The organism is Bacillus sp. AFS040349 (assembly GCF_002577655.1).
Taxonomy (GTDB): Bacteria; Bacillota; Bacilli; order Bacillales; family Bacillaceae; genus Metabacillus.
Genome location: NZ_NUMC01000079.1, coordinates 1 through 54,362 on the forward strand (window position 1 = coordinate 1; position 54,362 = coordinate 54,362).

A 54,362-nucleotide genomic window follows, 5' to 3' on the forward strand; every position below is an offset into this window, starting at 1 on the left:
TTTTTAGTTGCCAAATACAGGCTTACATTTGTTATAACATAATAGGTAAAAGACGAGGTCAGTATGTTAAAAGATAATTGTGACGAATTTGTTCAGATAAAATAAAGATTTAATATGGAAAAGACCAGACAAAATTAATGTCTGGTCTTTAAGAAATTTCATTTTAAAGGAAGCGCAAAGTATAATTTTTATCACATACTCAGAATATTAGAATTAAGGGGAATTCTAACAAAATGCTAGTTCCACTTATGAGGTTTATTTCCTTTATTTTTAATAGCATTTTGTTAAGAGTTTTGGGATCATGATACAAACCTCAGTACTAATAAATTCTTACTTATTTTGTTCCATTAATTTTTCTAACCGGGTTTAAAGTATTACCCCAATCATAAGGTTGACTATATTTAACACTGCCGCATTTCAAACATTCTACATCACAAAGACGCTTATAGTTAATTTTATCTCTCACATCTTTTGGATACTCTTCTATTCGTATTACATTTAGAACTCCACCACATTCACAAATCATATGCTATCTCCTATACCATTATTAATATCTGTATAGACTTTTTTTAAAAATATCTACTCCTATCTATTATATAACCTGCAGAAGATATGACAACTCTACCGCAACATCAGAATGGATATCCTGTTTAATAATCGACAGTTCTAATTTATAGTATTGACATAGCCCAAAGACGTTTTGTAATTGTTGAATATTTTTAAATTCCTCATAATCATAAAAAATGACCCTACAATATTTCTCATGATTTACTTTTATAAATTCTTCTATAATATTTACTTCCGTTAATAAAATCACATCAATCTTTTTATTAACTCTTGCTGCAAAATTTCTCATACTTTCTTTATAACTCTCAATGTCACATTCGTCAGTTATAATACCAAGATATCTTTCCACATAATCCCCCCAGTAATTTGATGATGATGATTATACCGCGCATCTAATCATCTTCAAGTAATAAGGTATATTTTACTCAAAAAAAGAAACAAAAAATGAGTCCTGCTATAACTGGGCGATTTTCCACAAACGGTTTAGGATAGTTTAAGTTACAAATGTTAAACTAAAGAAATAGAAGATAGTTGAGGTAAGAGAAAATGTATGAAACTAAAGATGAGTCCCAGAGAAAAGAAAAAAAGTTTAAGTTTTAACTTTTTTTATTTGTTATCTCTGCTTTAATAAATACATTCATTGATTTTTTTGGATTAGGAATTGAAGAAGTAATATCGCATAGTTATTAGTCTTTTGATTTATGGTGTTATTTTTTATTTTGGATTGCGCAGGAAGTTGTGGGCTAAGTTTATCATTAAAATTATGGTCTGGCTAATTATCATTTTACTGTTCATCATTATAGTTGTTACAGTTTTAGGATTATAGTGAAAAATACTGCTTAATGTTATTTTTAACTAAAGTGTGCTTCGAACTAAGAAGGATTAACGCATTTTTCCATTGAAATTATTGTACTACCCATAAAAGAACACATTAACTTTCATTTTCTGTGGCGAGGCAGGGCTTCATGGATCGCTAACTGGCGGAATACTTGATAATACTTTCGGAAAAAGATACGGGTAAAAATGTGGTGATAAATATGTATAGAAAACAAAGTGATATTGATTTTAGATATTTTTTTGGACAAAAGGTTACAGATGTGAATACAGAAAAGAACTTGCCATTAGGAGTGGCATTTGAAAATGCTGGATTAATAATTGAATGTCCTTGGAGATTACAGGTCTCTAATGAAATTGTGATTGGGTATTCCGATTGTATCCAAGCCCCTGATAAGTACACGCATAAAAATGTTAAAACCATTCTAATGGGCAAAAAAATTATGAATATCCTTCACTTTGAAGAAGTGTCTGATTTAGTTTTTGGAATTTGAAGATAATATTTTTCTTGTCTTGTTTCACGATAGCAATTATTTTGAAGGATGGCAATTAAGTGGTGACAATGGTTTTTATCTATTCACATTACCAGGGGGTTCATATTCATACTAATTTTATAACCTGCTACTAGAAATAATGAGGGCTTTAACACAACAATGAAAAAAAAGCCTAAAATATGCAAGGTTTTTCTGTAATACTTGCGTATTTTAGGCTTTCTTATACTCATAAAGAAACTACCATTAACTGCTTCTTCCAATTACCAAATACACTCTACTTCAAAGGATCAAGCCCAGAATTATACTTCCAACAAGAAGAAAGAGCACACAATAATTAAAGATATACTTTGAAATAATTAATCTTTTTATATTATCTTTCAATGCCCTTTCAACGAAAGCATTCATACAAAGTAAAAAAAGCCCTCCAAAAATTATTACATATAGTGTTACCATGGAACCTGTCCCTAAATGCTTTATCCATTCTGTAAATTGTCCCCAGCCTGTCATGAGTACTCTCCTTTCAGCATTACTTTTTTGATGTATCTATTAAACTTTTAGGAGCATAAACCTTTAAAAAGTTCCCCATGTCTGATCCGAAAATTCACATGCTTAGTCAAACGGCTTAAACTCAAAATCAGTCAAAAAGGACTGAATATCGCATAAAAGTGTCAAAATAAATAAATGTTATTGAAAATCTAATTTATTCGTTTTCTTTCATTCTTCTAGACAATAATTAATTACTTTAATCACTATCTATGGATTTTTTTCGGCAGGTGAATTTATTATTTTCATTAATAAAATTTTCCTAAAAGCAAGACATGGGAATCACATAAAACTCCTATTTATATAATAAGAAAAGACCAAATAGCAAAAACCTATCTGGTCTTAAGTGTATTATTATTCCAAACAAAAGGGGCGTATACACAAGAAAGAGATCTAAGACTTTCAAGGTAAGCATCAGGAATCTATGAGAAATCTTTAGTCATGAGGACTGTCTTCTATTAATATTGGCAGGAGTTAAGTATAAGTTAACCTTGATTTCACGTTCAAAATCTATAAAGGATTAACTATTTCTTGTCATTCTTAATCACCTTAAACTCTAATTTCTTCTTTTCTTTTTCCATTCTCTTGAAATATTCCTTCAGAAATTCTTTCCAATCAATAGACTTTTCCATCAATTTCTCCTCTTTAAAATTATTGTTAACATAATTTTTAAATCATTAAGATTTTACCATAATTTAGTTATACTTAAATTTATTTATTAAAAATGATCACTATACTGTTTTTCTAATTTTTCCAATTTATTAAAATTATTTAATTGTATATATAGTTGTTTAAGTTTTTCATAGAAGTATACTTCTATACAATCAAATTCCATAACTAACTCCAAATACTCAGTCGCCTTCAACAATTCATTTCTATGAATATGATATTGAGAAAGTTTTTCTGATATTTTAATTAATTTTTTTTGGATTTCGTGTGTAAGATTTAAAGCCCACTCGTCATAAATACTTGGAAAGAAACTTTTCGGAATATTATTTATTACTTGGGTGTATTCTCCATAAAACATAGTAATATCCTTATTTTCTAAACTATTAATGCGATTTATATACGTCACAAGATCACATTCTACTTTTCCTTTTAAATAAATATGCTCTTTGTCAGATTTGATGAATTCTTCTTTCTCATTGTTAATTAATCTCTTTAAATAATGAAGATATACTCTTAAGTTTTTTTTCGAAGAAGTTAAATCTGTATCTTTCATTAAATCGTCACATATTTGTTCCCTTGTTGAAGTACGGTGGAAAATAAGATAACAAAAAAGTTGTTTTGCCATCCTCTGATTCCATCCTTCAAGAATGTATTCATTATCATTTCTTACACTAAAAGTATTCATAAGTTGCACATGTAAAACTTGTGAATTTATTTCATACTTTTCCTTTTGCATAAGTTCCCCTAAATTTTTTTTAAATTCATTTAAATATGATTCTACATATGTATCATATGTTACTTGTGTTACTTCAATTGATAATAAAAAACGTTCAATCACTTGTAAAGTTTCAACAGGGTTTTCCAAAAATGGTGCATCTGCAGTATCGGAGATTGTTACATAGTGACTATTTTGAAATGTAAAGGTGGATAGACCTGTTACTTTCTTTGGTAGTATTGGATCATAAGCACCGTCAATTACTAGAATTGGAATAGTAATTGTAGACAATTCTCCTAAATTATGTGGATTTGAAATCATAGTTTTGAAAAATTGCATATATAAGGAAGAACTTGAAATTTTCAAATAACTCGAAAACAACAAGTCTTTTTCATAAACAAGAGAAGAATTATAGAGTATTTTTGGAACTAATTCTTCGGCTAATGCTTGGAATCCACATAAATTTACTAGGTGTTTTCTATAAGATAATGTTGCACTAGCCGCCTCAGGTGGAAAATAAATTAAGGTTGATATTATCGTTAACGTTTTAAAAAAGTTAGGATATTGATAACAGAACTGAATTGCAATATTCCCCCCAAGACCATGTCCTATAAAATGGCAACTTGAGATATCAAATTGATTTAATAATGTTATTAAGTCATTATTAATTACTTCCCAATTTATTTCACTTTCTCCTGCTGTACTGTCCCCATGTCCTCTTAAATCAAATGTTATTACATTAAAATTCTCTCTTAATTGAGGTACTATTTTATACCAATAACGGCTATCCATTCCTAAACCATGTATTAGGATTACATATTCCTCTGTATCTTTCGTTGACTTAAATAACTCATAATATATTTTTGCATTATCACATTTTAATGTTAAATGCATTGGACACTTTCCCTTCAGTTTTATATTGTGTAACTCTAGTGTAACGCAATTTTTGTTAAATTTTAATAGTAGTTACAAAATTCGATATATTTTATCAAAGAAAGGTAGGTTTTCTAAGGTGGGCATTTTTTACTTATTCCTTTTTATCCTTATCATTTTACAGATTAAGTTTGCAATTACGATTAAACTTGCTGTAAGAAAGTTAGAAAAGAATCAAATAACGCAAGAACTTGCTGAAAATTTTCTAAAAAAAATTAAATCAGTTTGGTGGGTTCCATATACGACAAAGTATTTTAACCTTATGCGAAAAGGATATACTCTCATTTATGTCAGCCAAGAAGTTTCAGAGGAAACTAAGAAAAAATTACGTTCTATGATGAAATTTCGTTTAGTTAAAGGTATATGACAAAAGATTCCTAATTTCAATGTATCCAATGCGGGAGTTTAAAATTAACATCATTTCAAATTAGTAAGAGGAAAATTAGTATTCATTTCATATAAATACTAGTCTTCCAATTTAAAAGTACGATTTATAATCAAAAATATATTTCTATAAACTTATAAATTGGGGTAAACGAATTTGATAATTGTAAAAAAAGATACTGATTTAGAAAAACAACTAAAACAACTTAACCGAAAAAATAACTTATATCAATTTTTAAATTTATCGACCTTGTTTGGAGGAATTATTTACTCTTTTATAGTTCAAAATCCAATTCCTTTTATTATTTGTTTAATTATTTCACTAACTTTCATTAGATATAATTGGCGTAAAATTACTAACAAACGTTCTGAAATATCATCAGGTGTACAAGGAGAACAAGCAACAACAAGACAATTAAACTATTTATCAGATGATTGGTATTTGTTTAATGACTTAGTTGTAACTTTTCAAGATAAAGAAAGCCAAATAGATCATGTAGTAGTAGGTCCACATGGTGTATTTATTATTGAAAGTAAAAATTGGAGTGGACATATATTACCAACGTCAAATAAAGAGCGTGTAAGACGGGATAAAATGATAGGTGGAAAATATATAAGTACTGAACATTATAATCCTATTAGTCAAGTTGGAACCCATGTTTTTAGATTATCTAATTTTTTAAAAGAAAAAGGGATAAACACTTGGATACAGGGGTGTGTTTATTTTAATCACTTTGAAGGAAAAGTTCATCTGCAAGATGATAGAATCCCAGTATTTTCACATCCAGAGTTATTTTTTAAATTTATTGATGAAAACCCTAATTCGCAAAATTTAAATAGAGAACAAATTATTCACATTGTAGATATTTTAAAGAAATGTATTACATGCAAAGAATAGTTTGTTAGAAATTCAAAAATTCGTTAAATTCAGAAAGTATATAAATATTAAATAAAGTGAACCTTATGTAATCTATTGGGTACAAATCTTTATCCAACATAAAACAAAGTAAGTACTAAACTTGTGAAAAAATATTTAGCAATACGAGGTGAAGAGAGATGAAAAAAATAATTCCTACCACATTATTGATTGGTCTATTATTGACTGGTTGCAGCGAAAACAGAGTTAACACTGAAGAAAACAAAATAAAAAAATATGTGCCAATAGAAAGTCACGTTAAATTAGGAAAAGAATTTGAAGTAACAGTAAATGACATTCGGACAAGCGAAGTTAAAGAAAAATTCAAGTTAAAAGTGGACAATTTTAAAATTCAAAGTAATATGTCAAGTAATGAAAATACTAATAAAGAAAAAGATTTTATTGAATTAGATATTTCTGTTGAAAATATAGGAGATACTGATTTAACCTCTTTTAATGTTAGCCCATCATCATTCTCATTCTTTAACGAAAATGGTGTTGAAATAGATTCTTTTCCGTTAATTGGGGATGACATTGAAAAAGATACTTTTAAACCATCTACGATACGACCTAATGGAAAAAATAAAGGTACACTATACATAACAATTCCTAAAGGTGAAAGAGTTTCTGAAATGATTTTTTACGACAACATAGCGTCTAAAGATCGCGCAGATACATTTATTTTTAAAATTAATAATTAAAGACTCAAATAAAAATCTTTATCCAATTAGTTGATTAAAATCATATGAAATCAAAAAACAGCATTTCATTAGATATGCTGTTTTTTAATTAAAATAACTGAAAATAATATGCCCTATTCGTTATTAACTATTATTCAACACGACTAATCAAACTTAATGAAGCCCTATAATTTAAAATAAAGTCTCTTAATTCCATTTTCTTCAATAAAGATTTTGTTAGACCTTTCTTGCCTAATTTTTCTCTCCTTAACTTCCCTTCTTATGATATTCAAAGGGATAAACCAACTTACTGAGGCGCAACTATAAATCATTGCAGTAACTTCCGCGTAAGTCAAATCCTTAGTTATCATATAGATGAGGAAACCTGCGAACAAACCTGTAAAGTTAAAAGCAATAAGTGCAATACCATTCCAAAATGTCTCATTCTTGATTTGAAAATGCTCTATAACATTATCAAATAGATTCAAATAGAAACGGTGAAACAAAACACCACTAACAATAAATACACCTGCAAATAAACCAAAATAGTCAGTGGGACTAAATTTTAAGATAAAATAATTGATTGGGTAGAACAAAACTGAATAAATAATACAGAGTATGATTGCCCAAATAAACAGTGTAACAACAATCCGGATATTTGAATTAATCTCCTTCATGGTATTCCCTCGCTTCGGTGACAGTATAAATTATTAGATTCCAGCAGAATGACCCCATGAAGAAAAAGAAAGGCATGAAGAATATAGTAAACACGTTATATCCTTGAAAGAATAATATCAGTCCAGATATTGTTGAAATAAATAATACTAAAGTAAGCATAACCCATGAAAAAACCGTTGGCATTTTTTTATTATAATCATTCTCATAGACAACGTATTGATACGTAGGAATATACATACGCTTATATATAAATCCCCCTGCCTGCATAGTTAAATATGTAACAATGATAAAAGACATTAAACTGTGATCCCAGAATTGTAAGGTCAAAGGAATAAACAATAAGATTAAAAACACTCTACATAAGGCATTAAATAAGTGAGTATTCGCTCTTTTCTTCTTGTTAGGTATTAGCAAATCTATATTAAATCCCTCCACTCTATTAAAATCTATGGATATTCTATTATTATACGTCGTTCAAGAATAACAGTCAGGGCCAAATCAACGTCAAATAAATTACCTATTCAACATATTTTGACAATGAAAAAAAGGAGCGGGATCTATTGCTCCTTCTTCTTCAATACCATTGCAGGAAGATTGGGTACTATCTTTGCTATATGAAAACTAATTAACCATATAAAGCCAGCAATAACTGTGTACCATGTATAATTTAACGTATCTACTAGTCCGTACCGCAGTACAAACCAATTTCCTAGTAACACTATGGAACAGTTAATCAAAAAAACGGAGAGTAGAAAAAGATTTCGGACGAATATTGCAAGGAAATCCTTATCCTTGATTGTTTCATGTAATCCGAAATATATCTCACTAAAACAAACCGTACCAATTATAGAAAAGATCAAGGCAGTCATGTATGTGTATTCGTCAACTTGGAACGATATAGGAACCGTTGAGAATAAAAAAATAATTGTTACTACAAAGAAAAATAAATATGTGAATGATTTATGTATTTCATGTTTATACATCATGCTCAACTCCTTTTAATGGTAGTATTTACAAAAATGAAAAAGAGCAAACACTATGTTTACCCTTCAATATGCAGCACTGTTGAGCCGTTAATTTATAAATCTCTTACCTTCCCTTCATTGACAAAATAACAATGTATACTCGCCAATGCATCACGCACATGCTCATTTGTTCTTAAATCACCATAAATATTATGTATAGCCGGTTTTATTTCTTTCTTACTGGCTCTCCCATTACCTGTGACAGCCTTCTTAATGGAAGCCGGAGCATATGTCTTTATTGCTATCCCTTTATTTGCTGCAATGAGAAAGATTATTCCTATAACCCAATTTACTTCCTTACTTCCACCAGTATAGTTATTTTCACATAAAATCAGTTGTACATAGTGATCGTCAATTATTTTTTCAAGTTCCATATATACAAAATGAATCCTTTTGTGAATGGGTGTATCAGCATTGGTTTTTATTGTATGAAGAATGACAATTTTTTGTTTGAGGGTAGTTATAGCAACGCCAGTAGAAGTTAATGAGGCATCTATTCCCATAATCGTTGGTTCATTTGTCAATTGCATATGCACACCTCCCTACATTTGCACCAACATTTAACAATCAAATATTATGCTGGTACAGGCTTTGTCATTGGTGAGCACTCTATCTCTTTATCCTTCAATAAATTTTATCTAATTAATTTTCTTTTTGTTTTTTCAATGAATTATAGATAAATCCGAGTTCTTTGAAATTGCAAAAGTACCTTTCATGAATTTCATTTTGATACATAAAAATAATTTCAACTCGAAAATTCTCAACACTGGGATTTAATTTAACACTCATAATTAGTTCTTCGTCCAATCCGTCTAGGATTATATCATTCAATACGCTAATAAAAAAATCAGTTTGAATCGCCTTAAAATCTCTCTTAGTCAAAGTAAAACAATTCTTTTCACCTTCACGATCGATTATTTCCACGTAAACAAATTTATTTAAGTTATGAAATAAGACACTTGCTGCATCATTAAATAATTCATTTATTCTAATTAACTCATGAACGCTAAATTCATATTTGCCCATTTATCTCCACTCCCTTCTTCTTGATCCCCTATTTCAAGGGAATGCTCTATTTGTAACTTCTTTTTTAGAAAGGAAAAACCTTTATTATTAATGAAACCCATATAGATATTGTTGTAGATTTTTGTAAATAAAAAAATAGCAAGGATAGTATCCTTGCCGTTGCTAATCATTCATCGCTATCCTTCTCATGGAGCGGATCTTCTAATTCCTCACATAACATGATTATTTTAAAGAGTTCGTCATTGTCTAAAATATATTCAGACAGTATAGGTACAATCACCTTCATTAGACTTATGAAGGATGAATAGAAGTTTTGAAAACAAAGGATATTGTATTCACCTACATGTGCTGTATTTTTATCTACGAAACACTTTTGACTTTTCGTAATGTATAAAAAGTAAATAAACTTGCTTTCCGAATGATTTACCCATTCGAAGCGGAGATGCTTTGCAATAACAATAGTATAATCATTGTAAATCGCCTTAACGTAATCCAATTTCTTTTGTCTTTCCTTGCTAACCATATGAGTGTACACACCTTTCTAGTGAAAATATTTTACACATATTACTTTATACACACATATGTTCTATCCTTCCTATTAAAATTCTAAAATAAAATTATTTAATAAAAATCATATCGATATGGATTGTAGTAATTGAAAATTATAGTACAGAAGTACTTAATAATATTTTTAAAATGGTTTTATTGGCTTAGAATATCTTGAGTAAATAGTATTTCGCATTTTCACCAAAACTCGCCACAATTATGTTGTAACATATTAATCTGGTCTTTTTGTTCTTATGATATAACAATATTAAGCCTTGAACTGGATTGAGGAATGTTAAATAGCATGATTTGATTGAATACTAGAAAGGATGTGATTTTTTGGATGAATTAAATGCAGTTTTGAACAAAATAAAGGAGTTATTCATCACAGTAAGATACAAGTACATCAAACAGAACAACGACGGCAATGGTTATCAAACTTTTAATGCATATGAAACCAAAAGCCATAAACCTCTGCACGATGGATTTTTAAAATCACACTTAATGAGAGAAAATACATACGGAATCTTTTGCAGAAAAACACTCACTAAATTTGTGACATTTGATGTAGATGTTCCTGATAAAACAGAGGCAAAGAGGGTGGTTTTGGCTCTCTATGAATCTTTAAATGACTTGGGTATCTCTACCGATAAAATCTTCACAAGTTGGAGCGGTACTAAGGGATATCATGTCGATATTTACTTTTCAAAGGAAATTCCATACAAGTCTATGGAAAAACTATATAATGCTGCGGTCGAATCAACGCTAAATCTTCTTAATGAAAATATAAACGGAAAAATAGAAAAAAGACCTTCACCTACTCAAGGCTTAAAACTCCCTCTGAGTATAAATTTTAAAAATAAAAATCAACACGATAATATTTGCTGGTATGTTGACGTTCAAAATGGCTTTAAACCTATCCGTTCCTTAGATTTTATTTTAACAATACAACCTATAGATGCTGAGGTTTTAAAGGACTTAATTAATGATTTACCAGATGAAACGGACTTATCCCGGATTCTTAAACCCGTGAAAAAAGAAATTAGTCCAGACCTAACTAATCTAGACTTATCCGAAGAATCTCCGAATTCATTAGCGTCATTATACAATAATGGCATAAGGACACAGAATTCCAGAAATGCTTCTCTTTGTAAACTAGCCATCTATTTTAATACCATAAAGATTTCAAAACAAGAATGTGAGCAAAGACTTAATGAATGGATGGAAAAACAAGATCCTAAATATTATAAAACCCCACTGAAAACTTGCTATCAAGAAATTACACGAATTGTTAATCATGTTTATAAAAAAAATCTAGTGCTGAATGAAGGGAAAAATGAAATTGTAGTGTCTAGAAGTGAAATGTTAACTATTTATCAATATCCCAAAAAGTTACACCTTACAATTAACGCATTACTAATTCATTCCAAACGCTTCAGAGATAAGAATAGACAATTCTATATGACATATGAACAAATAGCGACTGCTGCACGATGCTCTAAGAACAAAGCAATTGATCATATTAAAGAACTTGAACAGTTAGGTTTAATAAAAGTAACAAGGAATCCCATCTCTGGATTGCCAGAAAATCGGCCGAATACCTATGAATTAAATCTTAATTGGCTCGAAGCGGAACCAGAAATTACAGTTACAGTGTGTGTTGATAAGGTGGATTCCTATCGTGATATTAGAACAACTCTAATAATGAAAACATTTCCTAACAACGAATGGTGGAATATTAATGAGATACTTTATAAAGCAAAAGAGCAACAAGCAATCAAAATACACTAAATTAAGTACTTCTATAAAGTTATTTTCAGTTAGTTTTGATTATATCTCTTTGTCCATATTATTTAAGGACCCTTTGGTATTATCCAAATGAGGTCCTTTTTCATATTTTCATTCTGCATCATTTCATTATCTACTATTATACGCTTCAATTATGTAAGGTTTAATCTGCTCAAAATCTTTTACCCATTCTAAACGAATATAGGCCTCATGAGGATATTTCATAGAATCAGAACTACTTCTGTTATATTCTTTATTTAGAATTTTGTCGATTTCAGATTGAATTTTTAATCCTTTCTTGTCTTCTCTATTTCCAATATGAAGAATTAAACACCTTTGCCTTGCAGTTGTTAAAGTCGCAAACTTCGGTAACCCTTTTCGCCTGTAACCAATTCCGTCTGCTGTTCCGGCATCTTCTACTTCAAATTTCGTATTTGTCCATATAAAATTATCAATTTCCCGTGCCAGTTTTCTTGCTTTATCTTTTTCAAATCGCAAAAAGAAATATTCCTTAGATTTTTGTCTATCACCAATGCAATTAATAACACAAAATTCCTCAAATTGTTTTATTAGAAAACTTGTAAGGATATCTCCCTTGTTTTCAAAGTCTTTTTGTTTAGCACTTAAGAAATTCCGAATATCTATCCATGTGATAATTATTGGTTCGTCTAGTATTTTTTGACCATTCGCAAATAACCTTCTATGACCGTCTAACTGCTCCATAGTTAGGTATGAGTTATAACCAATTTTATTTTCTAATAATAGAGAGATCTCATTTGATAAAATTGCACCATCAGGAATATTAGAATCCTTATATGTACCTTTCCTAATTTCTTTATTTTCCGCAATCCCAATTACCCCCGCATAAGGAGTAATAATATTTAAAGGTGAAGTCAACTGTTGCCTGAACTCAAAGTTTTCACTTTCTTTTGTCCTAATGCCAATAAATCTAATAAATTCATTTGTCAAAACTGGAGAGGAGTGCTGTAAGACATTTAAAAATGCCTTAGTAACATTATTTTCAATTTGCAATTGATTTGTCTCTTCGTCCTTATTTCTTGTCTGCCCTCGGTAATAATGAAAAATATTATTGTAAATTGACATAACCGATTACTCCTTTAATTTAACAGGTACTTCAATAATGGCTATCTTAAACTCTCCACCAGTAGACTCCATAACTTTTGAGTAGTGAAGCCAATTCAATTTATAGGCACCTAACAGATTTAAGGAAGATTCCCTTCCCTTCATAGTGCCTTGTCCTGTATTTTGTCCCCAATTTAACTCACCTTCTAAGATCTTTCCATTATGAATTCGATACTCAATATCATTAGGAACCTTATCACGAAGCACAGGCTGCTTCCACAGTGCAGATTCATTCGAAAGGATTACCGCAAATCCGTTTGTGTTATCTAGTGTGTTACAAACCGTTTCAATTCTCATAATGTCTTTAATAAAATCATACCTTGCTAAATCAGGTGCTCCATGATTTTTCAAATTAAATACTTCATCAATTAATTGTAAACTAATTTTTTTGGTAATGTATTTCAACTCTATTGCTGTTCGGCTGCCATTTGGGTGTGTAACCCATATATCAAGATACATATTACCATCGGAAATTGCTGGGTTGTATTCTAGTCTTAATTTACTATTGGGGTTTTGATTATGTATTTCCCAAGCCAAAGCATGTTGAAAGTCTGCTTCTGAATGGAAAACAGGCCTTTCTTTTGCCATATTAGACAATATTGAAAAAAACTGATCCATATTCCGGTCTCCATATATAAGATTGAGTTATTTCTAAAATTACAATTACTAAGTTCCTATATTTTTAAGACATTATTCACCTTCTGGTAACGTAACATCTCTTCCCTCCATAATGGGAAACTGCCTTAAAAATTTTCGCATTCTAGGAGATTCAATAAATCTTTTTTCAAATTCTTCTTGAGCAATCTGTTTTAATAGTTTCCTACTCTCTGATTTTCTTGCACCATTACATTTTTGGGAAATACATTTTGGATGGTTTTCTACATCAATTTCAGCATCTCCGATAAAAATTTCAGAAGTAAGGATAAAATCGTAAATTGCTTTTTCTTTTCTACTTAGTTCGCCATCATTATCATTAAAATAAACAGAAGGCTTAATCCTTCTCCAAGCGTTACCGTTTTTATCAAACAATGGAATATCTGTCTCATATTGAACAAAGAAGTACCTATCTCTATCGCCTTTTCTTCTAAAAGCCATAAACCTTTTACCATTTAATAAGCGAATTGGAAATTTTAAAACAAATGGTCCATAATAATTCCCATTATGAAATGCATTTAAGCCTACCCAAACACCCTTAGAAGTCCATTGACCAAACATTGGATGTTCAAGAGACCATTCACTTCTTAAAATAAGTTTCCTATTAACTAGGATATCTTCTAATTCATCTTGGTGGCATGCATGATAAAAATACGAACCTGCAAATCTATTTGTCAATTCTTCTGTCCATGTAAAATATCCTCTGAAATCATCCGAATGAAATGGTCTTTTATAATCTGGCATTCCCATATTTTCTCCTCCAAGAATATACAGTAATATAAAGAAGAGCCCTGTAAAACTAAACATGGGCTCTTTATTCTTTGCTGAGATATTCGTCAAATGTTAGGTTATTCTATTAAAGAACATTAAGCGTCCATCGGCCAGCCCTTATACTGTTCTTCAGCCTGTTCCATAAATTTGTTCGTTAAAAATTGAAGTTGTTGCCCGGTTACTTTCTCTTTCATTAATACCATTTTGACCGCAAGTTTCACTTTAGCATAAACATCTTGTCGGTGTGGGCTAGTCCAATCAACATCGAGTTTCTTTTTTAACTCATTTACAACTTTGTGTATCAAGTTGGCTATGAACTCATTTGAAAAAGCGCCTTCTTCCATAGAAGTTATTGCTTTGTAAAATTCAATCTCTTCTTCAGACAAGCCTAAGTCCTGTCGTTTGCGCATTTCCTCTTCCATTTCTTTGCGCATTTTAATCATCATTCGAACGACATCTGCTGCTTGAATAACACGATTATGGTATTCAGTTAATGTTTTTTCTAGTAACTCTTGCATTGTTTTTGTTTGTGGACTTCCTTGTTTAAAGGTTACTTTAATTTTATCCTCAAGAAGTTTTTTAAGTAATTTTAATCGTAGATCCTCATGTTCTTTCTTTGTTAAATCGGCTAAAAATTGCTCGTCAAGAATACTAATATCCTGCCGTTCTATTCCTGCCACTTTAAAAATATCTACTGTTTCTTTTGCTAATAAATTTTGATCTAATAACGCTGACAATTGCTCTTCTAATGTCTTATTTCCACCTGCAGTTCCGCCGGGCGGTCGTAAATGTTTGCGTAATTGAGCCTTTAACATTAAATATAGAGTTACCTCATCAGCAATAACCATTACTTCTGGCTGATTTTTAACAAGTTGATAGGATTTCTCTAATTTCGTTGCATATTGTATATAATCCTCTGTATCGCTGCTTAATAGCACATTTACTAAATCTGCGATAAAATCTTCTCTATCTATTTGGGGTTTATGTCTCCAACCGTCTATCTCTATATTTGAAGGGATATAGTTTCTAACAGACTCTAAATTTTCATTAAAAATCCTAATTGCCTCAGCAACATCATATGCAGGATTACCTGTTCCTCCGCCCTTAGTATATTTTTGTGTTGCCTCTTTTAGAGAAGTAGCAATCCCTATATAATCGACAACCATTCCACCTTCTTTACCGGGGAAAACTCGGTTAACCCTAGCAATTGCTTGCATTAGATTATGCCCCTTCATAGGTTTATCAACATACAGGTATGAGAGCGGTTGTGCGTCCATACCTGTTAGCCACATATCCACTACAATTACAAATTTAAGTGGGTCTTCAGGGTTCCTTAATTTAGCCTTAACATCTTCTTGTTCTTTCTTAGACTTAATATGTGAATACTGGCTTCCTTCTTGTATTTCTCTCCACTCGCGCGGATCTTTTGAAACATCCCCAGTCATAATGACTTCCATTTTAGGACAGCCTTCTACCTCTTTCAGACAACCATATAAATCGGCAGCAATTTGGCGGCTCATACAAACGATCATTGCTTTTTGAAAAGGATTGGCCATTGAATTAAAATGTGATACGATATCGTTTGCAAGGCGTTTGAGCCGTTTTGGAGTTCCCACAACTTTTTCTAAAGCGGCCCATTTTCTTTTATAACCTTCTGTTTCGTCACCTTCACCATTATCTACAAAAATATCCTCAAATTGTTCATCAATATCTTCTGCTGTTAGATCAAGCGGTATAAGTCGGCTTTCATAATAGATTGGTAATGTTGCTTTATCAGCAACAGCCTGGGCCATGTCATAACGATGTATGGTGTGTCCAAATATCTCTTCTGTATTGTTTCCTACAAAATCTACTGGTGTTCCAGTAAAGCCAATATGGGAGGCGTTTGGAAGTGCAAAACGCAATTGAGCAGCATAACCACCTTCAAATCCTGACTGCGTACGATGTGCCTCATCAGCAATTACAACAATGTTCCTCCGTTCTGAAAGTACAGGGTGTTTTGTTTCTTCACCTTTTAAGCGAAATTTTTCAATTGTAGAAAATACAACCGGGGTTGCTTCTCCTCTAAGAATCGTTCTTAATTTTTCTGTGCTGCTTGCTCGTTCAACCTTTCCAATTAATGACTCACCCTCAACAAAAGTATCATACAATTGTTCGTCTAAATCATTTCGGTCTACTTGTATTACAATGGATGGATTATTTAGTTCAGGGTGCCTACTTAAAATACCTGCAAAGAAGAGCATACTCAATGATTTCCCTGAACCAGTCGTATGATACATAACCCCAATTTTACGATCTCCATCTGGCCTTGTTGCACGAACAGTTTCCTTAACTGCAAAATTAACCCCGAAAAATTGGTGGTATTTTGCCCCTATTTTCTTCGTTTTGTCCCCCGCCTTAAGGAAGACTATAAAGTTACGAATATAGTTTAACAGACGGTCTTTAGGAAACAGCCCCTCAATTAATGTACGCATTGTATTAGCCCGATTGTTATCTACATTACGACCATCAATCGATTTCCATGAAGCAAAAAAGTCATAATCAGCAAACGGCATTCCATGCTTTGTTTCCACATTATCAGATATAACAGTAAACGTATTATAATTAAAAAGTTGTGAAATATCATAGGTGTAATTTTGAATTTGTGTATAAGCATCTTTTACTGTTGCTTGTTCACTATTAGGATTTTTTAATTCAAATACAATTAGAGGAAGACCATTAATATAAATAACTATGTCTGGTCTACGGGACATTCTTCCATCAATAGAAAGTTGGTTTACTACTAGAAAATCATTGTTCTCAGGGTTTAACCAATCAATTGGGAAAATGTGTGGAGTAAATGTCTCTCCATTCCATTCATAATTAAACTCTATTCCCTTTACTAACATTTGATGAAATTCTTGATTTCGTTGTATTAAACTTACACCATCTGGCGAGGTAAGAATGCCTGTCAATCGTCGGATTTCTTGTTCTGGTATTGTAGAATAAGCCTTCCTCAAGAAGGCTTCAAACCTATTAAATAGAATAACTTCCTGCAGTTGCTCACGTTCACCACGCTGGAACAATTCTTGTGCATGAAGATATTCATAACCAATTCTTTTTAATCTTTCTATCGTTGTTTCTTCAAATGCTGATTCACCTAGAGGTCTGGACATGATGTAACACCTCCAATTTAATTTAAATCTTACTTACATTTGTATTTCCACTTTACTAATACGTTTAACTATTACTTGTATAATTTTTATATATCGCCATAGCCATCTCTTCAAGTGTTTTATTCATTTCTAAATTTATATTAATTTGGTCATTCATATCCTTAATAATAGAAACTATCTTTTTTTGCTCTGCTAATGGAGGAATTACAATAGGAAATTCTTTTATCATTTTAGTTGTGATACTACCTCTAGAACTGTTTCCATCAGAATATTGTCTAAGTTCATCATATCTGTTCTGTAAATTATAAAATAAAAAATATGGATCAATAACTTCCTGATTTACTCTAATTGCAACGAGCGACTGATTAATATAAGTGTCTATTTTCAAGAAAGATGATTGACCCCTTGTATGTCCCTGACCTGCTGATGCAATAACAATATCATTGATTTTTGCAAGTCTAGTGGAAGACTCTTTTACACCCAATTCAGTTATTGTTTTCTCAGTGTTTGTGATAAACCGGTTTCTTGTTTCTCCTGAAGAAAGCCAACAAAAGGGACCATCCCAATAATCAGGATTTCTTGTATTTGGAGTACCTCCACTAAATATTGTCTCAGAAACATCTCCTATTGTAGTTTCTATCCATTGATCACTCATATCAAGTCCTCCAATTTTTTCTTTATCTTATTTTGAAGGAGATTCGACTCTTCAAATAATTCCAATACACGTTGGCTCAATTCTCCCATTCTATCTTCAAATGGGATATTGTCTTCTTCAAATTCTTCAGTTCCAACATATATACCCGGTGACAATTTGTAATCAACGTTCTGAACTTGTTCAATAGTTGCTAATTTACAAAAACCCGGAATATCTTCGTAGTTCCTTTCGCCTTCATTTTTATAGTTATGGTATACTGAAGTAATTTTATCTATATCCTCATTGGTTAATGCTCTTTGTTTACGACTAACCATTGAACCTAATTTTCGTGCGTCAATAAACAGAATCTCATTTTTTCTTTTACGAAATTTATCTTTTCCATCTCGATTTTTACTAAGGAAATATAAACAGCAAGGAATACCTGTAGTAAAGAATAGTTTTTCCGGGAGTTGGACAATACAATCAAGATATCCTTGATCTACTAGTCTTTGTCGAACTTCTTTTTCTTCGTTTACTGTAGTATTCATAGCACTATTTGGCATTACAAATCCGGCAGTACCTTTATCATTTAAATGATAAAGGAAATGTTGAATCCACATATAATTCGCATTACTATTTGTAACAGGACCAATTAGACGTGGATCGTTCTTAGAAATACGTTCTGCTCCCCAATCTTTCTGATTAAATGGTGGATTAGCGATTACAAAATCTGCTTTTAAATCTTGAAACTGGTCATTTAATAACGAATCTCCTAAGCGAATTTCTGCATTTATACCATGAAGTAGTACGTTCATTTTTCCTAATCGGACAGTTGTTGTTACATTTTCTTGCCCATAAAACGATAATGATTTCTTACGTGGTGAATATTCCTCACTTTGAATGAACATTCCACCACTACCACATGCAGGATCAAATACTTTACCGCTAATAGGTTCAAGCATTGCAACCAACAGATTTACAATACTCGACGGCGTGAAGAATTCTCCTCCTCTATTCCCCTCTGATGAAGCAAATGAGCCAATAAAATATTCATAAGTTCGCCCCAATACATCAACACTCTCATTGGTCCTAGCACTAAATACATCACGGGAGAATACTTCAATTAGTCCTGCTATATTTTCAGCAGGAAGATTTGAACCTTGAAAAATTCTAGGTAGCATTCCTTCCAGTTCTGGGTTCTCCTCTTCAATGCGTTTCATTGCATTGTCTAGTATTTCTTTTATATTAGGTTGTTTTGCATTTGACATTATATAAGACCATTGAGCCTCTTCTGGCACTACAAACACATTCTCAGCCTTATACTGGTCATGGTCATCAATTATTACCATTTGTGTTTCTGTATCCTCTGTAAACCAATCGCTCTTTGGATCTTTAACCATTTGTTCTAGTTGCATACGACGTTGCTCATATTTATTTGATAAGTACCTTAGAAAAATCAAAGGTAACACATAATGTTTATAATCAGCAGGTGCCACACTACCCCGCATTTTATTCGCTGCTTCAAATAAGTCTTTCTGAAAATCTATGTCTGCTTTAACAGTCAATTTTGAAACCTCCGACCTAATCTTCTTTATATTTCCATGTACCTACTATTTTATCATAACTTTAATTTAATTCTCTGCAAAATAGAAATACCAAAATTTCTTATTACATTGATAACAAACAAAAAGAACAGATTAACTTTTCTGTCCTATTTGAGGTTTAAATATATATTATTTTACAGTTCTTCATACCCATGTTTTTCAAATAAAAGGTTGAGTTTTCTGATTAGATACTCTTTTGCAATTTCTGTTATTTGTATATGTGATTTTTGATGGTGTCTTTTCTTTATGTTTTCAAGTCGTAAATTTGGTTGATTAACTGTAGCGGGATAGACCTTATGGTTTAATTCCCTATATAACTCATTCAATGAAATACCATGCATAATACTATCATTTAGGAACTTCCCGTTTGAATATTCAATATAATACGGAAATCTATTATTCCATTTTAGATATCTACTATCAGAATCATCAATTTTGTTGCTTTCGGTAAAACCTTTGGCTTCTGCATAGCCAATAATAATCGGGACTTCATTTTCATCTTTATCTTTACTAACAACGGTTAAGAAAATAGTGTCACCAGCCTTGATACCAGTAGGCTTCTTTGGAAAAAATGTTCGATTAACATATTCATTAATTCTTCTTTTCCTTTTAAGATAAATTTCATCATTACGGATTCTCTCTTGACTAGTTCCCTCAAACTTAAGCCATATTCCTGTTTTCCTATTATTAACCGTAATATCGCTGATAGCATCTTCTAGGATATCAGTTTCTTTTCCTTTTGGTGGTGTTTGCTGCGAAACATCATTTAATACTGCTCCCCACTTAGCAATATTATACTCATTCATACCCTTCTTACCTTTAAGATTTTTAATACTTATATTCACATATTGTCTTTCTTTTAAAATCCTATCAAGTGAAATTTGCCAATCACCATTTGATTTCAGTTTACCAAGTAAGCCGTCAAAATAATCTTGACATTGCTTTGTAAAGTCACTTTCATTTTCCATATATAGACCAAACTCATGATTTTTATAGAACCCATTAAACGTAAAATTTGCTGAACCCATAATTACTGACTGATCATCGAAAATATATAATTTAGTATGTAAATCCTGTAATGCATAAAGTTTAGCACCTGCCCTAACAAGATGTTCTAATCCCTCAATACTGCTTGCTCCTCGTATAAATTCCTCCCTGTTGAATCGAGTAATTATGCAACACTTAATGTTGTCTAGACCCTCAATCCACTCTGCCAGACCAAAGGCAGTTTTAAGCCCTATGAAAGGTGAAATAATATTGATTTGATGTTCAGTTAAATCTAACAAACTATAAAACTTTTCCCCAAAATCTTTACTAATAAGATTGATTGACATGTGGCCACCCCCGAATAGTTTAACAAGAACTTGTTATTTTTATTATATTCAATCCACTGGAATTTTCCTAAAGGAATAAGAGGTGATATACATATTTAAAGGGGTTTAAACACTCATTAATCCATTTGAATATAGAAACGCACAAAAAAACCTTCTAGGGGCTTTTAAAGGCTATTTACAACGTGTTTAGGTGTTCTTAAAAGGCACAAGTATAACTTCCATACCTAAAGTTGATTTAAGAGGCTATTTACCCCAGATTTTTGAGCAAAAAAAGCCTCATTTTGATCACTCCCCCAATATAAATAATTTGTAAAACTCTATAGTTGAATTGGATCAAAAAATATATAATAGTATACAAATAACACGAACGTACTTTCGCAAAAATTAATTAGGAGGTTGCTAATGAATTTATTTGATCAAATTTTTAGTAGAACTAAAGTATCACCATTAAAAAGGAAAAACGATATTGAATTTGAGATTAAATACCAAAGTGAAAGTATATTAAATAAAGGTTTTGAAATAATTTCAAGACGCCAAAAAGGAGATCATAATTTAATTCTGTATAGGCACTTTTATGAAGAAACTCCCAAGGAGGACGAAACGATAATCTTTCTTGGAATTAGAGTAATAACTAATAAATGGATTCTCCACCCTGATCCAGTATTAAAAGCATTTTTCAACGATGACTTTACTGATATTTCTTTAGCCGATATTGAAATTGAAGAATATCTTTCTAACCACGGTTATGGAAGCATACTACTTAGTACCCTTATTGAGATTGCAAAAAAACGGAATATAGATAGTATCACTGGCTGGATATCCAGTGTTGATTTTGACCATTTAGAAAGATTAGTTCATTTTTATAAGAAGCACAATTTTGAAGTGATCTTGGATGAAAATAGTAAAGACAGCCTAAAAATAGGGGATTTAAAATGGAAAAATTCTAAATAAGGGAGGTCTATAAATGGGGGAAAAGTTAAGTAGTTTTTCATTTGAGTACCTTTTGGAAACCATCGTTAAAGATGAAATATCTATTTCAGTAAATAAATTAAACAAGAGTGAAAAATATCCAATTAAAAAATATCTAACTATCAAAGAAGTATCCTCGTTAACTGGTATTGGTTCTTCCGTAATTCGACAATTGACACTATCAAGAGCAATGCCACATCGAAAAGTTAAATCTCGGATAATACTAGATGAAAATGAAATTAAGGAAACAATTGAGAGTTATAAAAAGTTTGGCTGGACTGATCCAGATAAAAATTGGGATGTTAAATCAGTTCAATCTGAAATAGATAATCTTCATAAAAAGGAGGAACCTACTATGATTGATGAAATACTACGAAAGATAATTAGAGAAGAATTAGCCAGTTTTTCAAATGAAATAAAAAACTATGCAAAAAAAGACAAAGAAAGTTACTATGGGAGAACTGTCTTAACAATTAAAGAAGCAGCAAACCATTTTCGAACAAGCCCTTCTACGATTTATAGTTTAATTAAAGAAGAGGGAATGCCCCATTTTAAAATTTATAGTAGGCACTATATTGTTCTTGAAGAGGCTGAAGCATATCTATGGAGAGAGACTGCTAAATCATACGCAGATGATGGAAATATTTATTGGCAACGAATCTTACAAAGACTTGATTGGGAGGAAAGAGAAAGAAACGCTGCATACGAGAAGGCACTAAAAAGGCTAGAAGAAAGTACATATTAGATCTTGAAATGACACTCAATTATTATTTATCAATGTGAAAAGAGCATATCCTAAATTCAAGGGATGTGCTCTTTTATTTATATGAAACAACTTCAAATATAGGAGTTTAAAATTATCCTTAATGAAATATATTTCACGGATTTCATTTTATCTATATTTCAAGAAAAATATATTATTATGATTAATTATATTTAGTGGATATCTTATATAACCTAAACAACATCTAAAAATTCATCGATTGTCATTTGCTCTGAATTTTCAAATATATGACCTCCAGTTTCAATAAATCTATCTGAAAGCAGATATCTCCTTACACTTTTTACCTTTTTATCGTCAACAGAACCAAATGAGTAATTCTGTTCGTGTATTGTAATGCTTACACCCATTTGAACGATTTGCTCGATAACTTCTTTAGTATTATTATGAACCCAACGCTTCATCTTATTTTTAAATGGAGCAGGCAATTGACCCCAAACAGGGTTTATTTTTTCACAAATGCTTGTGCTATTAAATGAAAATGGTTGTGATCCAATATTCTTGCCAATTATACTCCTTAATGAATTTCTTACTTGTGTTTGTAAAATGTCTTCATTTTCTTTCTCTAATTGGCCATTGATATCAACAGGAACAATATATATTAAACTCTTATTCAATAAGGCTTTTTCATTTATTACTTTGTAACTATCCAGTTTTTCGCCCTCAAGTACTGAAAGATATAATCCATCAGTTTTAACTTCTATCCCAAATACATCATGCTGCATAACCTGTCCTAATTTATCCTTAATAATATTACTTATGGAATCCAATGTAGTGGTTAATTTTTTTTGATTTTGTTGACTAACACCGTACATGATTTTTGCATTTATTTTTGATTTACTTTCTAACCCCAAAAAATCTTTTAAACGTTCAGATGTGAGACTTAAGTAACCAGCAGCCTGCCTTGTCCCATGATGGGTCCAATCAACATCAAAATTCTGAACCTTACATTCAATCAATAAATATTCATTATTACTGTCTTTATATAAAACCACTTCTGGTGTTACTGCTTTTTTGGGTTCAAATAACTCTTTAAGAATTTTTATACTACTTGGCTCTAGTGAAATAGGCTTTTCAATTTGTTTTAATGTGTAACCCTTTCTGTTGAAATATGGATAAAAATTAGAACCTTTAGGGTAGGGAAGGCATAAATGAATCAATAAATTAAGTTGAAATAACGGATTCAAATCTAAATTCAATAATCTTCACCGCCTATTACTTGGTTTAATATACCCTCATAAGGATAATCTCCAATAAACACATCAATTTGTGGGTCTAAAAATCTCTGAATATTTGTTACAAGTCGATGTATTGTGTTCCCGCAAGTACCTTTTGGAAGAAATAAAATAAATTCTTCTGTGCTTAAATCTAAAACAACATTTTGCCATAAGTGAAGGTCTACTCCGTAAATGTGAACCCGTTCCTCATTTACCCTTTTAATTTCTCCATAAATTTTAAATGGCTCTCTTCCTTTGGGAAAGGTATATTCAATAAAGTTATTAAAAACGAAACTGCTTAACGGTTTATTAAACCTAATTGTAACAGGACTCGCTTTAAATGAATTGATTACCGATATATCTTTTCCTTTTATGTTCTCTACTTCTATCCAAGTTTTCTGTTCCAAACGCTCTGTCATATTTTGATAAATGCCAACAATTTGTTTTAACTGCATTCTATGGTCTGAAAAACTATCCGAACGATTTGTGAATTTACCATTTTGGTAAACATCATGACCACCTTTTCCAACATGGCTTGGAAACCGTAAACTTCCAACTGAGTGAAAAGAGGAAAAGTATTTCCTAACTCCATTAAGTTTATCAACAATACCACCTAATTCTTCTACTAATGATACTGAGGAAACTTTGTGTTCAATGATTTCATCTTGAATCTGAAAGTTTTTCTCAAACATGGCATTGAACTCAAATTTCATTTTAGTAAAACGTTCAGGGTGATGAATTGAAGTAATTTCTTCTAAAAAGTTGTCATACATCTTACCTGAAATCCACAACGAATCTAGTATTGAAGATTTTTTTACATACGTTGTCGCAAGATGATCCGAATACTTTGAGGATTCCGTTGTATATAAAGTACAGAATCGAGAGTTTATTTGCTCTATAAAACCGATTAATTTATCATTCTCATTCAATATAAACAGTTCTTCATCTATTTGTTGAAGGGAATGTTTTGTATCCCCAAATAAATTCTGAACATTCATGGGTTCAGTTAAAACATTTGAAGACTCAAATAGGCTCTGATCAAATGTTTCAAATACATATGATTTTAAGAGAGTATTTTTCATTTTATAATTATCAATTTGTTCTTTAGTACTCTGAGAATACTCTTCTAGATGATTGAAAATATCTTCCCTAGACTTCCATTTTCTATCCATTCCAACACCCCCACGTTAAAAGTTTCTATGTACGAAAAAACCCTCCTCATCCAACGATGAAGAGGGTTCTTTGGGAACGGTGCGCTCAGTTGCGCGGAGTGCTATGACTCAATGTTCCCAAACATTGAATGCGCTCAGTTACGCGGTGCGCTAAGGCACAACATACTATATTATATACTGATAGTGTACTACATATTCCATCTTTTTGCAATATTTTATTATTCAATTGTTGCAGCGGTTGTTTGCAAGGCACTTTGTTTCAATTGCTCTTTCAAATCTTCAATTTCTTCTAATAACTCAACATTCTTCTTTTGCTCTTCCGCTAATTTGCTTTCTATTTCTGTATATTTATGAAACATATTAGGCATAAAGTGCTCCATAATTGTTAAATCAATCTTATCAAGCACTTCAGGTCTTACCTTAGCCTTTTTCCCATTTTTTTCATGTTGAAATAACACCCTATTCTTATCTACTCCACGAATAGCCTCTAGACAAATTCCACTTCCATGATTCAATCCATCTGCCGAATCAACATCAATATGAAGAGGATCGGTATCACCATACTTACCAGTAGATATTGGTGCTACAAGAAGTTGTCCTTTATTATTATCATATAATACTACTGCAGGATGTAAGAAAGTTAATTCCTTATTAAAATGTCCAAATAATTCTACTTCTACTATATGGCCTCTGGATAAGTTTCTCCTAAAGAGATGAGGTAAATTTCTTGATTGGTCTTTGACATATCTCTCTAAACCAACTAACCAACGAATACCATAATATTGGTTTTTCTTCATAATTTCATTAAATAGTTCTGATAAAAGTTCATTACTATCTTTTATTAACTGTATATCTTCATGCATTTTAGGTATATTTTCATTTGGAATACCCTTAAAAGATTTCAATTTAGTCTTATATTTTTTTGTACGCAATCCAACCTCTCCCAAATCTTGTATATAATTTACTATCTTATCTTATCGTAATAATTGTGAATATAAAAGTAGAAATCTTGTTTTGGCGAAATCAAAGGACATCAAAAATAAAATAAAAGCAGGAAATAAATCCTGCTTTTCACTGTTGTATATATTTTGTAATTTGTGTCCTTAAGTATGGTACCTGTGAAGCGTGCAGTTATTCTTCTCAACAATTAATTTTAATGCTTCTTCCTGTAGTTCCATCTGGAACTTTTCCCTAATTCCTGCCTTACGGTATATTCTCCATAATGTTAAATCCTGTCCATTATCCTGCAACTCCTGTACTGCCCATTGTAACCTTCTAATTTGAAAATCTTTAATACTCTCAGTTTGTTCCTCCAAATATTCTTTTGTCTTTGGTAGTTTATCTAGGTGTTTTTCCAGTAATGGTCTAAATCCAATTCTACTACCTATTGAACTTATTGTAATACGTACAGGCTTCCCGACAGATAACATATCATTAACTGTAACTCTTACATTGTTGTAAATTTCCTTATCCCGTTGTTTCCAATCAACCCTATGATTATCATTAACTAATGTTTTTAATTTAGGAGAGTTCCGATTCAACCATTCTCTATCATTTCGGTACAGCCATGTAAACACTCTATTGTTAAATTGGCGTAATTCAGTTTTACTGCTGCGCGGAAACTGTTTTCTTAGATTAAGCCATTCTCTTCTGCATCCTTCTTTCTTCTCAACAGAAGAATCCAGATTAATGGAATTTATACTTTTGTCCTCTTCTTCACTTCTATTTTTCCAGTATGTTTTTAAACCTAATTTCTTAGCATATTTTTTGACTGTGGCTGGGTCTACCTCCAATTGCCTTGCTGTTTCCCTTAAACTTAATCTTTGTCTAGTAAGTTGTTTTAACTTGGATTCCCATACAGGACCAAATTGCTTAATTTTGGTTATATTGTATCTGTCTTTTTCATCTTGATCAGGACCTGTTCTAAGGTAAATAAAGCCGCAATCGCACCTAAATATCCCAATAGGACTTTTACTATCCGCACCATACTTTAATTCTATGTCGTTAATAACAGGGTTTAAATTATGACTAGCAACAGGATTCAAACAAGGCCAAGGTTTCTCTCCAAACGGTTTATATTCGATTTTTTTAATAAAAAAATCTGAAATGGAAACTCCGAGGAACTGTATAAATAATAGGTGTCTTAAGGGATGGGTAGTCCTATTGTTTCTACGAAGCATATCATTTAGCCAGTTGTTATTATTATTGATATCTGATTGCATTTTTTCCAGTAATCCATGGCCATAAAAATCCAAAAAAGACTCAAGCAACTCTTTTTTTCTTACCCTACCGTTTACATTTGCAAAACCAAGTTCTTTTAACCTGCTTAAATACTGCTCTTTAAACCAGTCCAACGACTTACTTTCCACCTTATTACTTAACAGAAATTTAATATCTTCTGTAATATTGATTAACTTTTCCATGGTTTTATCAGTGTAATTTGATTCCCAAGTAATTATTTTGCAAGTTTCAGTAGCAGCCAATCTATAATCATGTTTGTTATAACCCCTAACAGGGACTTGGCTATCATACAGCAGCGTCTTATGATCTGGGCAAACAAGAATTCCCGGTATTTGATGGATTCTATGCCAATACAATTCTCCAAGGTTATTCATCTCTTCCTCAATACATTGGGGGCAAAATTTAAAGAACTGATTCAACTTAATTGAACTTGCCATCAAACCAATCCTATTATAAATGCTGCCCCCATTATCCCCAATCATAGATTCTTTAACTTTAGCAGCATAGTCAGGAGGCAGGAAAGCAGCATAAAATGGATACAGTGTATGATTTGCAATTAGGTATTCGGGTGTATAATGATGCCCGACAGGAAGGTTTTCCATAATACGATAGATATGAGAAGGCAAGTCCATTATTGCTGTAATACTGTCCGTTCCATATACATCCTTTTGTGTTGCTTTGATACTGACGTTTCCACTACGTACGTGGTATCTCGCCAAAACACTGTATAAAAGTTCGTCTTTATACGGGACAGGAAAGAAGGTCATCATTTCCCATCACCCTGTCCGATAAAAATCGTTTTCATGACTTTTAATAAAGCCACCATTACTAAGAATTTCATACGCTGTCTTGTTCTCTTTTCGTCCCTCAATAACTAAATTCCTTATATCATTCACTACCAAAGATTCTTCCTTCTTTGACCTTTTCTTTCGTTTATATGCAGCAGATATTCCCTGAATTGCTCTCACAACCAATTCGTTTATATCCAAATTCCCCTCTTTTTCAGTAATCTCCTCGACAGCCTTTTGAACCTCGTTTGGTTCAAAATCCAATTCTATAAGTTTCAAAATTGCTTTTTCTTTTATAGATATAGTCATTTCTTGTTCTTTTTTCTTTTGCGTTCTTTTTATTGCCTCCATCTTCATTTGCAAATCAATAGATGCCCGTTCTCTATCCATAAATCCTAAAAAATCTACATCCACTGTACTGATATCCTCAAACTTTGCAATCTTACTAATGTTGCCCGACTTCAAAGCCTGAATCATTGGTTTAACAAGTTGTAAATGCTTATTAGCCACCTGACTAATGGTTTCTGGTATTATTTCTTCCCTACCTGTCATAATGGCCTCAATTTGACCCATGGCGTAAAGTTTTACCGCGATATCAATAATACCTTGGCTTTCCTCATACAAGGTATTTTTAAAATCATCTGTTAAAGGAATCTGCTTCTTTGTCCATTGATAACCCCAAAGCGCATTAATCAATAACTCCCAGTTTTGGTTGTTTTTCAATCTATCCCAAATCATATCTCCTTGACCACTTCCCCGCCTTGCCTGTCTAAATTCGCTTTGCAAAATAGACAATCCAGCGGGTGTTCCTACTAAAATAACTGGAACTCCAATTGTATTAACTAGTGTTACAAAAAAGTTCAACATTTTTTGATCCCCACCACTTTTGGCTTTGCTTAAATGCTGAATCTCGTCTATAACTAAAACACCCAGCCCTGTGTTTCTCGCTATTTGAGACATAATTACTAACATATCATTTATAGTTTTTCTGCCTAGCCCAAACTTTTTGTGATACTCTGTTCCTAGCAAATCGTCTACCTTACGGAAAAATTCCAATGCTAGTCCTCTCAAGGATGAATCAAATGGACAATCAAGTTTAAGCCATGCAAGTTGATACATACTGAAATTTTTTCCGTTATAGTCTTTGTGAACAATCACTTGAGGGTATAAGGATAAAATTCTATTTATAGCAGTTGTTTTTCCCATGCCACTTACACCGATTATTGTAAAACCTGCTGCAGTTGTTCTAAAAACACTATTATTGCTTAATTCACTTTGCAATCCTTTGATATTTCGATGTCCTTCCTGCAAGCCCTGTGCATACCCGGATTGAAAAGGATTTCTTGCTAAATATCCCTGACGTATTACCCTAGAGATTCTACTTTCCAAATCCAAATGTATCCATAACGGCTGAAAGCATTGGAATAATCTTTGAACCAAATGAATGCGATATTGTTTATCTAGCATTCTTTCTTTTGGGTTATATTCAGCATATATAGCCATTTTTTCAATGGTTTCCTCTGTAGAGAGTATAGAAGGAAGGGCTTCAATGAAAGGATTCCCACTATACTCCTTGATAACCTGTTCCCCGTATTCAGCAACAAAAGCATCACAACCATTTGGAATGATAACTCTATTCATCTTTCTTATTTAAAGCCTCCTTCTGCTTTCTCAACAACAAATCAAACCCTGAATCCCCCATAAATTCATCACTTTCAGATTGATTAAAAGGAACAATCTTAGAGTTTTCTATATTAACTTTATTTAATTCAAAGGCCTCTTCATCACGTTGTATCATTTTTTCAACAGCACGATTTGCCCGAATGCTCCCTATTCTGCCCCTTTTACTAATTACATCCGTTTGTTTTTGAGATGTTTCCATTTTAGCCTGTTTTACAATCTCTTCAATTTCAGTGTTTAAATCAACTTTTGACTGTATTGCTTTCTCCTTGTGCTGCTTTTCTTTCAGTTTTTCGTATTCTAGCAAGTAATTAATTTCTTCAACTACCTTGCCCTTATATCGTTGCTGATGTTCCAATAAAAAGCATTTATCAAAACTCAAACCATTTTCATCCCGTAAATATAAATAATCCATATTTCTTGGATCATAACTTATTTCAATTTTCCAAGTGCCCCGGTTCCGAGCCTTTTCAAACCATCTTTCCTTTAAAGACTGTTTTGAACCATAGAGTAATCCTTTATACGCAATCCCCTTTGCAGTTACGGTAGCCTTACCCGTTGGCATGAGATTGAGTTTTACAACATCCTCTGAAACATGACGTAACTTTCCAGATTTGTTGTTTATCCCCCATTCCCAGAGTTGTATTGGAATAGACTCTATTCCGTCCTCCACCATCATTTCTTCACGCTGGTAGTTTGTAAGATAATGCTGATTATTATGATATAAAACACATTTGATAATCACTTGAGTAAACTGGTAAATATCCAACTGTGCCTCCAAACGGTAATCACGATCCCCACGTTCTTTAACAGGCTTTACAGAGCCCGGTAGAAAAGCCTTCGTTCTTGTATTGGTCACTCGAAAGTGTTGTTCAATTATTCCCTTTAAGTCAGCCCTGTAAGAAGGTGTATTTAAAATTTTTATTCCGAAGTTATTAATTAGAGGCTCAACTTTACTTCCCTCTAATTCTCCTCGGTCAGCCAATATAGATTCTGGAAGATGTGCGACTGGCCACTCATGTTTTTCAATCTCAATTCCGAAGTCCCGACAAAAACTTACTTTATCAGAAGCAGCATTAGCCAAAGCCATCATTGCACCCGCCCAAGATGGACCCTCTAAACCAATATAAAGACCAACTATCATTCTGCTATAAACATCCATTACGGAATAGATTACAGGTCGTCCAATTATCCAATCACGATTAAATCTTGATAACAAGTACAAATCGCCTATTGTTGCGTCAATCTGATAAATTGCACCGGGGCCTAATGATTCTGTTGTCGACTCACCTATAATTGCTCTATGGTTTTGTTCATAATTTTTCCGACCTTTTCTTTGGCTAATTTCTTTTTTGATATCTCTTTCCTTTTCAAACCAATACCTAAATTGATTTAGTGATGGTAACTCTCCATAGGATTTTATTACGGGTATTTCTACTTTTCCTTTCACTTTACTATCCATACTAAAATACTCTTTTAACATTAGTTCGTAGGTAAGAGTAAGTGATTTTTCGGTAGAGGAGTAATAATGCTTGTTTATAGCAGACCTAAACATTTTTTTGATATTTTCATCAATATTTATTCCTTCACCTGTTACCTGTCCATGCTTTCGAGGCCGTCCTCTTTTTACCCCACTGGCCTTTTTTTCCTTACCTTTACCTCCGCATAGATAATAGTCAGGTAAAAGGGCATTTTTTGTCTTACCTCGTTGCCAATACTTCTTTAAATAGCGGATAACAGTACTTTCATGAATATTGTGGGCTTCACTCCTTTTTAGAATTAATTTTCTTCTTTCTACAGAGTGGTAGACAAATGGCTCCAACTTCACAATATCCTTTATGATTTCCCAAGTACTGTCACGTAAGGACAGATGTTTTTCAGGAATATCATTTTCATTTATCAACCGACTGAATGGGTCCTTTTCAACAAGAATTATGCTACCCTTGTTAAGCCCTTCTTCCACTTCTGAAATATTCCTTTCATAGGGCAAAGAGGTGGTATGAATATTAAAAAAATACCCATAATCATGTGCTTTATTAAGCCATAATACTCTTTCTACTACTTTCTTGTTTTCTGAATCAGTAAAGGAAATAAGATTATTAACTACAAGCATTTTCTTTTTACCTCCTCAAGTGTAACTCGTGTCTTTACTTCAATTATTGGATTGGATAGATTTATGTCAATTTGGTTAGTCATATCTATCCCAATCTGTTTGGAAGCAATTAAAAACTTAAACACAAACAATGCTGTTCCTGAATCGTAATTAAACTCCTTGTCAAAGTCAGCAGTAATCTTTCTAATTGAATGCTTGGCATCTACTAATCTTTCTATTAAAGAGTTGCCTAAATAAATCAGTTCATCCTGTGTAAAACCTCTTTCAGCATATGAATATAAGCAGGAATGCACCCATTCAATGTTTTTTGCAAGCACATTAGAAATTTCTTTTTGAGTAACAACTCCCCAGTCTATTCCTTTTTCCGTCCAATATCGGCGTTCAATCTCTAATCTTTCCAATGTCTTTTTCTTCTCAAGTTCCGAAGCCATTTTTATGCTTCTGGCTAAATGCAAATTAACTCCGTCTGCTCTGTTTATCGTTATTAGGAAATTAGTGCTTAGTGTATATGGATATCCACTATCTTTATCTGTAAATAGTTTGAAATTCAAATCTGATTTATGTTGAATAGTATCTTCAAGGTGCATCAAGGGATAATGTTCTCGAATGTCAACAACTGCATCTTCCCACTCCAGCATATAAAAGTAGCGAGTCTGCAAATCTGAAAATAAATGATGTACTCTACCACTCTTCCACCCTAGTATTCTTGATACTCTCCCCATAGAAGGAAAATCCTGAATAGTCAACCATGGCTTATATTCCTTACCTGCTCCCTGTCCCCGTCCTTCTTTAATAAACCGATTATATTTATTCTCATTCCAAGATTGATTACGTTTAGTCATTTTCCACTTCCTCTACTACAATAAGGTGAATTTTAGTAACTCGATTCTAACGGGCCGGTTAGACTCATTCAATATCCTAAGCAATCTTTTTTATGAATTTAGGAGAACATTATTCTCTAATTTGTTTAAACAGTTAATTGAATAATAAGTTTACAAACACCAAATAAATGTGTCTCATTTGTTGAAATATTGGTAGATGCAATTAGACAAATGGTAAATAAGCATAGAAAAACCCCGTGAATAATTCAGTAGAAAAATTCACGAGGCTTTGTTCAAACTTTATTTTATTTGACAACTTATAATATACTTCATAAACAATTTTTGGTTTCGATTTTGGTGGAATATATGATGAAGTAAAATTACACGAGGTTATTGCTTATACACTGGGTGATGGAAGAAAAGTTATAATCACTTTTAAAGGTCATGAAAACGAAACCCAAGTAATTGAAACTTTTGATGCTGAAACTACGAATCCAATTGAGTTACAACAACAAGGATGGCAGGCGATTCTAGATAATTTCAAAAAATATTCAGAGCAAACAACCATTTAAAAAAGCAATGAAGAGATACTCTAATTATCACTTTTATAAGTCACCAAAATAAATTAGTGGCGAGTATCTGTGGTTATGATAATTCAATAACCACGATACTACCATTTTTATTTTTATGATTATCGCTAAACCTTTTTACCATAAAAAAACGCTTAGTTTACTAAATTTATCTAAGCGTTTTGATTTAGTCCTTACTAGTGGCAAGAGTCTGTATACAGATTATAATGTCTGAAGTGTATTTTGGACTTGTTCTTCTGATGGTGAATAATGGTTAACATTAAATTTATTAGCAATTTCTGTGTTGATTCGCTAATAAGGGTAAGACACGCAATACAAAGAAACTCTTTCGGTCTACTGAATGCTACATATCCCAATCTGCATTTATCCTGTTGATCGAGAAGCCTTTTCTCCTTGTCATCTTCCAGCCACATTAATAGTTCCTTTTCATTTTTTGCGATAACTAGTGCTGCATCGGCCTGTAGACCTTTTGATTTATGGATTGTAAGAAAAGAATCGTGGTATTCCTCTAATTCTTTAGACAAATCCTCATTATCGGGAATCGTCCTATTTGAGAGTTCGTCTACTAATCTTTTTGTTCTATCTTTTATATTGAACTTAACTTCCTCGTCTGTTTCTTGCCTCTTGCGATTAAATGTAGACTCTACAAAGTCTGCAAAATCTTCCAAATCGAAGTTTATATTGTAATTAATCTCATAAAACAATAAAAGACATTTCTTCCTTAGTTCAATTTCTTCCAATTCTAACGTTTGAGGTAACTGATCCTTTTTTATATTATAAAAAGCCGACAAAAACTCAAAAACACATGTGAACAACGGCAAATTTTCTTTCGATTTGTGGCTGAAGTCTACTTTTCTATAATTTTTGTAAACTTTATTTTCATGCGCTAAAAAAAATCTTGTTTTAGGAACCACTTTACAATAACTTTTATTTACGCATAAATTGTTAAAATCAGATATAATCGTCTTTAATTTAGTTGATGGAATGAACATGACTGGATTCTTAGAGGTAATCTCTTTATTTGCCCATTCTTGTTGAATACTGGAATGAAAATGATTAATAAAATTCACAATTGTTTCGCTCGATCTGTAATTGCAATTTAACTTACTAATGGAATAAACTTTTTTATTTTGCAATGCATCTATTGGGTGCAAAGGAACTTTCTTAGCCCCTGTGGAGCCTTTCCTTTTTCGGGGCTTGTTCCTAAAATTCATTATGCGTTGTTCTGGGTCACCAACTAGTATGACTTCAGAATTCTTCCCCTTTCTTAAGGTATCAAAAATTTCAAACTGGGTATTTGTAGAGTCCTGAAACTCATCTACAAATAGATACCTTATTCTGTTGCAAAAACGCTTTTTTACTTCCTCATTCTCCAGTATTTTTTTCGAAAGAGTAACTATATAATCGTAGGTCAGAACTCCTTTCTCAGAAAGTCGATTAACTATCATATTTTTCTCGACAAATGGATTTTTTGAAGAGTTATTAACCTTAATTTCATAATCTGTAATAATCAGTTCATTTGGAACTAGTCTTAAAACCTTCCCATAGGGTTTTATTAGGAACTTAATAAGGAAACTATGTATTGTTCCTACAAAAATATTTGGTTGAATTGATACCTTTTTTTGTAACCTCTCTAAAATCTCATTTGTGGCAGAATTCGTATAGGTTATAACTGCCAAATACTTATCATTCGGTAATTCATTTGCCTTTTGAATTATTTGCTTTACTAACTCTGTGGTTTTACCTGATCCAGCAGCAGCAATTATCAACGAATTATTTAGTTTTCTCTTCATTTTCTTCCCCCATAATAAAGATTCCAACAATAAAGGACTAATTCAATGAAGGCTAGAAATCCTTGAAAGTTGGAAAAAGAGGAATAAACTTGAATTAACAAAAAAGAAGCCTATAGTTTGTTTTTTGTTAAAAATAATATTTAAATGGGGGTAAAATTATGCAAGAAAATGAACTTAAACATGGATCAATTTTCACACATGCTTTTAATTTTTCAATGATAGGCACTGCGGTAGTTGATCCAATCGGACGAATCTTAAAGGTAAACCCGTCTTTAAGTCACATATTAGGATTTACCGAAAATGAATTAATCTCCTTAACTTTACGGGACATTACGTTTTCGGAGGATTTTGTAAAACTTGATGATTATATATCTCAACTCTTATTGGGAAAGATATCTTCTCATCAAATAGAAACAAGGCTTTTACATAAGCATAATTATGGGATTTGGACTTTATTAAGCATCTCATTAGTTCAAAGTAATGAAGGAAATCCCTTGTACTTGATCATTCAAGTGCAGAATATAACAGAACTAAAGAAAGTAGAGGAAAGATACTTTAACTTTATTGAACGGTCATCAGAGGCCATGATTATTATAAGCAACAGGAAGATACAATACATAAACGAAACAGGGTTAAAATTTTTGAATATTTCAGAGAAGGAAGAAATAATAGGTAAATCAGTTATTGATTTTATTCATCCAGATAAACGTAACATTTCCGTGAACTATATTAATAGAGTAGAAGCGGGAGAGACCATTTATCGTATAGAAGAAATTTTCGGTAGAGTTGACGGCAAATTTATTAATGTAGAGTTTACAGCATTCCCGGTTTATAACGGTGAGAAAAATGATATGCATGTCATCATGAAGGATATTAGTGAAAAAAAGAAAACAGAACAGTTCCTTTTAAATTCTGAAAAGTTAAATGTAGCAGGACAATTGGCTGCAGGAATTGCGCACGAGGTTAGAAATCCTTTAACAGCAATAAAAGGGTTTCTTCAAATAATGGATAGGGAATCGATTGGGAGTAAAATGTACTTCGATGTTCTTTTGTCGGAGGTTAACCGTATAGAATTAGTTTTAACTGAATTACTCCTGCTATCTAAACCACAGAACACTAAACATAAATTTATTAATCTTGAAAGTATCATAGAACAGGTTATCTCTCTGATGAGTACCCAAGCCATCTTACATAATATCGAAATAAAAAAAGAGATTAATACGGATACGTGTATGATCAGTTGTGACGAAAATCAATTAAAGCAGGTCTTCATTAACTTTATCAAAAATTCTATTGAAGCAATGCCTAATGGTGGACCTATTTATATTAAGGTTTTCAAAAGAGACAACGATAGTATATTAATTCACATAATTGACCGAGGGAGTGGTATACCAGCAGAAATTCTGAAAAGGATTTGGGAGCCTTTCTTTACCACTAAGGAAAAGGGAACGGGCTTGGGAATGATGATATGCAATAATATCATTGAAAACCATAATGGAAAGTTACAAATATCAAGTTCTCCTAATGGAACGACTATTGGTATTATCCTTCCTCTTAATAAATAAAAATGTTTTGATTACTGTTTTCCTTTTTTAAAATTTAATAAATGAAATGTTTCTTACTCAAACAATAACCGTGCAGTAGTGGCATATTTTGATATCTACGCACGGTTATTTTTAAGTTCACTCATATTTATTTTCTTAAGTTAGGTAAATGGTAGATGAATCGTGCTATTTTTCCCTTGTTTCTATTCTATGTATCGTGTCTACAAGCCACTTTATGAACACTGATAATAAAAAATAAATTGGAAAAGAATAAACTGATTTCCAAGCATATGGTTTATAAATATTCATAAAAATTGCAAGCGGCTCAAGTATAAAAGCAAAAGTTAAAGCCATTAGTAAAGAAATTAAAATATACGTTTTCCATACTCTAAAACGTTGATATAACATCATGAATACCAAGGAAATTATAATATCTATACAAATTATTCTTGAACCCCAAGGTAAAACCATTTTTGGATAATCCCAAAGGTGCAACTCTGAACCTAAAACGTCTAGGAAAATAACTATAGATAAAGTCAGAAATCCATGCAAAACTATATTTCTTAACCTTGAACGATCAACAAATTTCCACCATAAGTATCCAATTACGAAAGTACTTATAAGGAGAAACCACCATTGAAAAGAATAAAGTACCTCTTCCCTCCAATAGTCCAACCTCAAATGGCTAAGTGTTTTTTGCGCCTTTTCAAGTTCACTAAATCTTACTGAATCCTTCATTATTTCACTCTCTCTTTAAATCATAAATATACTTACCACTATCCCAAAAGAGGGCACCTTAAGTATCGGTGCCCAAAGATTAGAAGTGTTTTTAACTTTTTCTCTTTGCCAATTCATCCCGATCAATCGCCTGTGGGGGTTGTTCAAACCAACCATTTTCAAACATAATCTTTGTTCCTTCTTCTGAATATTTCCCAATTTCGAATGAGAGACGAGCGTAATGCGTTGCTAAGTCATGTCTTGGGCTAGTCGCTATGCTTGCTCCATAATATCCCATACCAATTCCATTTAAAGCAGTTGTTTGGAACATCATAAGTTTATCTGAAAATGGGGAAACAGTAGAATCTGTAACTTCGCTATCCCATGTCATGGGAACTGGTAGATCTTCTTCCCTTAAAATCGACCCAAAGATTTCAACATGTTTGGAAGCAATTTCTTTCCCATGTACCATATATTGTCTAACTTCTTTTGAATTTGCAACTTGGCTGAATCCTAATAATGTTGCAACACCCAGAGCATTTCGTTGAATATTGTTAAATAAGTTTGAAATCTCTAATGCAAGTAAAGGTCTTCTCTCTCCTAACCATCCGGCAAGAAAACTTTTGCTTTTAACAAAATCAACTTCTTTTGGTGTAGGTATATAAGGTGGACGAATATAAAGACCTTTTGACAGTAATAAGTTTGTTGTCATTTTGTGAAGTTCTATAAATTCGGTAAGACATTCAGAAAAATAAGCCAAAATATCAGCACGTGTTACAGTCGGTAAAGCAATACTGTACGCATTTAGTCCTAACTGGCTCATTTGATACACATATTTTAAAAAGTATGTATCAGAATACAGTCTTGGGGCATTTATGTTTATATCCTCATCAGTAAAACCTTGAGGAATCGGGAAATTCTCAACTGTAAAGATGGAAGTTAGTTTTTCTAAATGCGATTCAGATAATTCGAATGTTTGCTCCAAGATTGGACGAATTTCTTTATCTTCTACCTTTTCTAAAAAGTACTTCAAAACACATACAGCCAAACTATCGTTTATATATGCCCCCCAAAGTTGGGACATTTCTGCAGAGGTAAGCCTAATGTTATTTTCATTAAATTGCACTTCAATACCTCCCTATAACTAAAATCTCCGTATATATTATCTTAAAACGAACAAGAATTATTCCGAAAAAAACATGATAATACTAAACATCAGGGAACAAGATAGGTAGAAGAAACCAGAAATAAAAATGCAGAGTATCAAAAACAATCGGAATGATCATTGTGTTACTCTGCCATAATTTTCTTTACCCCAACAAAATATTCATTATCTTTTGTCTAATTCATTTAATCTCTTATCCCCTAGAAAACAACTCCCCACTATTAATGGTCTTTTTTCCACTTTCTAAACTCCAAAAATTCTCTGAATTGCTCTTTAGTCATCCCAGAATTTATTGCATCTCTGAGTAGTACCTTCCATTCTAATTCCATTTCATTGGTGAGAGACTCTTCTGGTTGTAATAATGTTTCAACCGGTATCTCCAATACATTTGATATTTTCGCCAGAAAGTGAATTGAGGGATTTAATTGAATACCCCTTTCAAGGGAACTGATATATGATTTGGCTACACCTGCTTGTTCTGCTAATTCAGACAATGTTATATTTTTGGCTAGCCGATACTTCTTTATCTGTTTACCAATCATCTTTACAACACCAATCTTCTATATAATTAAAATACCATTATAATTATACAAAAAGATTCTAATAATTATGGATTTAATATTTGAGGTATTAACTATACCCATGTTGTCGAATATGTTATAGTACCTTTCAAAGAATTCCTATATAGAGAAAAGACAGCATGAATATACATAATTAAGATCAGATATTGTTTTTTGAAAGGGAAAAAGAATTCGAATGAGCAATTGGCTCCATTCGAATTCTTTTATTTTCTGTATATTTAATTGTTTCTATCTTTATATCCCTTTTTACCCTGTAAATATAATTCCTTTAGGTATCAAATTTAATCCTAAAAGGAAAAATAACACTATATTCCATGGTAAGGAGAAGAAAATGGACTTTAATCAAAAGGAACATATAGAAAAAACACAACTTGAACAATCAGATGCATGGTATGAATACTGGCAACAATTTCAAAATTGCTTTTTCTTTTATGGATATACTCATTTCTTGTTCTTTTTTCCTTTGCGTTCTTTTCATGGCCTCCATTTTCATTTGTAAATCAACAGTAGCCCTTTCCCTTTCCATAAACCCTAAAAAGTCTACGTCTACTGTACTGATATCCTCGAACTTGGCAATCTTACTTATGTTACCTGATTTCAAAGCCTGAATCATTGGCTTAACTAGTTGTAAATGCTTATTAGCCACCTGACTAATTGATTCTGGAGTTATTTCTTCCCTTTGCGTCATAATGGCCTCAATTTGAGCCATTACGTAGAGTTTTACTGCGATATCAATAATACCTTGGCTTTCTTCATACAGGATATTTTTAAAATCATCTGTTAAAGGAATCTGCTTCTTTGTCCATTGATATCCCCAAAGTGCATTAATCAATAAATCCCAGTTTTGGTTGTTTTTCAACCTATCCCAAATCATATCTCCTTGGCCACTGCCCCGTCTGGCCTGTCTAAATTCACTTTGCAAAATAGATAAGCCTGCTGGCGTTCCGACTAAAATAACTGGAACTCCAATTGTATTAACTAGCGTTACAAAGAAGTTCAGCATTTTTTGATCCCCACCGCTTTTGGCCTTACTTAAATGCTGAATCTCGTCTATAATTAAAACACCCAATCCTGTGTTTCTTGCTATTTGAGACATAATCACCAACATATCATTTATCGTTTTTCTACCTAGCCCAAACTTTTTGTGATATTCTGTCCCCAGTAAATCGTCTACCTTACGGAAAAATTCTAAGGCAAGTCCTCTCAAGGAAGAATCAAATGGACAATCAAGTTTAAGCCATACAAGTTGATACATACTGAATTTTATTTCGTTATAATCTTTATGAACAATAACTTGAGGATATAAAGATAAAATTCTATTTATAGCCGTTGTTTTCCCCATACCACTAACACCGATTATCGTAAATCCTGCTGCAGTTGTTCTAAAAACACTGTTGTTGCTTAATTCATTGTTCAATCCGTTGATATTTCGATGTCCTTCCTGTAAACTCTGCGCATATCCGGCTCTGAAGGGGTTTCTTGCCAAATATCCTTGACGAATTACTCTGGAAATTCTGCTTTCCAAATCCAAGTGTATCCATAACGGCTGAAAGCATTGAAATAATCTCTGTACTAAATGAATACGGTATTGTTTATCTAGCATTCTTTCTTTTGAATTGTATTCGGCATATATAGCCATTTTTTCAATGGCTTCTTCTGTAGAGAGAATAGAAGGAAGTGCTTCAATGAAAGGATTCTTCCTATATTCTTCGATAACCTGTTCACTATAATCTGCTTCAATAGCATTGCAACCATTTGGAATAATAACCCTATTCATCTATCTTATTTAAAGCCTCCTTCTGCTTTCTCAATAACAAATCAAACCCTGTATCCCCCATAAATTCTTTACTTTCAGATAGATTAAAAGGAACAACTTTAGAGTTTTCTATATTACTTCTATCTAACTCAAAGGCCTCTTCTTCACGTTGAATCATTTTTTCAACAGCACGGTTTTGACGAATATTCCCAATCCTGCTCCTTTTACTGATTACATCCGTTTGTTCTTGAGATGTTTCCTGTTTAGCCTGCTTTACAATTTCTTCAATTTCAGTGTTTAAATCAACTTTTTCCTGTATTGTTTTCTCCTTATATTGCTTTTCTTTTACTTTTTCGTATTCTAACAAGTAATCAATTTCTTCAACTACCTTGCCTCTATAACGCTGTTGATGTTCCAATAAAAAACATTTATCAAAACTCAAGCATTTTCATCCCGTATATAGATATAGTCCATATTTCTTGGATCATAACTTATATCAATTTTCCAAGTGCCCCTGTTCCGTGCCTGTTCAAACCATCTGTCCTTTAGGGACTGTTTTGAACCATAAAGCAATCCTTTAAACGCAATTCCCTTTGCAGTTACCGTAGCCTTGCCCGTAGGCATGAGATTGAGTTTAACAATATCTTCCGAAGCATGACGTAACTTTCCAGATTTGTTGTTTATCCCCCATTCCCAAAGCCGTATTGGAATGGACTCTATTCCGTCCTCCACCATCATTTCTTCACGTTGATAGTTTGTAAGATAGTGGTGATTATTATGGTATAATACACATTTGATAATAACTTGAGTAAACTGGTAAATATCCAATTGTGCTTCCAAACGGTAATCCCGGTCCCCACGTTCTTTAATTGGCTTAACAGCACCCGGCAGAAATGCCTTTGTTCTTGAATTGGTTACCCGAAAATGTTGTTCAATTATTCCTTTTAAATCTGCTCTATAAGAAGGCGTATTCAGAATTCTTATTCCGAAATTATTAATTAGGGGATCAACTTTACTTCCCTCTAATTCTCCTCGATCAGCCAAGATGGATTCAGGAAGATGTTCAACAGGCCATTCATGTTTTTCAATCTCAATTCCGAAGTCACGACAAAAATTAACTTTATCAGAAGCAGCGTTGGCTAAAGCCATCATTGCACCGGCCCACGATGGACCCTCTAAGCCAATATATAGACCAACTATCATTCTGCTATAAACATCCATAACAGAATAAATTACAGGTCGTCCAATTATCCATTCACGATTAAACCTTGATAACAGATACAAATCTCCAACAGTTGCGTCAATCTGATAAATTGCTCCGGGCCCTAATGCTTCTGTTGTTGACTCCCCAATAATTGCTCTATGGTTTTGCTCATACTTTTTTCGGCCTTTTCTTTGGCTGATTTCTTTCTTGATGTCTCTTTGCTTTTCAAACCAATATCTAAATTGATTTAGTGTTGGTAATTCTCCATAAGTTTTAATTACGGGTATTTCCACATTTCCTTTCACTTTACTATCTAGACTAAAATGCTCTTTTAATATTAATTCATAGGTCAGTGCTAAGGATTTTTCGGCAGAGGAGAGATAATGTTTGTTTATAGCAGACCTAAAAATTCTTTTGATATTTTCGTCTATATTTATTCCTTCGCCTGTTATCTGTCCATGCTTTCTTGGTCTTCCTCTTTTTACCTCACTAGCCTTCTTTTCCTTACCCTTCCCTCCACACAAGTAATAGTCAGGTAAAAGGGCATTTTTTGTTTTACCACGCTGCCAATACTTCTTTAGATAGCGAATAACAGTGCTTTCATGAATATTGTGGGCTTCACACCTTTTTAGAATTAATTTTCTTCTTTCTTCTGAGTGGTAAACAAATGGTTCCAATTTCACAATATCCTTTATGATTTCCCATGCATTGTCACGTAAGGATAAATGTTTTTCAGAAATATTGTTTTCATTTATTAGTCGACTGAAAGGGTCTTTTTCAACAAGGACAATACTACCATTGATAAGCCCTTCTTCAACTTCTGAAATACTCTTTTCATAGGGCAAAGCGGTAGAGTAAACATTGAAAAAATACCCATAATTATGTGCTTTATTAAGCCATAATACCCTTTCTATTACTTTCTCGTTTTCTGACGAAGTATAGGAAATCAGATTATTTACTACAAACATCTTCTCCTTGCCTCCTCATGTGTAATTCGTGGTTTTACTTCAATTGTCGAATTGGAAAGATTTAAGTCAATTTGCTTTGTCATATCTATCCCAATCTGTTTTGAAGCAATTAAAAACTTAAACACAAACAACCCTGTTCCCGAATCATAGTTGAATTCTTTGTCAAAGTCGGCAGTAACCTTTCTAATGGACTGCTTGGTATCTATTAACCTTTCTATTAAAGAGTTACTTAAGTAAATTAGTTCATCTTGCGTAAAACCCCTTTCAACATATGAATATAAACATGAATTTACCCATTCAATATTTTTGGTAAAAACAGTTGAAATTTCTTTTTGGGTAACGATTCCCCAGTCAATACCTTTTCCCTTCCAATATCGGCGCTCAATCTCCAATCTTTCCAAAGTCTTTTTCTTCTCAAGTTCGGAAGCCATTTTTATACTTCTTGCCAAATACAAATTATCACCATTTGCTTTCTTTATCGTGATTAAAAAATTGGTGCTTAAAGTATACGCATATCCACTTTCTTTATCTGTAAATAGTTTAAAATCTAAGTCCTTTTTTTGTTGTACAGTATCCTCAAGGTCCAATAGGGGGAAATGCTCCCGTATGTCCGTAACTGTATCTTCCCATTCCAACATATAAAAATAGCGAGCCTGCAAATCAGAAAATAGGTGATGTATTCTTCCACTCTTCCATCCTAGTATTCGTGATACTCTCCCCATAGAAGGAAAATCCTGAATAGTTAACCACGGTTTATATTCTTTACCTACTCCCTGTCCTCGCCCCTCATTAACAAAACGGTTATACTTATTCTCATTCCAAGAATGGTTACGTTTAGACATAATCTACTTCCTCTACAATCATGAATATTCTAGGATACTATATTCCTAGTAAATTAAGTAACTCGATTCTAACGGGCCGGTTTGGTACATGCAATATCTTGAGCAATCTTTTTTATGATTTTAAGCGAACATTATTCTTATTCTTTTCTTTCCTAAGTTATTTATTGCAAATAAGATTTTGTAACTATGTTAATTTAGAAAAAAGTTTGCAGAAACTAGAAAACACATTCACCCCTTGCCACATCTAACCTCACAGCCATTATCCAAGTTATTCCATGAGAATAAAGTCTGCACAAAGATTTGCCTGTTTTCGGCCGAAAATAACCAAAAAAAGTAAAGAGATAATAATAAAGTTTGCTGAAACATAAAGGAGAGATCGCCAAACAAAGGGAGTGACCTAAACCTCATGATGGCACCTTACGGTGACACCTTTACCACAACCGATTCTTGCCTTCTGGTGATTCTATGGTAGTGCAGTTCTTTACTACTTTTGGGATACAGTATAATTACCATGTTAATTAAGTTATCAAGGGTGAGCATTAAATGATTTATGCAATTGTATTATTTATATTTGCTGGATTTGCAGAGATTGGTGGAGGTTATCTTATTTGGCTATGGTTAAGAGAAGGTAAGCCATTTTATTGGGGGATCTCGGAGGAGTAGCCTTGGCGTTATATGGTGTTATTGCCACATTTCAAACATTTCCATTATTCGGCAGAGTATATGCTGCCTATGGAGGAGTATTTATTGTTCTTTCTGTATTCTGGGGATGGGGTATTGATAAACAAACACCTGATTTATACGATTGGATAGGTGCTGGTATCTGTTTAGTGGGTGTTTCAGTAATGATATTCGTACCTCACCAATATATGGGGTATCGAAGATACCTTTCATAAATCTGCATCATACCTAGCACCTTACGGTTTCTCATATACCACCGTCAATCCCATACTTTCCACGTTACCCATACATAATTATTTATTTTTATTTTTAATTATTTCTTTATGGCGAGTGCTTAAGTCTGAAGCATGGTATACCTTCATGGACGTGGACTTCCCTTGGAAGATGAAGCACTCTACTATACCTTACGGTTTTGTCTTACCACCACTATCCCCATACTTACCTCGTGACCTATATCTAATTATTTATATATATTTATTTTTAAGGGCGAGGACCTTGCTTGGGGCTTGTTACACGTTGCTGGACGTGGGCTTTCCTTGATAGATGAAGCACACTACTATACCTTACGGTTTCCCCTGTACCACCGCCATTCCCCATACTTACCAATTGACCTATGCCTAATTATATTTATTTTTTTATGGGCGAGGAACCTACTTGGGGCATGTTAACACGTTGCTGGACGTGGGCTACCCCCTTATTAGGTGGTTCAAGTGATCCTTAATCGGAGAGCAGGAATTTCCCTTGTGCTGCACTTTTGCAAGAATTACCCACCACGCAAGAGGAACCTTTATCCTCACGGAAAACTTCAGTACTACCACAGTTACACATAAAAAAGCCCCGTGAATATACCCATACTTTGGATACACCCACGAGACTTTGTGCAAACTTTTTTCTTCTTAAGCAGACTTTTTTCTCATTCTGCAAACTTTATTCTGATTCAACACCCCTACTCACCACGTGACCTATGCTTAATTAATTATTTATTTAATTATTTATTTTCTTTTGGGCGTGTGCTCCTACCTGAAGCCTGCTACACGTTACTGGATGCAGGCTTTCCTTTATTGGATTGGTTCTATGCACCCATTCAGAGAGATACAGGATCACCCTTATGCCGTACTTATGCAAGGATTACCCGACCCGTAAGGGGAACCTTGATCCTCACGGGAAACCTCAGTATTACCACATTTACACATAAAAAAGCCCTGTGAATATATCCATACTCTGGATACACCCACAAGACTTTGTGCATACTATATTCTGATTCAACACCAGCCCCCCTACTCACCACGTGGTCTATGCTTAATTATTTATATATATATTTATTTTCTTTTGGGTGCGTGCTCCTACTTGAAGCGTGTTACACGTTACTGGATGCGGGCTTTCCTTTATTGGATTGGTCCTAGTGCACCTCATTCAGAAAGATACAGGAACATCCCTTATGCCGTACTTATGCAAGAATTACCCGACCCGTAAGGGGAACCTTGATTCTCACGGGAAACCTCAGTACCACCACATTTACACATAAAAAAGCCCCGTGATTATACCCATACTATGGATACACCCACGAGACTTTGTGCAAACTTTTTTCTTCTTAAGCAGACTTTTTTCTCATTCTGCAAACTTTATTCTGATTCAACAGGGTTTTCTTTTTGTCTATTTAAAATTACTCAACTGTAACACTTTTAGCAAGGTTACGTGGCTTATCAACGTCACAGCCACGGTGTAATGCTGCATAGTAAGAGATCAGTTGTAGTGGTACTACTGATACTAGAGGTGCAAGCTGTTCATGAACAAGTGGAAGAACGAAGCGATCGTCTTCTTCTTCTAAGCCTTTCATAGAAATGATACATGGATTTGCACCACGTGCCACAACTTCCTTTACATTCCCACGAATACTTAGGTTGACATGTTCTTGAGTTGATAATGCAATAATTGGTGTACCATTCTCAATAAGAGCAATTGTACCATGCTTTAATTCTCCACCAGCAAAACCTTCTGCTTGAATGTAAGAGATTTCTTTCAGCTTTAATGCGCCTTCTAAGCCAACATAATAGTCTACAGAGCGTCCGATAAAGAAAGCATTTCGAGTTGTTGCAAAATATTCCTTTGCAATTTCTTCCATTTCTTCTTTTTGATCACAAAGTACTTCCATTGCATTTGCTACAATACCAAGTTCTTTTGTTAAATCAAATTCCAATGAGCGGCCTTTTCCTTCAGCTGCAACTGCTGCAAGAATGGAAAGAACAGCTAATTGTGCTGTATAAGCCTTTGTAGAAGCAACAGCAATTTCAGGACCTGCATGTAATAACATCGTATAATCCGCTTCACGAGATAAAGTAGATCCAGGCACATTCGTTACCGTTAACGCCTTATGACCTAGTTCTTTAATTTGTACCAGCACTGAGCGGCTATCTGCAGTTTCACCACTTTGTGAGATAAAGATAAATAATGGATTTGCTGATAATAATGGCATATTATAAGAAAACTCACTTGCAATATGCACTTCTACTGGAATCTTAGCCCAATTTTCGATGAATTGCTTACCAATTAATCCAGCGTGGTAACTTGTTCCTGCTGCAATAATATAAATTCGATCTGCTGCATTAACTGCATTTACGATATCTTCATCAACCGTTAGCCCACCATTTTCATTACGGTATTTAGCAATGATTTTTCTCGTTACTAAAGGCTGCTCATCAATTTCTTTTAACATGTAGTGAGGATATGTGCCCTTTTCAATATCGCTTGCATCAAGCTCTGCTTTGTAAGGAGCACGTTCAATTACGTTACCTTTTAAATCTTTAATCGTAACTGTTTCGCGTTCAACGAACACCATTTCTTTATCCATAATTTCTACGTATTGATCTGTTACTTGCAGCATTGCCATTGCATCTGAAGCAACAACATTAAAACTGCCGTCTCCTAAACCAACAAGTAGTGGACTTTTATTTTTAGCTACATAGATCATATCCGGATTTTGCTCATCTAATAACGCAATTGCATATGAGCCTTTTAAGATTGATAACGTTTGACGGAACGCTTCTTCAACCTCTAATCCTTCATGAACAAATTTCTCAATCACTTGAACAATAATTTCTGTGTCTGTGTCACTTTTAAAATCAACACCAGTTAAATGTTCACGCTTTATGATTGAGTAATTCTCAATAACACCGTTATGAACAAGTGTAAATCTTGATGAAGTACTTTGATGTGGATGTGCATTTACTTGACTTGGAACACCATGTGTTGCCCATCTAGTATGACCAATCCCAGTAGTAGCTTCAACTTTTTCATCAACGATTTCACGTAGCTTAGCAATACGACCCTTTTCCTTAAAAATATGAACACCATCTTGATTCATAGCAGCAATACCTGCTGAATCATATCCACGGTATTCTAATTTTTCTAAGCCTTTTAATAAAATTTCTTTAGAGTCCTGTTTGCCAATATAACCAACGATTCCGCACATAATTCATTTCCTCCCATAGCGTGCTACCAGGGACAGGAAGTCTTTTTTAAACAAACGGAGACATCACTGTCCCCTCACACATGTCTTTTTTTATTGGAAGGCTATACCATTCCCTTTGTTCAAAAAGTTACCTTTTTGTTTTAAGGAATAGCTTACGGCTGTAACCAAGAACAACCGGGAGGCATCCGCCGATATTTTCGATAACCTCCATCCTCGTCAACTAAGTTTTATCGACCACTTAGTTCAGGCGCTTTGAGTAAAACTTTACTATTAAATAAAATGTACTCCTTTCTAGTATGAGTATTTTTAACAAAATTAATAATACACAAGTTAAAAACAATCGTCAATTATTTTTCCAATCGATAACAACTCTTTTGAGCTGTTATATATTAAGTATATGTTCAATAACCTATAAACGTTAACATAAACTTGTCTTCAAGTTTCGATAAAAATTAAATAAAAAGACGGGTTTCCCCGTCTTTTATTCCATACCCATTTCTTCTTTTACTACAGCAACAATTCGATTAACATAGTCACGACATTGCTCTTCTGTTGGAGCTTCAGCCATAACACGGACAAGTGGTTCTGTTCCAGAAGGACGTACTAATATACGGCCGTTTCCGTTCATTTCTTCTTCAACAGCAGAAATGATTTCACTTACCTTTTCATTTTCAGTTACTCTATATTTATCCGTTACTTTTACATTTATCAACAACTGTGGGTACTTTGTCATTTCATTTGCAAGTTCAGATAATTTTTTACCTGTTAACTTCATAATATTAACTAATTGTAATCCCGTAAGAAGTCCGTCACCCGTTGTGTTATAGTCAAGGAAGATAATATGTCCTGATTGCTCTCCACCCAGGTTATAATCATTTCTTTTCATTTCTTCTACAACATAACGGTCTCCAACAGCGGTCGGAATGCTATTAATAGCATGCTCTTCTAACCCTTTGTAAAAACCTAAGTTACTCATAACTGTTGAAACAACCGTGTTCTTTTTTAATCGGCCTTCACTATTTAAGAATTTTGCACAAATGTACATAATCTGATCACCATCAACAATATCACCGTTCTCATCAACAGCAATGAGACGATCACCATCTCCATCAAATGCTAAACCAATATCAGCATTCTTCTCCTTTAAGAAAGCTGCTAAAGCTTCTGGATGTGTCGATCCTACTCCGTCATTAATGTTTAGCCCATTAGGTGATGTTCCCATTGTAGAAACATCAGCATCAAGATCTGCAAATAAATGTGTAGCAAGAGATGATGTAGCTCCATGTGCACAATCTAATGCTACATGTATACCAGTAAAGTCTTCGTCAACTGTTTGTTTTAGGAATTGTAAATATTTTTGTCCACCTTCAAAATAATCATTTACTTGTCCTAAATTCTTACCAACAGGTCTCGGTAATGTATCTTCTTCTTCATCCATTAGTCTTTCAATCTCAAGCTCTTGTTCATCAGAAAGTTTAAAACCGTCTGGACCGAAGTATTTAATTCCGTTGTCTTCAACAGGATTATGTGATGCTGAAATCATGACCCCTGCTTCAGCACCAAGAGCCTTTGTTAAGAAAGCTACACCTGGTGTTGAGATTACACCTAAACGCATCACCTCGGCTCCTATTGACAGTAGTCCTGCTACAAGAGCCCCTTCTAACATATGACCTGAGATACGAGTATCTCTGCCGATAATAACCTTTGGTCTTTCTTTATCCTTTGTTAGAACATATCCACCAAATCGACCGATTTTAAAGGCTAATTCAGGTGTTAATTCACTATTTGCAACTCCTCGTACTCCATCTGTACCAAAATACTTTCCCATTGGTTTCGCTCCTTTATACAAATCTGCCTTAAGAGGCTGAAGAAATTCTCACTTTTACCTTTTCTTTTTGCAATGACCAAGTAAGATTTTGAGGACCATTAACTTGAACTTCCACCTCATGTTCACCATCCGCTAAATCTGACAGGTTTATATATAATTCAATATCATCTGATTTTATCTCATTAATCACACTCGTAGCACCGTAAACGGTAAGGTCCATCGCTCCTGAATCAGGATCAATATAGTCGAAGACCTTTCCTTCAGAAAGCCCTACTTCCTGTATTTTTTGACTGGAAAACACCTTTTCTTGTTGCTCTTCCACATCTATTTCGATCTTAATTTTTTCTGGACTAACTTTCGTGATGCCCTCCGGTACCGGGACATCAACTTCTATAGTTGTATCCTTTTGGATCTCTGAAAGATCTACTTTTATACCATCTAGAAATTCATATTTTTCAAGAACATCAAGTGGTCCGTATACAGTAATTTCTTTCGGATTAGGTTCTATACTTAAGATACTTAAACCCTTTTCAAGCTCTCCTTCCCTGCTTATCTTAAAAGGGAGAGTTTTACTTGGGCTTTTAATTGGTACTGTCACATCTACAACAGATGGTTCTACTTCCACTGGAAGAATGTTTCCATCGCTATCATAAATCGTAATTCTAGATTCCTGGTTAATCGTTTCCTTGGCAGTTTCTAAATTCACTGTTGCCTGAACTGTTTCAATACGGTCAATAACCTCTTTTGATGCCGTAACGCGAATACTGTTTGGATTTACAATTGGCTGATCAGGTGTGTAACCTTCCTCTAATTTATCTTCATTAGTAAAATCAACCTCAACTGGGAAATCCTTTGTAACCTTCTCTTCAATTGAAACTGTGATAGTAGAAGGATTAATACTTGCCTCTAAATCCTCGGATAAGTTTTTAATTTTAAGTTGAACACGATGAGTACCTATAGATAAATTATTTAAATCAGCATATATCTCAAAGTCTTTAACTGTCCTTGCTTTTGTCAATGCAACCGTTGGACCTTCTAATGTTACATTAACTGTTTCTGGTACCCCTGTAACAACAAGATTTTCTTGATCAAAGTATGTAACGACTGGCACATCCGTGACAGTTGCCTTATCCAATGAGGGAGAAGAACTAAAAGGATTTGTTGATTGGGTTCCTCCTTGAGATCCAGATTCTATGTTAACAGATGCATACAGCATGATTGCGAGGAACAAGGCAATTATCCTCATTACCCAATGGTTATTCATCAACCTATCCATCTTTTTTCCCCCTCCAATGCCAACGGTTTGAGGAAACGGTTTTTGTTGTAGAATGTAATTCTTTTTGTAAAATCTCTCTTAATTCATCTTGATTTAAGTTTCGATGCAGCTCACTGTTTCTAGCAGCAGAAACGCTTCCTGTTTCTTCTGAAACTATAATTGTAAGACTATCAGTAACCTCACTGATTCCAAGTGCTGCACGATGTCGTGTACCCAATTCCTTGGATATGAATGGACTTTCTGATAAAGGCAGGTAACATGCTGCCGCAGCTACTTGATTTTTTTGAATAATAACAGCACCATCATGAAGAGGTGTATTAGGGATAAAGAGATTAATTAATAACTCAGATGAGATTCTTGAATTTAAGGCAATTCCTGTTTCTATGTAATCACTCATCCCAGTTTCTTTCTCTATTGACATAAGTGCCCCAATGCGACGTTTTGCCATATAGTCTGTTGCCTTCACAATAGACTCGACTATTATTTCAGGGTCATCTTCACCCGGCTGACCACTTCTAGAAAATAAGCGGCCTCTTCCTAATTGTTCCAAGGCTCTACGAAGCTCTGGTTGAAATATTATGATAATAGCTAGAAATCCCCATGTTATTGCCTGGTCCATTAACCATTGCAAAGTACTTAGCCCAAAATAATGACTAAGCATTCGAACAACGATAATCACGGTAATTCCTTTTAACAACTGTACAGCCTTAGTTCCCCTTGCTACCATTATTAATTTATAGATAACGTACCATACAAGGAGAATGTCAACAGCTATACGGAGGTATTGCAATATTGGTAAATCCTCATAACCCATTCACTCGTCCTCCATGAGTTCACTCTAATTATGAATAGACATTGTCTATTTTTTGTTGTGTATGTAACTTTATTATTATATCACTTCATTATTAGTAATGTAAAAAGGTCACCAAGTGGATGACCTTTACTATATATCCTTGTTAAACCATGTGTATTTATTTCTCATAGGCAGTGGCAGGAAGAATCCTATATTCCAACCATTACAACATTCTAGTTAAAAACCTCTACGACTTCTTTAGAAACAGATTTCATGTGATACCATAACCATTCAAACATTTCATCAACTTCCTCAATTTCTCCAGTCACTTGACCAGCCGAAGCCATGTATTGCTCTCCATTTATAACTGTCACATCTCCGTCAACTGTACCCTCAATCGTTAATGTTCCATTTTTAACAATTACATCACCTTTAACAACTTCATTTTTAGGAACGATCACTTTACTATTTTCAACAACTAAATTACTTTGTCTCGATACACTAAAATGTTGATCTTCATTCCAAGCAGAAAGCAAGCTCCCTGTCATCAAAACAATAAAAAGAGAAGCTGCCGTTAATAGTGGGTGACTTTTTAACCAACGATTCCATGAAACAGTTCTTTTTTCTCGTGGAAGATTATTCATAACAGCTTCTGTAAAATTAAGAGGAGCTTCAATATGTGATGTGCTTTTGACTAGAGCAACAGCCTTTTCAAGTTCATGAAAATGTTGATAACAAGACTCACATGTATGAAGATGGTCCTTAACCATTTTTTCCTCACTTGATGTTAATTCAAGATCCAAATATTTATGCAATAGTTGAACATATTCTGAAGAACAGCTCATTATCATCACCTCATCATAAGTGCCTTAATTGTTTTCTTAAAGCCTCTCTACCTCGATGTATACGAGTTTTAACGGTTCCAACAGGTATATTCAGGATTTCGCTTATTTCTATAAGAGAAAGCTCATCTATATACTTTAAGACAATTACAGTTCTATACTTATCCGGAAGCTTTAATATTTCCTTTTGAATGGTCTCTTGCAATTCCAATGTTTCAAGTTCCTCTTCAGGTAGTGTTACATCGGCAGCTACCTGTGAATACATATTTAAACCATCTGTTCCGGAAACCTCAGCATCCAGATAATAATCTGGCTTTTTTTTACGAATACGGTCTATAGAAAGATTCGTTGCAATACGGTATAACCATGTAGAAAACTTTTTATTCATATCATATGTGTGAATATTTACATATGCTCTTATAAAGGCTTCCTGTGCAATATCTTCTGCTTCATGCGCATTTCCTAGCATCCTGTAACAAAGTTGATAGATTTTATCCTTGTACAAATCGACAATCTCAGCAAAAGCATTTTGATCACCTTTTTTCACCTGTTTTATTCGTTTTTTTACTATTGTCTCCATTTATCATACCTCCGCACTCTGCGGGTCTCTTTTTATACGAATTAAAAACCACTAAGGTTTCACTTTTTTTCACAATCCTTATTTTAACAAATTTTGGAGAATGAAAGGAGAAAAGTTTCTAGTTTTTTTGCTATTTAGATATACTTTTTCAGTATTCTTCTTTCAAATTGTTTAGATTAGCTTCTAATACATTAAAAAAGCGATAAACAGTGTTTATCGCTTTATGTATCAAAGTTATAATTATTAAATTTATGGTGGAGCCTAGCGGGATCGAACCGCTGACCTCCTGCGTGCAAAGCAGGCGCTCTCCCAGCTGAGCTAAGGCCCCATGGTGCCGTATGGAGCGGAAGACGGGATTCGAACCCGCGACCCCCACCTTGGCAAGGTGGTGTTCTACCACTGAACTACTTCCGCAAATAATGAGCCATGAAGGACTCGAACCTTCGACCCTCTGATTAAAAGTCAGATGCTCTACCAACTGAGCTAATGGCTCTAATGGCTGGGCTAGCTGGATTCGAACCAACGCATGTCGCAGTCAAAGTGCGATGCCTTACCGCTTGGCTATAGCCCAATGATTAACCTTCATGAATAGCTTCTTCGAAACTTCTTCATGAATCCTCACCGCAAGAGAATATTTTTAATATTTCTGGCAGTAAATATTGCGAAATATCGTCGACAACTAAGTATTGTTTATAGCTTTTTATACTGTTGTTCAATATTTCACTTCAGTTTTTATTACTTTAATTTCATTATTTCCACTCGTTAGTGAAATTATTCACAAACCATGAAACATTTTTACGATAAACTTCAAATGTCTCCATTTTGCTGTCTATCTATAAAATGGTGGAGGGGGGCAGA

General features: G+C 33.4%; 45 protein-coding genes, 4 tRNA genes and 2 pseudogenes. 10 read left to right on the forward strand and 41 right to left on the reverse strand.

The window, feature by feature from the left end; all coding sequences use genetic code 11:
• Window positions 1-334 precede the first annotated feature (334 nt).
• Both COD11_RS16960 and COD11_RS16965 read right to left on the reverse strand, forming a co-directional pair.
• Window positions 335-526, reverse strand: coding sequence for a hypothetical protein (locus COD11_RS16960; protein ID WP_098798095.1), 192 nt, complete (start codon window positions 524-526; stop codon window positions 335-337).
• Window positions 527-592: 66 nt separating this feature from the next.
• Entirely contained in the window at window positions 593-916 is a 324-nt protein-coding gene (locus COD11_RS16965) for a hypothetical protein (protein ID WP_098798096.1), read from the reverse strand.
• Window positions 917-1,604: 688 nt separating this feature from the next.
• Here COD11_RS16965 and COD11_RS27600 point away from each other — a divergent pair.
• Window positions 1,605-1,895 carry a hypothetical protein gene (locus COD11_RS27600; RefSeq protein ID WP_255301637.1) on the forward strand — a complete coding sequence of 97 codons (291 nt, stop codon included), beginning with the start codon at window positions 1,605-1,607 and terminating at the stop codon, window positions 1,893-1,895.
• A 279-nt stretch (window positions 1,896-2,174) separates the two neighbouring features.
• On the opposite strand, the gene COD11_RS16975 is transcribed toward COD11_RS27600, so the two are convergent.
• Window positions 2,175-2,402 carry a hypothetical protein gene (locus COD11_RS16975; protein WP_098798097.1) on the reverse strand — a complete coding sequence of 76 codons (228 nt, stop codon included), beginning with the start codon at window positions 2,400-2,402 and terminating at the stop codon, window positions 2,175-2,177.
• A gap of 754 nt (window positions 2,403-3,156) precedes the next feature.
• Window positions 3,157-4,716, reverse strand: coding sequence for an alpha/beta hydrolase (locus tag COD11_RS16980; protein ID WP_098798098.1), 1,560 nt, complete (start codon window positions 4,714-4,716; stop codon window positions 3,157-3,159).
• 118 nt (window positions 4,717-4,834) lie between these two features.
• Between COD11_RS16980 and COD11_RS16985 the strand changes: the two genes are divergently transcribed.
• The 3 genes from COD11_RS16985 to COD11_RS16995 all read left to right on the forward strand — a co-directional run bounded on the left by COD11_RS16985 (window position 4,835) and on the right by COD11_RS16995 (window position 6,756).
• Entirely contained in the window at window positions 4,835-5,122 is a 288-nt protein-coding gene (locus COD11_RS16985; RefSeq protein ID WP_098798099.1) for a hypothetical protein, read from the forward strand.
• A gap of 174 nt (window positions 5,123-5,296) precedes the next feature.
• Window positions 5,297-6,037 (forward strand): nuclease-related domain-containing protein, encoded by a 741-nt coding sequence (locus COD11_RS16990; protein ID WP_098798100.1) that lies wholly within the window; start codon window positions 5,297-5,299, stop codon window positions 6,035-6,037.
• A gap of 158 nt (window positions 6,038-6,195) precedes the next feature.
• Window positions 6,196-6,756, forward strand: a complete 561-nt coding sequence (locus tag COD11_RS16995; protein WP_098798101.1) for a DUF4352 domain-containing protein — start codon at window positions 6,196-6,198, stop codon at window positions 6,754-6,756.
• 164 nt (window positions 6,757-6,920) lie between these two features.
• Here the strand turns inward: COD11_RS16995 and COD11_RS17000 are convergent, their stop codons facing one another.
• The 5 genes from COD11_RS17000 to COD11_RS17030 form a co-directional block, all read right to left on the reverse strand.
• Window positions 6,921-7,412, reverse strand: a complete 492-nt coding sequence (locus COD11_RS17000; RefSeq protein WP_098798102.1) for a hypothetical protein — start codon at window positions 7,410-7,412, stop codon at window positions 6,921-6,923.
• Window positions 7,413-7,970: 558 nt separating this feature from the next.
• Window positions 7,971-8,399: a hypothetical protein gene (locus COD11_RS17010; RefSeq protein ID WP_141549702.1), complete on the reverse strand. Its 429-nt coding sequence runs from the start codon at window positions 8,397-8,399 to the stop codon at window positions 7,971-7,973.
• A 92-nt stretch (window positions 8,400-8,491) separates the two neighbouring features.
• Entirely contained in the window at window positions 8,492-8,968 is a 477-nt protein-coding gene (locus tag COD11_RS17015) for a crossover junction endodeoxyribonuclease RuvC (RefSeq protein WP_098798105.1), read from the reverse strand.
• 112 nt (window positions 8,969-9,080) lie between these two features.
• A complete protein-coding gene (locus COD11_RS17020; protein WP_098798106.1) occupies window positions 9,081-9,464 on the reverse strand; it encodes a hypothetical protein in 384 nt (127 codons plus the stop codon).
• Between the two features lie 166 nt (window positions 9,465-9,630).
• Window positions 9,631-9,987 (reverse strand): hypothetical protein, encoded by a 357-nt coding sequence (locus tag COD11_RS17030; RefSeq protein WP_098798108.1) that lies wholly within the window; start codon window positions 9,985-9,987, stop codon window positions 9,631-9,633.
• Window positions 9,988-10,349: 362 nt separating this feature from the next.
• Between COD11_RS17030 and COD11_RS17035 the strand changes: the two genes are divergently transcribed.
• On the forward strand, window positions 10,350-11,801 hold the full coding sequence (locus COD11_RS17035; protein WP_098798109.1) for a TOTE conflict system archaeo-eukaryotic primase domain-containing protein: 1,452 nt from the start codon (window positions 10,350-10,352) through the stop codon (window positions 11,799-11,801).
• A gap of 126 nt (window positions 11,802-11,927) precedes the next feature.
• On the opposite strand, the gene COD11_RS17040 is transcribed toward COD11_RS17035, so the two are convergent.
• The 7 genes from COD11_RS17040 to COD11_RS17070 form a co-directional block, all read right to left on the reverse strand.
• Entirely contained in the window at window positions 11,928-12,902 is a 975-nt protein-coding gene (locus COD11_RS17040; protein WP_098798110.1) for a hypothetical protein, read from the reverse strand.
• Window positions 12,903-12,908: 6 nt separating this feature from the next.
• Window positions 12,909-13,559, reverse strand: coding sequence for a hypothetical protein (locus tag COD11_RS17045; protein ID WP_098798111.1), 651 nt, complete (start codon window positions 13,557-13,559; stop codon window positions 12,909-12,911).
• A gap of 72 nt (window positions 13,560-13,631) precedes the next feature.
• Window positions 13,632-14,345 (reverse strand): hypothetical protein, encoded by a 714-nt coding sequence (locus COD11_RS17050; protein ID WP_098798112.1) that lies wholly within the window; start codon window positions 14,343-14,345, stop codon window positions 13,632-13,634.
• A gap of 116 nt (window positions 14,346-14,461) precedes the next feature.
• Window positions 14,462-17,521, reverse strand: coding sequence for a type I restriction endonuclease subunit R (locus COD11_RS17055; RefSeq protein WP_098798113.1), 3,060 nt, complete (start codon window positions 17,519-17,521; stop codon window positions 14,462-14,464).
• A gap of 64 nt (window positions 17,522-17,585) precedes the next feature.
• On the reverse strand, window positions 17,586-18,176 hold the full coding sequence (locus COD11_RS17060) for a restriction endonuclease subunit S (protein ID WP_098798114.1): 591 nt from the start codon (window positions 18,174-18,176) through the stop codon (window positions 17,586-17,588).
• A complete protein-coding gene (locus tag COD11_RS17065) occupies window positions 18,173-19,720 on the reverse strand; it encodes a type I restriction-modification system subunit M (RefSeq protein ID WP_098798115.1) in 1,548 nt (515 codons plus the stop codon). Before COD11_RS17065 ends, COD11_RS17060 begins: the two co-directional genes overlap by 4 nt.
• Window positions 19,721-19,893: 173 nt before the next feature.
• A complete protein-coding gene (locus COD11_RS17070; RefSeq protein WP_098798116.1) occupies window positions 19,894-21,093 on the reverse strand; it encodes a phospholipase D family protein in 1,200 nt (399 codons plus the stop codon).
• Window positions 21,094-21,495: 402 nt separating this feature from the next.
• Here COD11_RS17070 and COD11_RS17075 point away from each other — a divergent pair, with 402 nt between their 5' ends.
• Both COD11_RS17075 and COD11_RS17080 read left to right on the forward strand, forming a co-directional pair.
• A complete protein-coding gene (locus COD11_RS17075) occupies window positions 21,496-22,044 on the forward strand; it encodes a GNAT family N-acetyltransferase (RefSeq protein WP_098798117.1) in 549 nt (182 codons plus the stop codon).
• Between the two features lie 13 nt (window positions 22,045-22,057).
• A complete protein-coding gene (locus COD11_RS17080; protein ID WP_098798118.1) occupies window positions 22,058-22,807 on the forward strand; it encodes a helix-turn-helix domain-containing protein in 750 nt (249 codons plus the stop codon).
• Between the two features lie 212 nt (window positions 22,808-23,019).
• Here COD11_RS17080 and COD11_RS17085 read toward each other — a convergent pair whose 3' ends face one another.
• The 7 genes from COD11_RS17085 to COD11_RS17115 all read right to left on the reverse strand — a co-directional run bounded on the left by COD11_RS17085 (window position 23,020) and on the right by COD11_RS17115 (window position 32,896).
• Complete coding sequence (locus COD11_RS17085; protein ID WP_098798119.1) at window positions 23,020-24,042, reverse strand: hypothetical protein; 1,023 nt, start codon at window positions 24,040-24,042, stop codon at window positions 23,020-23,022.
• A complete protein-coding gene (locus COD11_RS17090; RefSeq protein WP_251398934.1) occupies window positions 24,039-25,232 on the reverse strand; it encodes a hypothetical protein in 1,194 nt (397 codons plus the stop codon). Before COD11_RS17090 ends, COD11_RS17085 begins: the two co-directional genes overlap by 4 nt.
• 218 nt (window positions 25,233-25,450) lie before the next feature.
• The gene (locus COD11_RS17095) at window positions 25,451-26,164 is read right to left on the reverse strand and encodes a type II toxin-antitoxin system PemK/MazF family toxin (protein WP_251398931.1); all 714 of its coding nucleotides are present in this window, start codon (window positions 26,162-26,164) and stop codon (window positions 25,451-25,453) included.
• A gap of 171 nt (window positions 26,165-26,335) precedes the next feature.
• Complete coding sequence (locus tag COD11_RS17100) at window positions 26,336-28,243, reverse strand: TnsD family Tn7-like transposition protein (RefSeq protein WP_098798120.1); 1,908 nt, start codon at window positions 28,241-28,243, stop codon at window positions 26,336-26,338.
• Between the two features lie 6 nt (window positions 28,244-28,249).
• Complete coding sequence (locus tag COD11_RS17105; RefSeq protein WP_098798121.1) at window positions 28,250-29,902, reverse strand: ATP-binding protein; 1,653 nt, start codon at window positions 29,900-29,902, stop codon at window positions 28,250-28,252.
• Window positions 29,895-32,054, reverse strand: a complete 2,160-nt coding sequence (locus COD11_RS17110) for a Mu transposase C-terminal domain-containing protein (protein WP_098798122.1) — start codon at window positions 32,052-32,054, stop codon at window positions 29,895-29,897. Before COD11_RS17110 ends, COD11_RS17105 begins: the two co-directional genes overlap by 8 nt.
• Window positions 32,045-32,896, reverse strand: coding sequence for a TnsA endonuclease C-terminal domain-containing protein (locus COD11_RS17115; RefSeq protein WP_098798123.1), 852 nt, complete (start codon window positions 32,894-32,896; stop codon window positions 32,045-32,047). The genes COD11_RS17110 and COD11_RS17115 overlap by 10 nt, the downstream gene beginning before the upstream one ends.
• Window positions 32,897-33,216: 320 nt before the next feature.
• Between COD11_RS17115 and COD11_RS17120 the strand changes: the two are divergent.
• Window positions 33,217-33,447, forward strand: a pseudogene (locus tag COD11_RS17120) (SRPBCC domain-containing protein); the annotation flags it as partial.
• 194 nt (window positions 33,448-33,641) lie between these two features.
• Here the strand turns inward: COD11_RS17120 and COD11_RS17125 are convergent.
• Entirely contained in the window at window positions 33,642-35,258 is a 1,617-nt protein-coding gene (locus COD11_RS17125; RefSeq protein ID WP_098798124.1) for a UvrD-helicase domain-containing protein, read from the reverse strand.
• A 158-nt stretch (window positions 35,259-35,416) separates the two neighbouring features.
• Here COD11_RS17125 and COD11_RS17130 point away from each other — a divergent pair, with 158 nt between their 5' ends.
• Window positions 35,417-36,823: a PAS domain S-box protein gene (locus COD11_RS17130; RefSeq protein ID WP_098798125.1), complete on the forward strand. Its 1,407-nt coding sequence runs from the start codon at window positions 35,417-35,419 to the stop codon at window positions 36,821-36,823.
• A 165-nt stretch (window positions 36,824-36,988) separates the two neighbouring features.
• On the opposite strand, the gene COD11_RS17135 is transcribed toward COD11_RS17130, so the two are convergent.
• The 7 genes from COD11_RS17135 to COD11_RS17160 all read right to left on the reverse strand — a co-directional run bounded on the left by COD11_RS17135 (window position 36,989) and on the right by COD11_RS17160 (window position 44,035).
• Window positions 36,989-37,540, reverse strand: coding sequence for a CBO0543 family protein (locus tag COD11_RS17135; RefSeq protein ID WP_098798126.1), 552 nt, complete (start codon window positions 37,538-37,540; stop codon window positions 36,989-36,991).
• A gap of 91 nt (window positions 37,541-37,631) precedes the next feature.
• Window positions 37,632-38,645, reverse strand: coding sequence for a DUF3231 family protein (locus tag COD11_RS17140; RefSeq protein WP_098798127.1), 1,014 nt, complete (start codon window positions 38,643-38,645; stop codon window positions 37,632-37,634).
• A gap of 260 nt (window positions 38,646-38,905) precedes the next feature.
• Entirely contained in the window at window positions 38,906-39,226 is a 321-nt protein-coding gene (locus COD11_RS17145) for a helix-turn-helix domain-containing protein (protein WP_098798128.1), read from the reverse strand.
• Window positions 39,227-39,644: 418 nt separating this feature from the next.
• A complete protein-coding gene (locus tag COD11_RS17150; protein ID WP_098798129.1) occupies window positions 39,645-41,042 on the reverse strand; it encodes an ATP-binding protein in 1,398 nt (465 codons plus the stop codon).
• Entirely contained in the window at window positions 41,035-41,463 is a 429-nt protein-coding gene (locus tag COD11_RS27265; RefSeq protein WP_218012742.1) for a hypothetical protein, read from the reverse strand. The genes COD11_RS17150 and COD11_RS27265 overlap by 8 nt, the downstream gene beginning before the upstream one ends.
• Window positions 41,460-43,193: a Mu transposase C-terminal domain-containing protein gene (locus COD11_RS17155; RefSeq protein WP_218012743.1), complete on the reverse strand. Its 1,734-nt coding sequence runs from the start codon at window positions 43,191-43,193 to the stop codon at window positions 41,460-41,462. Before COD11_RS17155 ends, COD11_RS27265 begins: the two co-directional genes overlap by 4 nt.
• Window positions 43,184-44,035 (reverse strand): TnsA endonuclease C-terminal domain-containing protein, encoded by an 852-nt coding sequence (locus tag COD11_RS17160; RefSeq protein ID WP_098798130.1) that lies wholly within the window; start codon window positions 44,033-44,035, stop codon window positions 43,184-43,186. Before COD11_RS17160 ends, COD11_RS17155 begins: the two co-directional genes overlap by 10 nt.
• Before the next feature lie 543 nt (window positions 44,036-44,578).
• On the opposite strand from COD11_RS17160, the pseudogene COD11_RS17165 reads away from it, so the two are divergent.
• Window positions 44,579-44,931 (forward strand): annotated as a pseudogene (locus COD11_RS17165) (YnfA family protein).
• 1,448 nt (window positions 44,932-46,379) lie between these two features.
• On the opposite strand, the gene glmS reads toward COD11_RS17165, so the two are convergent.
• From glmS to COD11_RS17215, 10 genes are all read right to left on the reverse strand, one after another.
• A complete protein-coding gene (gene glmS / locus COD11_RS17170) occupies window positions 46,380-48,185 on the reverse strand; it encodes a glutamine--fructose-6-phosphate transaminase (isomerizing) (protein ID WP_098798131.1) in 1,806 nt (601 codons plus the stop codon).
• Between the two features lie 481 nt (window positions 48,186-48,666).
• Entirely contained in the window at window positions 48,667-50,013 is a 1,347-nt protein-coding gene (gene glmM, locus COD11_RS17175) for a phosphoglucosamine mutase (protein ID WP_098798132.1), read from the reverse strand.
• A gap of 28 nt (window positions 50,014-50,041) precedes the next feature.
• A complete protein-coding gene (locus tag COD11_RS17180; protein ID WP_098798133.1) occupies window positions 50,042-51,289 on the reverse strand; it encodes a CdaR family protein in 1,248 nt (415 codons plus the stop codon).
• A complete protein-coding gene (gene cdaA / locus COD11_RS17185; RefSeq protein WP_098798134.1) occupies window positions 51,282-52,103 on the reverse strand; it encodes a diadenylate cyclase CdaA in 822 nt (273 codons plus the stop codon). The genes COD11_RS17180 and cdaA overlap by 8 nt, the downstream gene beginning before the upstream one ends.
• Before the next feature lie 212 nt (window positions 52,104-52,315).
• Window positions 52,316-52,927 carry an anti-sigma factor family protein gene (locus tag COD11_RS17190; RefSeq protein ID WP_098798135.1) on the reverse strand — a complete coding sequence of 204 codons (612 nt, stop codon included), beginning with the start codon at window positions 52,925-52,927 and terminating at the stop codon, window positions 52,316-52,318.
• 13 nt (window positions 52,928-52,940) lie between these two features.
• A complete protein-coding gene (sigW, locus tag COD11_RS17195) occupies window positions 52,941-53,504 on the reverse strand; it encodes an RNA polymerase sigma factor SigW (protein ID WP_098798136.1) in 564 nt (187 codons plus the stop codon).
• 252 nt (window positions 53,505-53,756) lie between these two features.
• Window positions 53,757-53,832 (reverse strand) — tRNA-Ala (locus tag COD11_RS17200).
• A gap of 11 nt (window positions 53,833-53,843) precedes the next feature.
• A tRNA-Gly gene (locus COD11_RS17205) sits at window positions 53,844-53,918 on the reverse strand.
• A gap of 6 nt (window positions 53,919-53,924) precedes the next feature.
• Window positions 53,925-53,997, reverse strand: a tRNA-Lys gene (locus tag COD11_RS17210).
• Window positions 53,998-54,000: 3 nt separating this feature from the next.
• Window positions 54,001-54,075 (reverse strand) — tRNA-Gln (locus COD11_RS17215).
• Window positions 54,076-54,362: the final 287 nt, after the last annotated feature.

Coding starts and splice junctions, on each gene's coding strand:
- sigW (WP_098798136.1), bottom strand. CDS start 53,504: ATGGAGACAATAGTAAAAAAACGAATAAAACAGGTGAAAAAAGGTGAT.
- COD11_RS17160 (WP_098798130.1), bottom strand. CDS start 44,035: ATGTCTAAACGTAACCATTCTTGGAATGAGAATAAGTATAACCGTTTT.
- COD11_RS17040 (WP_098798110.1), bottom strand. CDS start 12,902: ATGTCAATTTACAATAATATTTTTCATTATTACCGAGGGCAGACAAGA.
- COD11_RS17115 (WP_098798123.1), bottom strand. CDS start 32,896: ATGACTAAACGTAATCAATCTTGGAATGAGAATAAATATAATCGGTTT.
- COD11_RS16980 (WP_098798098.1), bottom strand. CDS start 4,716: ATGCATTTAACATTAAAATGTGATAATGCAAAAATATATTATGAGTTA.
- COD11_RS17100 (WP_098798120.1), bottom strand. CDS start 28,243: ATGATGACCTTCTTTCCTGTCCCGTATAAAGACGAACTTTTATACAGT.
- COD11_RS17190 (WP_098798135.1), bottom strand. CDS start 52,927: ATGAGCTGTTCTTCAGAATATGTTCAACTATTGCATAAATATTTGGAT.
- COD11_RS17015 (WP_098798105.1), bottom strand. CDS start 8,968: ATGCAATTGACAAATGAACCAACGATTATGGGAATAGATGCCTCATTA.
- COD11_RS17105 (WP_098798121.1), bottom strand. CDS start 29,902: ATGAATAGAGTTATCATTCCAAATGGTTGTGATGCTTTTGTTGCTGAA.
- COD11_RS17150 (WP_098798129.1), bottom strand. CDS start 41,042: ATGAATAGGGTTATTATTCCAAATGGTTGCAATGCTATTGAAGCAGAT.
- COD11_RS17050 (WP_098798112.1), bottom strand. CDS start 14,345: ATGGGAATGCCAGATTATAAAAGACCATTTCATTCGGATGATTTCAGA.
- COD11_RS16960 (WP_098798095.1), bottom strand. CDS start 526: ATGATTTGTGAATGTGGTGGAGTTCTAAATGTAATACGAATAGAAGAG.
- COD11_RS17030 (WP_098798108.1), bottom strand. CDS start 9,987: ATGGTTAGCAAGGAAAGACAAAAGAAATTGGATTACGTTAAGGCGATT.
- COD11_RS16975 (WP_098798097.1), bottom strand. CDS start 2,402: ATGACAGGCTGGGGACAATTTACAGAATGGATAAAGCATTTAGGGACA.
- COD11_RS17130 (WP_098798125.1), top strand. CDS start 35,417: ATGCAAGAAAATGAACTTAAACATGGATCAATTTTCACACATGCTTTT.
- COD11_RS17045 (WP_098798111.1), bottom strand. CDS start 13,559: ATGGATCAGTTTTTTTCAATATTGTCTAATATGGCAAAAGAAAGGCCT.
- COD11_RS27600 (WP_255301637.1), top strand. CDS start 1,605: ATGTATAGAAAACAAAGTGATATTGATTTTAGATATTTTTTTGGACAA.
- COD11_RS17055 (WP_098798113.1), bottom strand. CDS start 17,521: ATGTCCAGACCTCTAGGTGAATCAGCATTTGAAGAAACAACGATAGAA.
- COD11_RS17145 (WP_098798128.1), bottom strand. CDS start 39,226: ATGATTGGTAAACAGATAAAGAAGTATCGGCTAGCCAAAAATATAACA.
- COD11_RS17020 (WP_098798106.1), bottom strand. CDS start 9,464: ATGGGCAAATATGAATTTAGCGTTCATGAGTTAATTAGAATAAATGAA.
- COD11_RS17110 (WP_098798122.1), bottom strand. CDS start 32,054: ATGCTTGTAGTTAATAATCTTATTTCCTTTACTGATTCAGAAAACAAG.
- cdaA (WP_098798134.1), bottom strand. CDS start 52,103: ATGGGTTATGAGGATTTACCAATATTGCAATACCTCCGTATAGCTGTT.
- COD11_RS17000 (WP_098798102.1), bottom strand. CDS start 7,412: ATGAAGGAGATTAATTCAAATATCCGGATTGTTGTTACACTGTTTATT.
- COD11_RS17010 (WP_141549702.1), bottom strand. CDS start 8,399: ATGATGTATAAACATGAAATACATAAATCATTCACATATTTATTTTTC.
- glmM (WP_098798132.1), bottom strand. CDS start 50,013: ATGGGAAAGTATTTTGGTACAGATGGAGTACGAGGAGTTGCAAATAGT.
- COD11_RS17135 (WP_098798126.1), bottom strand. CDS start 37,540: ATGAAGGATTCAGTAAGATTTAGTGAACTTGAAAAGGCGCAAAAAACA.
- COD11_RS17090 (WP_251398934.1), bottom strand. CDS start 25,232: ATGGATAGAAAATGGAAGTCTAGGGAAGATATTTTCAATCATCTAGAA.
- COD11_RS17180 (WP_098798133.1), bottom strand. CDS start 51,289: ATGGATAGGTTGATGAATAACCATTGGGTAATGAGGATAATTGCCTTG.
- COD11_RS17155 (WP_218012743.1), bottom strand. CDS start 43,193: ATGTTTGTAGTAAATAATCTGATTTCCTATACTTCGTCAGAAAACGAG.
- COD11_RS16995 (WP_098798101.1), top strand. CDS start 6,196: ATGAAAAAAATAATTCCTACCACATTATTGATTGGTCTATTATTGACT.
- COD11_RS17080 (WP_098798118.1), top strand. CDS start 22,058: ATGGGGGAAAAGTTAAGTAGTTTTTCATTTGAGTACCTTTTGGAAACC.
- COD11_RS17070 (WP_098798116.1), bottom strand. CDS start 21,093: ATGTCAATCAATCTTATTAGTAAAGATTTTGGGGAAAAGTTTTATAGT.
- COD11_RS17075 (WP_098798117.1), top strand. CDS start 21,496: ATGAATTTATTTGATCAAATTTTTAGTAGAACTAAAGTATCACCATTA.
- COD11_RS17125 (WP_098798124.1), bottom strand. CDS start 35,258: ATGAAGAGAAAACTAAATAATTCGTTGATAATTGCTGCTGCTGGATCA.
- COD11_RS17060 (WP_098798114.1), bottom strand. CDS start 18,176: ATGAGTGATCAATGGATAGAAACTACAATAGGAGATGTTTCTGAGACA.
- glmS (WP_098798131.1), bottom strand. CDS start 48,185: ATGTGCGGAATCGTTGGTTATATTGGCAAACAGGACTCTAAAGAAATT.